The 51557-nt window shown below is 59.3% G+C and carries 77 protein-coding genes, 2 tRNA genes and 1 pseudogene (2 of these 80 only partly in view); 52 read left to right on the top strand and 28 right to left on the bottom strand.

Annotated elements, in window-relative coordinates; genetic code table 11:
• The 4 genes from T3A99_RS12965 to nudC form a co-directional block, all read left to right on the top strand.
• Positions 1–2505 carry the 3' portion of an efflux RND transporter permease subunit gene (locus T3A99_RS12965; protein WP_047226602.1) on the top strand. The gene continues 600 nt to the left of window position 1, outside the view, so the window shows 2505 of its 3105 coding nt (coding positions 601–3105); its start codon lies off the left edge, out of view; the stop codon is at positions 2503–2505.
• Positions 2502–3977: an efflux transporter outer membrane subunit gene (locus T3A99_RS12960; RefSeq protein WP_160892590.1), complete on the top strand. Its 1476-nt coding sequence runs from the start codon at positions 2502–2504 to the stop codon at positions 3975–3977. The genes T3A99_RS12965 and T3A99_RS12960 overlap by 4 nt, the downstream gene beginning before the upstream one ends.
• 248 nt (positions 3978–4225) lie before the next feature.
• Positions 4226–5038 (top strand): crotonase/enoyl-CoA hydratase family protein, encoded by an 813-nt coding sequence (locus tag T3A99_RS12955; RefSeq protein ID WP_047226600.1) that lies wholly within the window; start codon positions 4226–4228, stop codon positions 5036–5038.
• Between the two features lie 6 nt (positions 5039–5044).
• Complete coding sequence (gene nudC / locus T3A99_RS12950) at positions 5045–5875, top strand: NAD(+) diphosphatase (protein WP_274091304.1); 831 nt, start codon at positions 5045–5047, stop codon at positions 5873–5875.
• Here nudC and T3A99_RS12945 read toward each other — a convergent pair.
• Positions 5843–6622, bottom strand: a complete 780-nt coding sequence (locus tag T3A99_RS12945; RefSeq protein WP_047226598.1) for a TSUP family transporter — start codon at positions 6620–6622, stop codon at positions 5843–5845. The genes nudC and T3A99_RS12945 overlap by 33 nt on opposite strands.
• A 379-nt stretch (positions 6623–7001) precedes the next feature.
• On the opposite strand from T3A99_RS12945, the gene T3A99_RS12940 reads away from it, so the two are divergent.
• A tRNA-Cys gene (locus tag T3A99_RS12940) sits at positions 7002–7075 on the top strand.
• 194 nt (positions 7076–7269) lie between these two features.
• Positions 7270–7356 (top strand) — tRNA-Leu (locus tag T3A99_RS12935).
• Between the two features lie 82 nt (positions 7357–7438).
• On the opposite strand, the gene T3A99_RS12930 is transcribed toward T3A99_RS12935, so the two are convergent.
• From T3A99_RS12930 to T3A99_RS12920, 3 genes are all read right to left on the bottom strand, one after another.
• Positions 7439–8470 (bottom strand): tyrosine-type recombinase/integrase, encoded by a 1032-nt coding sequence (locus T3A99_RS12930; RefSeq protein ID WP_322834432.1) that lies wholly within the window; start codon positions 8468–8470, stop codon positions 7439–7441.
• A 1-nt stretch (position 8471) separates the two neighbouring features.
• Positions 8472–8678, bottom strand: a complete 207-nt coding sequence (locus T3A99_RS12925) for a DUF4224 domain-containing protein (protein ID WP_107322604.1) — start codon at positions 8676–8678, stop codon at positions 8472–8474.
• Between the two features lie 812 nt (positions 8679–9490).
• Entirely contained in the window at positions 9491–9820 is a 330-nt protein-coding gene (locus tag T3A99_RS12920; RefSeq protein WP_322834431.1) for a hypothetical protein, read from the bottom strand.
• Positions 9821–9923: 103 nt separating this feature from the next.
• Between T3A99_RS12920 and T3A99_RS12915 the strand changes: the two genes are divergently transcribed.
• A complete protein-coding gene (locus tag T3A99_RS12915; protein WP_139050676.1) occupies positions 9924–10202 on the top strand; it encodes a hypothetical protein in 279 nt (92 codons plus the stop codon).
• Between the two features lie 18 nt (positions 10203–10220).
• On the opposite strand, the gene T3A99_RS12910 is transcribed toward T3A99_RS12915, so the two are convergent.
• The 8 genes and pseudogenes from T3A99_RS12910 to T3A99_RS12875 form a co-directional block, all read right to left on the bottom strand.
• The gene (locus T3A99_RS12910; protein WP_322834430.1) at positions 10221–10400 is read right to left on the bottom strand and encodes a hypothetical protein; all 180 of its coding nucleotides are present in this window, start codon (positions 10398–10400) and stop codon (positions 10221–10223) included.
• Positions 10397–10972 (bottom strand): hypothetical protein, encoded by a 576-nt coding sequence (locus tag T3A99_RS12905; RefSeq protein WP_322834429.1) that lies wholly within the window; start codon positions 10970–10972, stop codon positions 10397–10399. Before T3A99_RS12905 ends, T3A99_RS12910 begins: the two co-directional genes overlap by 4 nt.
• Positions 10969–11280, bottom strand: a complete 312-nt coding sequence (locus T3A99_RS12900) for a DUF4406 domain-containing protein (RefSeq protein ID WP_322834428.1) — start codon at positions 11278–11280, stop codon at positions 10969–10971. The genes T3A99_RS12905 and T3A99_RS12900 overlap by 4 nt, the downstream gene beginning before the upstream one ends.
• On the bottom strand, positions 11277–11714 hold the full coding sequence (locus T3A99_RS12895; protein ID WP_322834427.1) for a hypothetical protein: 438 nt from the start codon (positions 11712–11714) through the stop codon (positions 11277–11279). Before T3A99_RS12895 ends, T3A99_RS12900 begins: the two co-directional genes overlap by 4 nt.
• Before the next feature lie 259 nt (positions 11715–11973).
• A pseudogene (locus tag T3A99_RS12890) lies at positions 11974–12258 on the bottom strand (DNA cytosine methyltransferase); the annotation flags it as partial.
• A gap of 44 nt (positions 12259–12302) precedes the next feature.
• On the bottom strand, positions 12303–13433 hold the full coding sequence (locus T3A99_RS12885; protein ID WP_322834426.1) for an HNH endonuclease signature motif containing protein: 1131 nt from the start codon (positions 13431–13433) through the stop codon (positions 12303–12305).
• On the bottom strand, positions 13433–13588 hold the full coding sequence (locus tag T3A99_RS12880; protein WP_322834445.1) for a hypothetical protein: 156 nt from the start codon (positions 13586–13588) through the stop codon (positions 13433–13435). The genes T3A99_RS12885 and T3A99_RS12880 overlap by 1 nt, the downstream gene beginning before the upstream one ends.
• 46 nt (positions 13589–13634) lie before the next feature.
• Positions 13635–14612, bottom strand: coding sequence for a phosphoadenosine phosphosulfate reductase family protein (locus tag T3A99_RS12875; protein ID WP_322834425.1), 978 nt, complete (start codon positions 14610–14612; stop codon positions 13635–13637).
• Between the two features lie 100 nt (positions 14613–14712).
• Here T3A99_RS12875 and T3A99_RS12870 point away from each other — a divergent pair, with 100 nt between their 5' ends.
• Positions 14713–14919 (top strand): hypothetical protein, encoded by a 207-nt coding sequence (locus T3A99_RS12870; protein WP_322834424.1) that lies wholly within the window; start codon positions 14713–14715, stop codon positions 14917–14919.
• A gap of 101 nt (positions 14920–15020) precedes the next feature.
• Complete coding sequence (locus T3A99_RS12865; RefSeq protein WP_322834423.1) at positions 15021–15290, top strand: hypothetical protein; 270 nt, start codon at positions 15021–15023, stop codon at positions 15288–15290.
• 9 nt (positions 15291–15299) lie between these two features.
• Here T3A99_RS12865 and T3A99_RS12860 read toward each other — a convergent pair whose 3' ends face one another.
• From T3A99_RS12860 to T3A99_RS12800, 13 genes are all read right to left on the bottom strand, one after another.
• Complete coding sequence (locus tag T3A99_RS12860; RefSeq protein ID WP_322834422.1) at positions 15300–15608, bottom strand: hypothetical protein; 309 nt, start codon at positions 15606–15608, stop codon at positions 15300–15302.
• Between the two features lie 81 nt (positions 15609–15689).
• Positions 15690–16208 carry a hypothetical protein gene (locus T3A99_RS12855; protein ID WP_322834421.1) on the bottom strand — a complete coding sequence of 173 codons (519 nt, stop codon included), beginning with the start codon at positions 16206–16208 and terminating at the stop codon, positions 15690–15692.
• Positions 16209–16210: 2 nt separating this feature from the next.
• Complete coding sequence (locus T3A99_RS12850) at positions 16211–16879, bottom strand: lambda exonuclease family protein (protein WP_322834420.1); 669 nt, start codon at positions 16877–16879, stop codon at positions 16211–16213.
• A complete protein-coding gene (locus T3A99_RS12845) occupies positions 16876–17844 on the bottom strand; it encodes a RecT family recombinase (protein ID WP_322834419.1) in 969 nt (322 codons plus the stop codon). Before T3A99_RS12845 ends, T3A99_RS12850 begins: the two co-directional genes overlap by 4 nt.
• A 53-nt stretch (positions 17845–17897) precedes the next feature.
• Complete coding sequence (locus tag T3A99_RS12840) at positions 17898–19028, bottom strand: hypothetical protein (protein ID WP_322834418.1); 1131 nt, start codon at positions 19026–19028, stop codon at positions 17898–17900.
• Between the two features lie 272 nt (positions 19029–19300).
• Positions 19301–19471, bottom strand: a complete 171-nt coding sequence (locus tag T3A99_RS12835; protein ID WP_322834417.1) for a hypothetical protein — start codon at positions 19469–19471, stop codon at positions 19301–19303.
• Positions 19468–19659 carry a hypothetical protein gene (locus T3A99_RS12830; RefSeq protein WP_322834416.1) on the bottom strand — a complete coding sequence of 64 codons (192 nt, stop codon included), beginning with the start codon at positions 19657–19659 and terminating at the stop codon, positions 19468–19470. Before T3A99_RS12830 ends, T3A99_RS12835 begins: the two co-directional genes overlap by 4 nt.
• Positions 19656–19781, bottom strand: a complete 126-nt coding sequence (locus T3A99_RS12825) for a hypothetical protein (RefSeq protein ID WP_322834415.1) — start codon at positions 19779–19781, stop codon at positions 19656–19658. The genes T3A99_RS12830 and T3A99_RS12825 overlap by 4 nt, the downstream gene beginning before the upstream one ends.
• Before the next feature lie 92 nt (positions 19782–19873).
• On the bottom strand, positions 19874–20119 hold the full coding sequence (locus tag T3A99_RS12820; protein WP_322834414.1) for a hypothetical protein: 246 nt from the start codon (positions 20117–20119) through the stop codon (positions 19874–19876).
• Positions 20120–20140: 21 nt separating this feature from the next.
• Positions 20141–20362 (bottom strand): DUF551 domain-containing protein, encoded by a 222-nt coding sequence (locus T3A99_RS12815; protein ID WP_322834413.1) that lies wholly within the window; start codon positions 20360–20362, stop codon positions 20141–20143.
• Positions 20363–20383: 21 nt separating this feature from the next.
• Complete coding sequence (locus T3A99_RS12810) at positions 20384–20695, bottom strand: hypothetical protein (protein ID WP_322834412.1); 312 nt, start codon at positions 20693–20695, stop codon at positions 20384–20386.
• 495 nt (positions 20696–21190) lie between these two features.
• Positions 21191–21715, bottom strand: coding sequence for a hypothetical protein (locus T3A99_RS12805; RefSeq protein ID WP_322834411.1), 525 nt, complete (start codon positions 21713–21715; stop codon positions 21191–21193).
• Between the two features lie 117 nt (positions 21716–21832).
• The gene (locus tag T3A99_RS12800; protein ID WP_322834410.1) at positions 21833–22408 is read right to left on the bottom strand and encodes a hypothetical protein; all 576 of its coding nucleotides are present in this window, start codon (positions 22406–22408) and stop codon (positions 21833–21835) included.
• 506 nt (positions 22409–22914) lie between these two features.
• On the opposite strand from T3A99_RS12800, the gene T3A99_RS12795 reads away from it, so the two are divergent.
• Complete coding sequence (locus T3A99_RS12795; RefSeq protein WP_322834409.1) at positions 22915–23223, top strand: DUF1654 domain-containing protein; 309 nt, start codon at positions 22915–22917, stop codon at positions 23221–23223.
• 54 nt (positions 23224–23277) lie between these two features.
• Here T3A99_RS12795 and T3A99_RS12790 read toward each other — a convergent pair whose 3' ends face one another.
• Together T3A99_RS12790 and T3A99_RS12785 are read right to left on the bottom strand one after the other, a co-directional pair.
• Positions 23278–23718, bottom strand: a complete 441-nt coding sequence (locus tag T3A99_RS12790) for a hypothetical protein (protein ID WP_322834408.1) — start codon at positions 23716–23718, stop codon at positions 23278–23280.
• 562 nt (positions 23719–24280) lie between these two features.
• Positions 24281–25123 carry a S24 family peptidase gene (locus T3A99_RS12785; RefSeq protein WP_322834407.1) on the bottom strand — a complete coding sequence of 281 codons (843 nt, stop codon included), beginning with the start codon at positions 25121–25123 and terminating at the stop codon, positions 24281–24283.
• A gap of 95 nt (positions 25124–25218) precedes the next feature.
• Between T3A99_RS12785 and T3A99_RS12780 the strand changes: the two genes are divergently transcribed.
• From T3A99_RS12780 to T3A99_RS12690, 19 genes are all read left to right on the top strand, one after another.
• Entirely contained in the window at positions 25219–25467 is a 249-nt protein-coding gene (locus T3A99_RS12780; protein ID WP_310662473.1) for a transcriptional regulator, read from the top strand.
• Between the two features lie 34 nt (positions 25468–25501).
• Positions 25502–25717 (top strand): hypothetical protein, encoded by a 216-nt coding sequence (locus T3A99_RS12775; RefSeq protein WP_064588254.1) that lies wholly within the window; start codon positions 25502–25504, stop codon positions 25715–25717.
• A gap of 20 nt (positions 25718–25737) precedes the next feature.
• A complete protein-coding gene (locus T3A99_RS12770; RefSeq protein WP_107322577.1) occupies positions 25738–25938 on the top strand; it encodes a hypothetical protein in 201 nt (66 codons plus the stop codon).
• Positions 25939–26045: 107 nt separating this feature from the next.
• Positions 26046–26846 (top strand): phage antirepressor protein, encoded by an 801-nt coding sequence (locus T3A99_RS12765; RefSeq protein WP_322834406.1) that lies wholly within the window; start codon positions 26046–26048, stop codon positions 26844–26846.
• Entirely contained in the window at positions 26843–27754 is a 912-nt protein-coding gene (locus T3A99_RS12760; protein WP_322834405.1) for a helix-turn-helix domain-containing protein, read from the top strand. Before T3A99_RS12765 ends, T3A99_RS12760 begins: the two co-directional genes overlap by 4 nt.
• A complete protein-coding gene (locus T3A99_RS12755; RefSeq protein ID WP_322834404.1) occupies positions 27741–28529 on the top strand; it encodes a hypothetical protein in 789 nt (262 codons plus the stop codon). Before T3A99_RS12760 ends, T3A99_RS12755 begins: the two co-directional genes overlap by 14 nt.
• Positions 28526–29041: a hypothetical protein gene (locus T3A99_RS12750; RefSeq protein WP_322834403.1), complete on the top strand. Its 516-nt coding sequence runs from the start codon at positions 28526–28528 to the stop codon at positions 29039–29041. The genes T3A99_RS12755 and T3A99_RS12750 overlap by 4 nt, the downstream gene beginning before the upstream one ends.
• Complete coding sequence (locus T3A99_RS12745) at positions 29038–29229, top strand: hypothetical protein (RefSeq protein WP_322834402.1); 192 nt, start codon at positions 29038–29040, stop codon at positions 29227–29229. The genes T3A99_RS12750 and T3A99_RS12745 overlap by 4 nt, the downstream gene beginning before the upstream one ends.
• Complete coding sequence (locus T3A99_RS12740; RefSeq protein WP_322834401.1) at positions 29226–29696, top strand: hypothetical protein; 471 nt, start codon at positions 29226–29228, stop codon at positions 29694–29696. Before T3A99_RS12745 ends, T3A99_RS12740 begins: the two co-directional genes overlap by 4 nt.
• Entirely contained in the window at positions 29693–29944 is a 252-nt protein-coding gene (locus T3A99_RS12735) for a hypothetical protein (RefSeq protein ID WP_322834400.1), read from the top strand. Before T3A99_RS12740 ends, T3A99_RS12735 begins: the two co-directional genes overlap by 4 nt.
• The gene (locus tag T3A99_RS12730; protein WP_322834399.1) at positions 29941–30537 is read left to right on the top strand and encodes a recombination protein NinG; all 597 of its coding nucleotides are present in this window, start codon (positions 29941–29943) and stop codon (positions 30535–30537) included. Before T3A99_RS12735 ends, T3A99_RS12730 begins: the two co-directional genes overlap by 4 nt.
• On the top strand, positions 30534–31211 hold the full coding sequence (locus T3A99_RS12725) for a hypothetical protein (protein ID WP_322834398.1): 678 nt from the start codon (positions 30534–30536) through the stop codon (positions 31209–31211). Before T3A99_RS12730 ends, T3A99_RS12725 begins: the two co-directional genes overlap by 4 nt.
• Before the next feature lie 37 nt (positions 31212–31248).
• Positions 31249–31548: a hypothetical protein gene (locus T3A99_RS12720; RefSeq protein WP_322834397.1), complete on the top strand. Its 300-nt coding sequence runs from the start codon at positions 31249–31251 to the stop codon at positions 31546–31548.
• 396 nt (positions 31549–31944) lie between these two features.
• On the top strand, positions 31945–32262 hold the full coding sequence (locus tag T3A99_RS12715; protein WP_198725636.1) for a hypothetical protein: 318 nt from the start codon (positions 31945–31947) through the stop codon (positions 32260–32262).
• Positions 32259–32492, top strand: coding sequence for a hypothetical protein (locus tag T3A99_RS12710; protein WP_322834396.1), 234 nt, complete (start codon positions 32259–32261; stop codon positions 32490–32492). Before T3A99_RS12715 ends, T3A99_RS12710 begins: the two co-directional genes overlap by 4 nt.
• Positions 32476–32700, top strand: coding sequence for a hypothetical protein (locus T3A99_RS12705; protein ID WP_322834395.1), 225 nt, complete (start codon positions 32476–32478; stop codon positions 32698–32700). The genes T3A99_RS12710 and T3A99_RS12705 overlap by 17 nt, the downstream gene beginning before the upstream one ends.
• Positions 32701–32753: 53 nt before the next feature.
• The gene (locus T3A99_RS12700) at positions 32754–32975 is read left to right on the top strand and encodes a hypothetical protein (protein ID WP_305383965.1); all 222 of its coding nucleotides are present in this window, start codon (positions 32754–32756) and stop codon (positions 32973–32975) included.
• Positions 32972–33163, top strand: a complete 192-nt coding sequence (locus T3A99_RS12695) for a hypothetical protein (RefSeq protein WP_322834394.1) — start codon at positions 32972–32974, stop codon at positions 33161–33163. Before T3A99_RS12700 ends, T3A99_RS12695 begins: the two co-directional genes overlap by 4 nt.
• A complete protein-coding gene (locus tag T3A99_RS12690; protein WP_322834393.1) occupies positions 33160–33411 on the top strand; it encodes a hypothetical protein in 252 nt (83 codons plus the stop codon). The genes T3A99_RS12695 and T3A99_RS12690 overlap by 4 nt, the downstream gene beginning before the upstream one ends.
• A 31-nt stretch (positions 33412–33442) precedes the next feature.
• Here the strand turns inward: T3A99_RS12690 and T3A99_RS12685 are convergent, their stop codons facing one another.
• On the bottom strand, positions 33443–33646 hold the full coding sequence (locus tag T3A99_RS12685; protein WP_322834392.1) for a hypothetical protein: 204 nt from the start codon (positions 33644–33646) through the stop codon (positions 33443–33445).
• Between the two features lie 74 nt (positions 33647–33720).
• On the opposite strand from T3A99_RS12685, the gene T3A99_RS12680 reads away from it, so the two are divergent.
• The 23 genes from T3A99_RS12680 to T3A99_RS12570 all read left to right on the top strand — a co-directional run.
• Positions 33721–34344, top strand: coding sequence for a putative metallopeptidase (locus T3A99_RS12680; RefSeq protein ID WP_322834391.1), 624 nt, complete (start codon positions 33721–33723; stop codon positions 34342–34344).
• A 31-nt stretch (positions 34345–34375) separates the two neighbouring features.
• Positions 34376–34837, top strand: coding sequence for a DUF2280 domain-containing protein (locus T3A99_RS12675; protein ID WP_322834390.1), 462 nt, complete (start codon positions 34376–34378; stop codon positions 34835–34837).
• Positions 34824–36122 carry a terminase large subunit domain-containing protein gene (locus T3A99_RS12670; RefSeq protein ID WP_322834389.1) on the top strand — a complete coding sequence of 433 codons (1299 nt, stop codon included), beginning with the start codon at positions 34824–34826 and terminating at the stop codon, positions 36120–36122. The genes T3A99_RS12675 and T3A99_RS12670 overlap by 14 nt, the downstream gene beginning before the upstream one ends.
• A gap of 2 nt (positions 36123–36124) precedes the next feature.
• A complete protein-coding gene (locus T3A99_RS12665) occupies positions 36125–37504 on the top strand; it encodes a DUF4055 domain-containing protein (protein ID WP_322834388.1) in 1380 nt (459 codons plus the stop codon).
• Complete coding sequence (locus tag T3A99_RS12660) at positions 37504–38577, top strand: hypothetical protein (protein WP_322834387.1); 1074 nt, start codon at positions 37504–37506, stop codon at positions 38575–38577. Before T3A99_RS12665 ends, T3A99_RS12660 begins: the two co-directional genes overlap by 1 nt.
• A 150-nt stretch (positions 38578–38727) precedes the next feature.
• Positions 38728–39474 carry a DUF6651 domain-containing protein gene (locus T3A99_RS12655; RefSeq protein ID WP_322834386.1) on the top strand — a complete coding sequence of 249 codons (747 nt, stop codon included), beginning with the start codon at positions 38728–38730 and terminating at the stop codon, positions 39472–39474.
• Between the two features lie 9 nt (positions 39475–39483).
• Positions 39484–40452, top strand: a complete 969-nt coding sequence (locus T3A99_RS12650) for a major capsid protein (protein ID WP_322834384.1) — start codon at positions 39484–39486, stop codon at positions 40450–40452.
• A 49-nt stretch (positions 40453–40501) separates the two neighbouring features.
• Positions 40502–40780: a hypothetical protein gene (locus T3A99_RS12645; RefSeq protein WP_322834383.1), complete on the top strand. Its 279-nt coding sequence runs from the start codon at positions 40502–40504 to the stop codon at positions 40778–40780.
• A 5-nt stretch (positions 40781–40785) separates the two neighbouring features.
• Complete coding sequence (locus T3A99_RS12640; RefSeq protein WP_322834382.1) at positions 40786–41154, top strand: hypothetical protein; 369 nt, start codon at positions 40786–40788, stop codon at positions 41152–41154.
• A gap of 1 nt (position 41155) precedes the next feature.
• Positions 41156–41539, top strand: a complete 384-nt coding sequence (locus tag T3A99_RS12635) for a hypothetical protein (protein ID WP_322834381.1) — start codon at positions 41156–41158, stop codon at positions 41537–41539.
• A gap of 20 nt (positions 41540–41559) precedes the next feature.
• Positions 41560–41985, top strand: a complete 426-nt coding sequence (locus tag T3A99_RS12630; protein WP_322834442.1) for an HK97 gp10 family phage protein — start codon at positions 41560–41562, stop codon at positions 41983–41985.
• The gene (locus tag T3A99_RS12625; RefSeq protein WP_322834380.1) at positions 41982–42401 is read left to right on the top strand and encodes a phage tail terminator-like protein; all 420 of its coding nucleotides are present in this window, start codon (positions 41982–41984) and stop codon (positions 42399–42401) included. The genes T3A99_RS12630 and T3A99_RS12625 overlap by 4 nt, the downstream gene beginning before the upstream one ends.
• A 71-nt stretch (positions 42402–42472) precedes the next feature.
• Positions 42473–43120: a phage tail protein gene (locus T3A99_RS12620; RefSeq protein ID WP_322834379.1), complete on the top strand. Its 648-nt coding sequence runs from the start codon at positions 42473–42475 to the stop codon at positions 43118–43120.
• Positions 43121–43129: 9 nt separating this feature from the next.
• A complete protein-coding gene (locus T3A99_RS12615) occupies positions 43130–43516 on the top strand; it encodes a phage tail assembly chaperone (RefSeq protein ID WP_322834378.1) in 387 nt (128 codons plus the stop codon).
• Positions 43432–43815 carry a DUF1799 domain-containing protein gene (locus T3A99_RS12610; protein WP_416221553.1) on the top strand — a complete coding sequence of 128 codons (384 nt, stop codon included), beginning with the start codon at positions 43432–43434 and terminating at the stop codon, positions 43813–43815. Before T3A99_RS12615 ends, T3A99_RS12610 begins: the two co-directional genes overlap by 85 nt.
• 10 nt (positions 43816–43825) lie before the next feature.
• Positions 43826–46804 (top strand): phage tail tape measure protein, encoded by a 2979-nt coding sequence (locus T3A99_RS12605; protein WP_322834377.1) that lies wholly within the window; start codon positions 43826–43828, stop codon positions 46802–46804.
• Positions 46804–47142: a phage tail protein gene (locus tag T3A99_RS12600; protein ID WP_310662504.1), complete on the top strand. Its 339-nt coding sequence runs from the start codon at positions 46804–46806 to the stop codon at positions 47140–47142. The genes T3A99_RS12605 and T3A99_RS12600 overlap by 1 nt, the downstream gene beginning before the upstream one ends.
• A gap of 9 nt (positions 47143–47151) precedes the next feature.
• On the top strand, positions 47152–47901 hold the full coding sequence (locus T3A99_RS12595) for a phage minor tail protein L (RefSeq protein WP_322834376.1): 750 nt from the start codon (positions 47152–47154) through the stop codon (positions 47899–47901).
• A gap of 2 nt (positions 47902–47903) precedes the next feature.
• Positions 47904–48659: a C40 family peptidase gene (locus tag T3A99_RS12590; RefSeq protein ID WP_322834375.1), complete on the top strand. Its 756-nt coding sequence runs from the start codon at positions 47904–47906 to the stop codon at positions 48657–48659.
• Positions 48660–48726: 67 nt separating this feature from the next.
• Positions 48727–48963, top strand: coding sequence for a hypothetical protein (locus tag T3A99_RS12585; protein ID WP_322834374.1), 237 nt, complete (start codon positions 48727–48729; stop codon positions 48961–48963).
• A gap of 25 nt (positions 48964–48988) precedes the next feature.
• A complete protein-coding gene (locus T3A99_RS12580; RefSeq protein WP_322834373.1) occupies positions 48989–49387 on the top strand; it encodes a hypothetical protein in 399 nt (132 codons plus the stop codon).
• A 75-nt stretch (positions 49388–49462) separates the two neighbouring features.
• Positions 49463–50023, top strand: a complete 561-nt coding sequence (locus T3A99_RS12575; protein ID WP_416221554.1) for a tail assembly protein — start codon at positions 49463–49465, stop codon at positions 50021–50023.
• A 57-nt stretch (positions 50024–50080) separates the two neighbouring features.
• On the top strand, positions 50081–51557 hold the start of the coding sequence (locus tag T3A99_RS12570; RefSeq protein WP_322834371.1) for a phage tail protein. Its footprint extends 2090 nt past the window's final position; only the first 1477 of its 3567 coding nucleotides appear in the window; the start codon lies at positions 50081–50083; the stop codon falls past the right edge of the window.

Raw genomic sequence — 51557 nt, 5'->3', positions numbered from 1 at the left:
CTGGATGATGTGCGCAGCGCCATTGCCGACAGCAACGTTCGCCGGCCCAAGGGTTCGGTCGAGGACGCACAGCGCATGTGGCAAATCCAGGCCAACGATCAGTTGGAGAAGGCCAAGGACTACGAAACGCTGATCATCCGTTACCAGGACGGCTCGGTGCTGCGGCTCAAGGACGTAGCAAAAGTCACCGACGGCGTCGAAGACCGCTACAACAGCGGTTTCTTCAACGATGACGCAGCCGTGCTGCTGGTGATCAACCGTCAGGCTGGCGCCAACATCATCGAGACGGTCAATGAGATCAAGAACCAGCTGCCGGCGTTGCAGGCCGTGCTGCCGGCCAGCGTCAAGCTGAACCTGGCCATGGACCGCTCACCGGTGATCAAGGCCACGCTGCACGAGGCGGAAATGACCCTGCTGATTGCCGTGGCCCTGGTGGTGTTGGTGGTGTTCCTGTTCCTGGGCAACTTTCGCGCCTCACTGATCCCGACCCTGGCGGTACCGGTGTCCCTGGTGGGTACGTTTGCGGTGATGTACCTCTACGGCTTCTCCCTGAACAACCTGTCGTTGATGGCGTTGATCCTCGCCACCGGCCTGGTGGTGGACGACGCCATCGTGGTGCTGGAGAACATTTCCCGGCACATCGACGAAGGCGTCCCGCCGATGAAGGCGGCCTACCTGGGCGCCGAAGAGGTGGGCTTTACGCTGCTGTCGATGAACGTCTCACTGGTGGCGGTGTTTCTCTCGATCCTGTTCATGGGCGGGATTATCGAGAGCCTGTTTCGCGAGTTCTCCATCACCCTGGCGGCGGCCATCGTGGTCTCGCTGGTGGTGTCGCTGACCCTCACGCCGATGCTCTGCGCTCGCTGGCTCAAGCCCCACGTGCCGGGGCAGGAGAATCGCTTGCAGCGCTGGAGCCGGCGCCTCAACGAGCGGATGGTGCGTGGTTACGCGCGCAGCCTGGACTGGGTGCTGCGCCATCGGCGCCTGACCTTGCTGAGCCTGCTGGTGACCATAGGGGTGAACATCGCGCTCTACGTGGTGGTGCCGAAAACCTTCATGCCTCAGCAGGACACCGGCCAGTTGATCGGTTTCGTGCGCGGCGACGACGGACTCTCGTTCAACGTCATGCAGCCGAAGATGGAAATCTTTCGTCGCGCCGTGCTGAAGGATGAAGCCGTAGAAAGCGTGGCGGGGTTCATCGGCGGCAACAACGGCACCAACAATGCCTTCATGCTGGTACGCCTCAAACCGATCAACGAGCGTGGTATCTCCGCGCAGAAAGTCATCGAGCGCTTGCGCAAGGAGATGCCCCTGGTGCCGGGTGGCCGCTTGATGCTGATGGCCGACCAGGATCTGCAGTTTGGTGGTGGACGTGAGCAGACCACCTCGCAGTATTCCTACATCCTGCAGAGCGGTGACCTGGCGTCGCTACGTCAGTGGTACCCCAAAGTCGCGGCGGCCTTCAGGGCCTTGCCGGAGCTGACCGCTATCGACGCTCGCGACGGCGGCGGCGCCCAGCAGATCACGCTGGTGGTGGACCGTGACCAGGCCAAGCGCCTGGGCATCGACATGGATATGGTCACCTCGGTGTTGAACAACGCCTACAGCCAGCGGCAGATATCCACCATCTATGACAGCCTCAACCAGTATCAGGTGGTGATGGAGGTCAACCCCAAGTACGCCCAGGACCCGAGCACCCTCGATCAGGTCCAGGTCATTACCGCTGACGGCGCGCGGGTGCCCCTGTCGACCATCGCGCATTATGAGAGCAGCCTGGAGGATGATCGGGTCAGCCATGAGGGTCAGTTCGCCTCCGAGGACATATCGTTCGATTTGGCCGAGGGTGTGACGGTGGAGCAGGGCACGGCCGCCATCGAGCGGGCAATTGCCAGGCTCGGGATGCCCGAAGACATCATCGCAAAAATGGCCGGCACCGCCGATGCGTTCGCGGCAACCCAGAAAAGCCAGCCGTTCATGATCCTGGGTGCATTGCTGGCGGTGTACCTGGTGCTGGGTGTGTTGTACGAGAGCTACATTCATCCGCTGACCATCCTGTCCACCTTGCCGTCGGCCGGTGTCGGCGCACTGCTGTCGATCTACTTGTTGGGCGGCGAGTTCAGCCTGATCTCGTTGTTGGGGTTGTTCCTGCTGATTGGCGTGGTGAAGAAAAACGCGATCCTGATGATCGACCTGGCGTTGCAACTGGAGCGCGGCGGGCAGTCGCCGCAGGACTCGATCCGCAACGCCTGCCTGCTGCGCTTGCGGCCGATTCTGATGACTACGCTGGCGGCGATCCTCGGTGCCTTGCCGCTATTGCTTGGCGGTGCCGAAGGCTCTGAGATGCGCCAGCCGCTGGGCCTGACCATCATCGGCGGACTGGTGTTCAGCCAGATCCTGACCCTCTATACCACGCCTGTGGTTTACCTTTATCTCGACAAACTGCGCCATCGCTTCAACCGCTGGCGCGGCGTGCGCACTGATGCTGCCCTGGAAACTCCGCTATGACCGACCGTTCGCTTTTCAATCTTGTCGCACCGCTGGCGACCGCCCGTGGCTCGCGGCTGCTGAGCCTGACGCTGTGCGTGGCGATGCTCAGCGCCTGCGCCATCGGCCCGGATTACCAGCGCCCGGTGGCCGCGGCGCCCGTGCAGTACAAGGAGGCTGAGGGTTGGCGCCAGGCCAATCCTAGCGACGCCTTGGCTCGGGGTGCCTGGTGGGAGTTGTACGGCGATGCCCGGCTCAATGGCCTGGTGGAGAAACTCAACACCTCCAACCAGACCGTGGCCCAGGCCGAAGCCCAGTACCGTCAGGCCCAGGCCTTGGTTCGCAGTGCCCGGGGCGCGTTCTTCCCCTCCGTTGAACTGACCGTCGGCAAGAACCGCTCCAGCCAGGGCACCGGCAGCAGTAATTCGAGCCTGAGCAGTTCGGCCAGTGGCATCCGCGACACCTACAGCGCCCAGGCCGGTGTCAGTTGGGAGGCGGACGTCTGGGGCAAGTTGCGTCGCACTCTGCAAGCCAATGAAGCCAGCGCCGAAGCCAGCTTCGCCGATCTGGCCGCCATGCGCCTGAGCCAGCAATCGGAACTGGTGCAAAACTACCTGCAATTGCGGGTGATCGACGAGCAGAAGCGCTTGTTGCAGACCACCGTGGACAACTATCAGCGTTCGCTGAAGATGACCGAAAACCAATACCGCGCGGGCGTATCCGGCAGGGACGCGGTGGCTCAGGCGCAGACTCAGCTCAAGACTACCCAGGCCGAGTTGATCGACCTGATCTGGCAACGCGCTCAATTTGAAAACGCCATCGCCGTGCTGATCGGCCTGCCGCCGGCCGAATTCAGCCTGGCAGAAACCCAGGACATCCCGACCCTTCCGCAAATCCCCGTGGCGCTGCCCTCGCAGTTGCTTGAGCGCCGGCCGGACATTGCCTCGGCGGAGCGTTCGGTGATGGCCGCCAACGCCAACATCGGCGTGGCCAAGGCCGCCTATTACCCGGACCTGACCCTGAGCTTGAGCGGCGGTTACAGCAGCAGTACCTACGATAACTGGGTGAGTGTGCCGAATCGCTTCTGGTCGGTGGGACCGCAGCTGGCGATGACGTTGTTCGATGGCGGCCAGCGTTCGGCGGAAGTCGACCGCACCGTCGCGGCCTACGACCAGACGGTCGCCACCTATCGTCAGACGGTGCTCGACGGTTTTCGCGAAGTGGAAAATTACATGATCCAGCTCAAAGTCCTGGAAGACGAAGCCCGCGTGCGCCAGGAGGCCCTGGATGCCGCCCGCGAATCCTTGCGCCTGACCCAGAACCAGTACAGGGCAGGGCTGATCGCCTACCTGGATGTCGTCACGGTCCAGGCCACCGCGCTGAGTAATGAACGCAGTGTGCTGACCTTGCAGCAGAGCCGGTTGATCGCGAGTGTGCAACTGATCGCCGCATTGGGTGGTGGGTGGGATGGGCAGATGCAGGTGAGTGAATAATCCGTGATTGAAGGTGATCCCTGTGGCGAGGGGATTTATCCCCGCTGGGCTGCGCAGCAGACCCCAAATACCTCTGTCGGGATGCAGGGGCCGCTTCGCGCCCCAACGGGGATAAATCCCCTCGCCACAGAGACATCTTTACCTGACCGGTCGCCAGGTCCCGCTTTTGGCCGATGCACTGTCTACGACCCGGTGCGTTGACTTGTTATAGTTCAGGCCTCTTTTTCAGCCGGTAAAGGATCACTGCCATGTCGCAATACCAAGCGTTCACCGTCGAACTTGCAGACAATATCGCCCATGTGCAGATCAATCGACCGGACAAGATCAATGCAATGAACGCCGCGTTCTGGAGCGAGATCGTCGAAATCTTCCAATGGATCGACGACACCGACGAAGCGCGCGTGGTGGTATTGAGCGGGGCCGGCAAACACTTCTCCTCGGGCATCGACCTGATGATGCTGGCCGCCGTCGCCAATGAGCTGGGCAAGGACGTGGGCCGCAACGCACGCCTGTTGCGCCGCAAGATCCTGCAACTGCAAGCCTCGTTCAACGCCGTGGACAACTGTCGCAAACCGGTGCTTGCCGCTATCCAGGGTTATTGCCTGGGCGGCGCCATCGACCTGATTTCAGCCTGCGACATGCGTTATGCCGCCGAGGATGCACAGTTCTCCATCAAGGAAATCGATATCGGCATGGCGGCCGATGTTGGCACATTGCAACGCTTGCCCCGGATCATCGGGGACGGCATGCTGCGTGAACTCGCTTATACGGGGCGCACCTTTGGTGCCGACGAAGCGCGCAGCATCGGCCTGGTCAATCGTGTCTACAGTGATACCGCCAGCCTGCTTGACGGTGTCATGGGCATCGCTCGGGAAATCGCCGCCAAGTCGCCGATCGCCGTGACCGGTACCAAGGAAATGATCAGCTACATGCGCGACCACCGCATCGACGACGGGCTGGAATACGTCGCCACCTGGAACGCCGCCATGCTGCAATCGACCGACCTGCGCGTGGCCATGGCCGCCCATATGAGCAAACAGAAACCTGAATTTCAGGATTGATTGATCATGATTTCACGCTGGACCACCGCAGTACTCGATACCGATCTCCCGGGGGGCTGGGCCGTGGCCCGCAGCCCGGAAGGCTTTCTGTTCGATGACAACGGCGCGCTGTTTTCCCGCGACTGGCTCAAGCGCCAGGACCTGTCGATCCTCGCCGAGCATGGCATTGGCCACCTGGATGGCGAGCCGGTCTATCTGCTGGAGCTGCACAGCGCACAGGACATCCCCGGCTGCAGCTGGAAGGGGCTGCGGGCCTTCATGCTCGAGGATGACCACACGCTGTACAAGGTCCTGGGCTATGCCGCGCAGATCGGCACCTGGGCTCGGGAGTGCCGTTTCTGTGGCAGCTGTGGCAAACGCATGGGCCAGATTGCCCGGGAACGGGCGATGTATTGCGATGCCTGTGATTTGCGGCATTACCCGCGAATCTCACCAAGCATGATCGTGCTGATCACCCGTGGCGATGAAGTCCTGCTGGCCCGTTCGCCTCGCTTCGTCACGGGGGTCTACAGCACGCTGGCCGGGTTCGCCGAGCCAGGTGAGTCCGCCGAGGATTGCCTGGTTCGTGAGGTGCGCGAAGAAGTCAGCATCGAGGTGAAGAACATTCAGTATGTCGGCAGTCAATGCTGGCCGTTTCCCCATTCGATGATGCTCGGTTTCCATGCCGAATATGCCGGTGGCGACATCATCAGGCAGGAAGATGAAATCGAAGATGCCCAGTGGTTCAACGTGCACAACCTGCCGCCGCTGCCGGCCTCGCGTTCCATCGCCCGCTACCTGATCGACCTTTATGTGGCGCGGCGCTTAGGCCACGCTGAACCAGTGCTGCCAGGCTAGACGCACGGTCAAGCCCAGTACCACGGTGATAAATACCGGTCGGATGAATTTCGCGCCGCCGCTGATGGCGGTGCGCGCGCCGAAGAATGCCCCTACCATCACCGACAGCCCCATGCTCAGGCCGATGATCCAATCCACTTGCCCCGAAAAAATGAACACCGACAGCGCCGCGATGTTGCTGACGAAATTCATGCTGCGGGCCACACCACTGGCCTTGACCAGATCGATGGGATAGAGCAGCAGGCTGCTGACAGTCCAGAATGCACCCGTCCCAGGACCGGCCACGCCGTCGTAGAAGCCCAGGCTGAAACCCTGGGGCGCTTGCCAGGTCTTCTTGATCGGCGCATCGCTGTCCAGCGGCGCCTTGGGCGTGCCACCGAACAACAGGTACAGGCCACAGGCGAAGACGATCACCGGCAGCATCTTGTTCAGCCACTCGGCGGGCAGGTAATGGGCGACGATGGCGCCGGCCAAGGCACCGACCAGCGTGCCGACGAGGGCATGGGTCCACTGCCTTGGATGGAACAGCTTGCGCTTGTAGAACGTGAAACTGGCCGTGGCCGAACCAAAGGTCGAGCTGAGTTTGTTGGTGCCCAGGACCAGATGGGGAGGCAAGCCGGCGGTCAGCAGGGCCGGGGTGGTCAACAGGCCACCTCCACCGGCAATGGCATCGATGAACCCGGCAATGAAGGCAACGACGATCAGGATAGCGAGGGTGGTAAGGTCAACGCTGAGTTCGAAAGGCATGAAATGGGCTTATTTGGCAGGGCGCAGGTGGCTGCGGGGAAGGCCGGTATGTTACCCATAAATGGGGCAGGGCTGCGACTGCCTCCATGGGTCCCTGAAGTTCTCCGTGGCGAGGGAGCTGGCTCCGCTGGGTTGCGACGCAGGCCCAGAAGCCTTCGCACACCTATGTGGTTGTCGGGCGGAAGCTGGCCTTTGGACGAATTTTTTTTGAAATCAAGGGGTTGTCAGCCTAGGCAAATGAGTACATAATTGCGCCCATCGAACGCACTGGGACGTAAAAAATCTCAATGTTTTCAAGGAGATAGAGCTTCGTAAGCGTCTTGTTTCCTGATCAGGTTTGTACACGGTTGATGTAGCTTTCTTGCATCAAGCGTCTTGAGGCCGAATAGCAAAATGGTTATGCAGTGGATTGCAAATCCACCTACGCCGGTTCGATTCCGACTTCGGCCTCCACTTTAAAACAGCTCCGTAGATCCATGATTTACGGAGCTTTTTTATTTTCGGAGCAACGACAGGTTTTGTCTTGAAAAGGACAGAAGCAACCTTGCTTCGCCGGGAAGGGATGTATATATTCCCCCCTCTTGCTGCACCAGCCTCGACTGGCATATCTGCTCCACGCTGATGTCCATAAGGTTGACCGCGCTACCGCCCGAATGGCGAAACTGGTAGACGCATGGGACTTAAAATCCCCCGCTCGTAAGGGCGTGCCGGTTCGATTCCGGCTTCGGGCACCATCTAAAATCAAGGGTTTGCGAGCGAAAGCTAATGCAAACCCTTGTTTGTTTCCGGTCCGCAATTTTGATGCTGGTCCGCAATTCACTTGGTAGGCATTACTTTTTTGCCCTTGCGATTCCTGATGTATTGCTCGGTCATCACCACGGTCGTATGCCCAAGTTGATCTCTGGCTTGCAAGATATCACCGCTGGACTCTGCTTTATCTGTACCTGCCTTGGCGCGCAAGTCGCGCATCTGAAACTCAGCCTTCGGCACCCCGGCCGCTTCCCTGGCCAAGTCAAACCTCCTGCGCAACATTGCCACCGTCATCGGTGTGCCATCCTCTGTAACGATCAGCCGCGTCGAGCGGACCTTGTGTTCTGACTTCCGGGACATGATTCGATCAATCAAAACCTTCAGTTCGCCCGTTACCTCAATCCGGAGCTTCGCTTTCGTCTTGCCCTGCAGCACCCACAGCTGTCCGCCGCGAAGGTCTCGCTCGTCCATCAATCTGGTGTCGGTCACCCGTTGGCTCGTTAGGTAGGCAAGGTCCATCGCATCCTGCAAGCCGACGTCGGCTTTATCGTAGACGCGCTTGAACAGCTCATCCTCGACGTAAGTGTTCCGGCCGGTTTCCTTGTTTCCCTTGATGCCTGCGCACGGGTTGGCGAGGGCTGTGTAGCCTTTATCCCTGGCGAAGTTCCATATCGCGCTTAGCAAAGCCTTCTCACGGTTTGCCCTTACCGGTGCGGCCTTGCGCCAGGTTAGGTATTGTCTGACGTGAAGGGGTTCGATAGTTTCCAGAGGCGCTGGCGGATCATCGAAAAACGCAATCAGGTTTTTCAGTTCCCGTTTATTGTCGAGCTGCGTCAGCTTGCCTTTCGTCGGAACGACGTCGACCATGTATTTCTCGGCGACGTAGCGGAAGGTGATCACTTTGGACACCAGGTCAGTCGCGGTGCGATCGCGCTCAAGCTTGGCGTACTCCATGATTGCCAGCCCGTAGTCATTGCCCAGCGGAATTTCTTTGCGATCTTTTCCTCCAGTGTCGTAATAGTAATACACCCGGCCGCTGCGCTTCTTGCGCTCACGCAGCCGGGCTATAGAGCCGGGTTTGCTTGGTCGTCGTCCCATTTCAGCCAGCCTTACGTGGTGTCCACACGGGTTTTTCTGCTTCAAAAATTCCGACTGCGGTCACGGCCATGGCCGTAACACTCGGCCACCCGTTGACTTTGATCGTGTGCCGAACCCCGTTTTTTTTCAGGTTTTGGATCTGCCCTGCCTTGGTTCGCGCGCCGGTCAGCTCGCAAACCTCCTCGTGGGATAGAAATTGGATGCTCATGAGCTGCTCCATGCCGCGCGTGGCGGCAGAAGTTGGTGTGGGGTTATGCAGCTTTCCGCTGCGCCTTGGCTGCCAGTCGGCGGCGGGCCATGAGCGCCTGCAATCGATAGGCACAGAATCGGCGCCCATCCTCCGACCTGATCTCCGGCGCCAGATCCGCCAGGTCTTCCTCGAGGCGGCCGAAGTAGTAGAGGTGCTCCCCATCGCCCATCCATTCAGGCTGAGCAATGGCCCAGGTGCGGGCCTCGACGCAGGCATGCAGGTTTTGAACGAGCCCATATAGCCATCCCAGCTACCGGAGACGCGCTGGTATTTTTGTCCGGGCTGGATGTGGCCGTAGCACTCGCCGCACTGGTGCACCTTCCGGGCGGTGGGCGTGGTTTCGGTTTGAAAATCGGGCATGACGAATCCTCCGCCCGCCGTTCACCGGCAGGCTGTAGGTGGATTGGGGTTAGTAGGTCTTTCGTTTTGGCGGGGAGGGTGGAAAGCTGAAATAGGTGCGGCGCTTGCCGGTGTAGCCGCATTCGCTGCATCCCACTGGCGGTCCGCAGCTACAGCCACCCTCACAACCGCAACTGCAACCAGAGCAATCGAGAGTGCACCAGCCGTCTTGCTCAACCTCGCCCTCACGATTGATCGAGTAGTTGAGGCGCCTATCCAGGCGGAAACCGATGATTCTCTCGGCCTCCTCATAGGTGGCAGCCTCCATGCGGAAGCCATACATTGCCGTCGGGTCATCAATTACGCGGGTGACCTTTCTCATGGCCTGGGCCCTCGATACACAAGCATGGCCATGTAGAGCAGGGGGAGGATCATGGCGTCACCTCGCGGCGTGCCCACCAGCAGACTGGGCCGTCGTCCGTATCGTGAATCGCCAGGCAGAACCAGGCGTCGCCGTCGGGGCGATCCGGCTCCCAGTAGCTGCAGTCTGGGTCGCCCGCTTCGAAGTAACGCTCCGAGACCGCTTCGTCGCTGTGGTATTCGAGTTCAACCATCTGCACCTGCAAATGCTGTGCAGCGATCCAGGCTTTGGACTTTTCACCGTCGCCCTCTTCAAAGTCGGGCAGGTCGGGGTGCTGGAAAAAGCCGTTCTCGTCACGCACGACTGGGGCTGGCTGGATCAATTTGATTTCTTCAGGCATGACTTCGTCCTTGCCGCTATAGCGGCTGACTTTGAAGGGGGGGGTAGAGGTTTTTGGAGCTACGGCTACTATCGATATGGAATCGGTTATAGCGGTGGCTCAGATGCTCAATGAAACGGATACGGTCGGACAGACGTTTAAGCGGGCGTTTTTTCGGGTAGATGGCGTGACGATGTATTTCTTTTGGGCGATATGGGCCGGAATCATGACAAAGGTTCTATTTGATCCCAGCCAGCCAAAAATCGCTGTACTGGTCCTTTTCATGGTTGGCATGATGAACCCCATCCTATTCATCATGATGGGATTGATGCGGCTCCCTGGATTATTGACGGCGCTGGTTCTCGCCGGACTGAATGTTAAAGGCCTCTGGGTTTTCGTGTAGCTTCGACGCTGAACTGGCCTACCGGTATTGGGTGCTGATTCGCTGGGCGATGGCTTCGAGTTTTTCAGCCATTGCCCACATGTCGTTGTTGTCGCGGCGGGACGTCACGGGCGCGCGGTGGACGTTGCGGCCGCTCAGGATCCAGGCGGCGAGCAGGATTAGCCAAGCCTCGGCCTTTCGACGAACGAAGCGCCTCATGGCTGCGCTGCTGGGTGAGTTTCGTTCCAGCGCTCGAACGCTTCTAGCGTGGTGGCTGCCTCGATCTTTTCGTCGCACTGGTTGCATGCTGCGACGCCACCCGAGGCTCCGACGTCGCGATGACCTTGCTTGCACGGGTTCATGTGCCAGTCGTCATCCAGTTCCGGCCCATCCACCTCAACCACCAGGTGCTTACCGCAGGAATGGCAGAAGTTCATGCCGTTCTCTTCTGGCCCTTCATCGTGGAACGACCAAGTAGAGCCGCAGGCGCTGTTCCAGATCCCGCTTTCCCCGTCTTGGCTCCACTCACAATCACCGCCAGCGAAGTCATCAATCCGCTGATCCGCTGCGTTCAGGCGCATCTGCAGGGCGTCACACTCAAGCTTCATGATCTCTGCCCGCTTGTAGTGCTCATTGTGCAGGGCTGTCCATTTCTCTATTTCCCCAAGCAGGTACGCCTCGCGCTCGCTCGCCTGGCTCATCTTCTGGTTGAAGTCGCCAGCGTGGACCCAGAAGCCAGGTCGATCAGATGCTCCAACTGCCTGCTGGGTATAACGATCTACGTTGCTCATACAGCCTCCATCGATACCAGATCATGAGCATTCACAACCCGCATGCCGAGCGCCTTGCCGATATGAACTTCAAGGCTGGCGCCGCGGGAATCCTGCCAGCCGGGCAGGGTGACCACGGTGTCGCAGTCCATCAGCGCCTTGATGTCGCGGCGCATGCATTCGCTCCAGGTGCCTGGGTCTGGGTTGAGCTCGGCGGGGTTTGTGACGGTGTGGCCGGCGGCGCGCAGCCTGGCGGCGGTGGTGTGGAAGAGGGGGAAGTTCAGGTCCAGCATGTTGGTCATGGGGCCGCTGAGGTAGATGCGCTTCATGCTGCCTCCTGGACTTCGGCCGGTTTGCGGATCAGCCCAAGGCGTACGCCTTCATCGCGAACGATCAGGATGTCGTCGCCATATCCCCATGGGTTTTCGAAGCCGTTATCCATCGTCGGCTGGAAGTACCCGTAGCGCATTGTCGAACCATGGAGGACAAACCTGCCGAGAGACCCGACCAGGCTCTTCAGCGTGCCGCCGTGTGAGAAACCATCCCACTCGCCCTCTTTGGCGACGTTGATGCGGGCACCGGTGTAGTCGTCGTGAAGCCAGACGATCCTCCCGCGGGCATTCATCGACAGGTAGGCGTCATGGCCTGAGCCCTTGTTGCGGAAAAAGTGCCGGCCGCAACGGGCTATGACCTGCAAGAATTCGTTGGCGGCGGTGAGTCGTTCCTGGCGCCGCTGGCCCAGGGTTATCTTTTCTGCGGGCATGGCTATGTCCTATGCCGGGGCATGCCCGGGCGGTGGAGTGGGGGAATAGTGGAAAACCCACAAGAGGATTTGCGGGGTAGCTCGTTCCAAAGTGCGCATACCGAAGAGTCGTGACGGCATCATCGACTCATACCTGCACCGGAGCGCTACCGCATGAAACGAGCAATCGAAGACCTGATGTACCAGATCCTGATCGACCTGATTTTTCGCGCTGCAACCTGGCTGGCCGAGTGGATCTCGGTCATTCCATGTCCATGATTTACGCCGCGACTGCCTGCCGTTCCTCGACGCGCCACGGATCATTGGCTCGCGCCAGTGCTGCCATTGGCGGCGGGCTGACGCTGTTGCCGCACATGTGGACTTGCTGGGTCTTGGTGAACGGCTTGCCGTCGGCGCCGTGACTGATCACGTAGTCGGCGGGAAAGCCCTGAGCCTTGTACAGCTCGGACGGCTTCAGCATGCGCAGGCAGATATCGACGATGACATAGGGCGTGCCCTTCACCATCGCGGTGACCATGGCCAGGCGGTCAGGGATTGTCATGGTGCCACTCTGGCGTTCTAGGCTGCGCCCTGTTGATTCGGAAGCCGTTAAGACTTCGGCTCGATACTAGCGACGTAAGTTTTCAACGCTTCGTTCTTCACCTTTCCGTGTAATCCGTGGTGGATTTCGCGGTGGCAGGCGGGGCAGATGGCACCTATATAACGTGGGTGGTCTAGGCCGCCATCTGATAATCGATTTACGTGGTGCGGCTCTAGGTATGGTGAGCCGTTTGCCTTCATGAAAGGGGCGGCTTTCTTACAGCTCTCACAGTTCCCGGCTGCCCTCTTTAAAACGTAATTGGAGATTATTCTGCTGCGACGATATACGGTCCTGCGTGCCGATCCGCTATCTCCAGCCGATCCTGCTAACGCAGCCGCAAGAGCGCGCTTTCTCGCCTCGGCAAGTGACATAGCTGGATCTGGGGCTTCGTCTTCTCCTGAGAACGTAGGGGAGTCGATCTCGAGCCCTACGGGGACTAGGTTGAAAACGACTATCGCCCTGTCGTTGCCAAGCTTGTCAGGGCCGCGACGCCATTCATGGCTCGCACACGTGTATTCGCCGAGGTACTTCTGGCCTAAACTTTTGCCGAGTATCTCGAAAACATGCAGCGCTTTCCCCTGCTTTGAATGCTCGAGAATTGCCAGGTTTCCTTTAGTCAGAGTCATATCACCGAGCTGGCCTTCGCCTGTGTAGCTGAAAACCTGCTCCTCGCTATGCGAGTCGGTATATCCGTACTGACCACCTGAGTCGCCGGTGAAAATGAATACCGCTGGGGCCTGCGCTGATGGGGCAATTCCACTCTGGCGACTGCCTCCGAACAAATCGTGAATCTCAGTTCGCCGGTCATAAACCTGACCCGCCACAAAGCGCAGCTCTGGATCAGTTGACCGTTGCAGTTCAACGATTGTGAATCCATGCCGCTTCAAATATCCGTTTGTGGGCTGGCCACCTGAAAACAGTCCTACCGGGGTTCCGGTGGCCAAAGAAACTATTTTTTTTGCAGGGTATAAAGTGCTGTTCGCGCTGATTGCGTAGCGATGCGCTTGGTTTTCAGTCCAGCCTTTCCACTCGGGGGCGTGGCGAAATTTTTCATCGAATTGTTTTAGAGCTTGGTCCAGCTTTGCTTTTTTTACCGCGGGGATTTTCAAAGAAACGTCCTTGTAGGCAGCAGCATTCATCAGGTGGTCAATGCTCGCTCGCCCAGGCGGATGAAGCAATAGCGAAATGCTGGCTCGAATTCGGCGAACCAGGCGGCGCGCATGCCCAGCGGGTGCCAAGCCTGGGTCGCAGCTTCGATCCCGCTGCACACAGAGCGGTAGGTGACATTGGGCATAGGGGATCCTCGCCGGTTGGCGGAAGGTTGAAAAAAGGGGATCTATTTATTCGCAGAGTCCGTAAATCGAGCTGCACAGCTCAACTTCCGGATCTACTCGGATGAGGTCGTATTGCCGGCCGCCGCGGGATGTTTTGGCCCATTCGACCCTGGCGTGGATGCCGTGCGTTATCGTTCCTGCGTCAGCAGCAGATGTTGCGCCGAGGTCCGAAGCGGGGAAGAAGGTCGCGACCTTCGTTTTGCTCACCTTCGATATCAACTGCTCCCACTCCGCGAGCCGTTCAAGCTCTTCCGGGAAGCGCTTGCTGATCTCCAGCAGTTCATCCTTGCCGGCATTTATGCAGGGCATGCAGCCAACTCTGCGCATACCCAGCTCGTACAGCGGGTTCGACCTGAGGCCGTGCTTGCGGTGCATCTCGAAGCATTCTTGTGCGGTCCAGGGAAGGATCGGTCGGTAGTTCCAGAGTTCGGCGCCGTTGCTGCGCGTCAAAACGTGCTCTGATGCTGGCAATAGGGCGCGCTTCGCTCCCTCGTCGGCGCGTACACCCTGCCAGGAGCGAACATCATCACCAGCATCGAGAAGCGGCAGATGGACTTGCTTGGTTAACTGGTCGCGCTTGAGCTCTTTGGAGCAGAACGCGACCTTTGTGGATGGAAACCGGCCGTGAACCATGCACATGTCGAGGAACGGGTTCCCGGTGGTGTAGAGCAAGCCAAGGGCCTGTTCGGCAATCTCTGGCGTCCACTCATACCGGCCCTGGTTCTTGTGCGTTCCGGCGATCACGTTGCGCATCATCTGGCGACGGCCTTCGATCTGTTTCGTGAAATCGGCGCGAATCCAGCGGATAGGCACGCCGGTAGAATGCTCGATATACCTGACGTACTCGTACGTTGAAGGATGCTCGTTACCGGTGTCTGCGAAGACAGCCTGAAGGTGCTCGACCTCCTGCTCCACTGCCAGCAGGAGCATGGCAGTGCTGTCCTTTCCGCCGCTGTAGCTGATGACGTTGTGCTCGATGGTCATGGCGTTTTCCAGGTGCGCGCCGGCCTCGCCGGTTGGCGTGATTCGAGTTTGTAGGCTATTGGTTGATGGCCCAGCATGGGGCCGGGCCGAGGAGGTCGCTATGAGTCATAAGACGAGAGTTGTATTTACCGTCCACGAGACGGACGCAGGCCAGCCATATATGACGATGGAGTTTCACGATGATGTGCCGGGACTGCCGTCAGAACCGCCTGTTTTCGAGTTTGTCGACGGGTCGACGATGGAGGAGGCAGAAGTAATTGCGAAACTCATGAACGCCAAGATTTCGGCCTATCACCCCCTACCTTGAACGGTAGGAACCTGAGGTCCCCCGGAGTGACCTGTGGTGGCAATTTGGTTTGGGTTGGGGTATTACGGGTGACTGGCATGGGGCCAGATCAAGGAGAGAAAATGAGCAACTTCCCCTTCACTGTTGGTGACTTGCAGCGTCAACTCAAAAATCTCGATCCCAACGACATCTTGGAGTTTCAGGGTGGGCTGACATTCAACAGAATCAAAAGACGAGGCGAGGACCTGCAGGTTCTGGAGTTCTGCGAGGCACAAGCTTTTCTAGACGATGAATTTAAGGAGAAGAATTCGCACGTCCAAGCAGTTTTTATCAAGGACGAACCGTTTGAGGATGGTCAACTGGCACAGGAAGTTGACATCAACATTCGATAATCAAGATGGCTAATCTTGACCGAGACGCAAAGCTTCGCGCTCGTAGGCGAGCTTCAACTTTCGCGACACGTTTTCGGATATCACGTATTCGTGTCGCGGCGGCGAAAGGAACTGAGCCGATCCAGCCTGGCCCAGGCCATGCAAATGGTGAATCATCAGCGTCATGGCCTCGCCCTGTTCCTCAATACCGTTCCAGGCCATCAGGTCAGCCAGGGCCTGTCGAGTGCCGGCCAACGTGTGCAGCCGCAGCTCCTCTTCGCCGCGGCTCTTTCGCTTCGCCGCGGTCTTTGCTGACCGGTCTTTCTGAGCTGCAGCCATGGCAGGCCTCCGTTATTCCGCTGGCCGGCATTGCTAGCCAGGTCTGTCGTTTGCGTTGTTGGGTGCGGGCTGCGGATCGCTTCAAGACTTCAGCTTCCCGTTGCGCATGTTGAACGGCAGCGCCGGGAAGTCGATTTTGTAGTCCTTGAGCAGGCGGTGGAATTTCTCGTAGCTCATGCCGATCTGCTTCATGACCCTGGAACGGCTTAGGCCTACGTCGCGCAAGGCAATGATCCGCTCGACCATTCGGCCATCGGTAGCTTTGTGGCCCTGGTTGGTGGTGTATCCGCGCTTGAACTTGAAACCCATGCGGGTAGCCATGCGCTTCAAGTCGCTTTCACTAAGGTGAAATGTCTTCATGGCCTCAGTGACAGTCAGGGTTGGTGCTGCTGCCGCAACCTTGGATTCCAGGGAGGGGTTGGGTTCGGCCCGTGTGCCGTCACAGGCTTTGCCGTTGAACATCACGCCGAAGTCAGCGTCGCGGGCCTGCACAGGTAGTGTTTCTAGGGTTGCACGACATTCAAACTCCGCCGTGGCGCGAGCGATCCAGTCGCGGTCTAGATCCTTTTGGCGGATGGTGCTGAGTTCTGGGCTGATCATGATCAAGCTCCTAATCTATGGGCCTGCGCCCGCGCTTTGTCGGCGACCTCATCAACCATCCGGCCAAGCTCCAGATTGAACTGGACCAGCTCTTGATGAAGCATCGCGATGTACTCGTCATCGCGTTTAATGGTCTCGATGTAGAGGCGGCAGTCTTCATCTTGGCGCGGATCGAACGACAGGAAATCCCACCATTCCCGGCCCGTGACGAACATGCAGCCCTGAACCTGCGGCTTATGTTCCTCGGGCATGCCTTCGAGCCAGGTGCGAACGTGGACGGCCTCATTGAATGGACATTTCGACTCAATGCCCCCGTCCTCACCAATCAAGCCGTCCGGCGAACAGCCCAGCCAGTCGTACTTTGGGTGAACCACAAAGCCCGACTTGATGACGGTATTGCCGGTCAGGATTTCGTAAAAGTCGTGACTCGACTGCTCGACTTCTGTGCCCCAGGCCATCGACTTGCTACTGACCGAATGTTTCGACCTGTTAGCCAGCCGTTCAAATGCCAGTTCGCGCATATAGGTGGTGCGGGCAGCAAGTGGTTTGCGCTTGCCATGCTTGTCGCGATCCCCCCACGCAATCACATCCTTGAACCTGCTTGCTGTTAGGCGACCGCTGCGGTCTTGATGCCACTGCTCGGTGCGCTGAAGATCTACAGCGGCGCTCATTGATTCCCTCCTTGCTGATCGCTTTCAGCATTAACGTCGGCGCTCTCGTTGACGGTCGTGAACTCCGCATCTATGGTCTGCGCAATCGACTTCAGTTCGCCGTGACGGGTTACGCCAATGGCGCCGCGCTGCTGAGGTTTCAGCGCCTTCCAAGCCTTTTCGTAGCCTTCAATACCCTGCTCTTGGGCGATCTTCTTCAGGCTCTCGAACAAGTCTACGGTTGCGTCGGTAGTGTCGCCCTGCGGCACCGCTGCTGCACCTACTTCGGCAGGCTTGTTCGATGCGGCTGATGGATTTCCAGCCTGCGGCGTAATATCTACTTCCTCGGCGGACGGCATCTCGTCGTTGGTGTAGACCCCGAGGATTACGTCAGGGGCATGGAGCCGAGCCCATTTTCGAATCGCCAGGTAGGCAATCTGCTGCTTGGGGTCAGTGGCCCATTGGGTTGAGAAGCGCGGGTAGGCCTGGGTCATCATAACCTTGACCTCGCGCGGCACGGTCTCGCCGATCATGGTCAAGCGAACGATGATGCCGAGACCCTGTTCATCCTCTTTCTTCCAGGCTGCTGTGTAGTATTTTCCGCCCTTGTCGGACTTGTTTTCGTTCACGCGACCCAGGATTTTGTCCCAGTCGCCCAGGTACTCGTATTCGGGGCGGCCTTGGATAGGGGCCCGGGAAATCACGACAGCGTTGATGAGCTGCGCCTCATATCCGAGGGCGCCTCCCTGTGTAACGTGGGTTTTCTGAGCTACGGCGAAGGGGCTGATGCCCCATTGCATCGACTGCATGACGATGGCCATACAATCTGCTTGGTTTCCTCGGAAGTGCTGTGGAACAGCGGTTTTCCCGCCCGCCATCATGGCGGCAAGGTCTGTCATCGACTGCATGCTTTCGCGGTTGAGGATCAGCGCAGTCGGGCTGGCAAAATCCGTTGAAATTGCGGACAGCTGGGTAGATGCGTTCATTACTACTCCATAGCCGACGACTGTGGTCGGCCTCCGGGGTGATTTCGGGTTCTTTAGAACGACAGGGTGCGCAGCCAGGCCGATGCCTCGTCATTGGTGACGCAGAAGGCCATGGCTACGACCTCGACCACTTCGCTGGCGCTCGGCATGTTCGAGTCAACGGGTACGTCTTCCAGGGGAGCGGGGTCAGCTTCTGTCACAACCGCTGGTGTTGTTTGGACTGCTACTGGAGTCGCGACGACTTCTGCGACCGTGGCAGGTGCAGCAGCCTGTGCGCGCAGGCGAGCCAGTTCTTCTTGGTCACGCTGATACTGTGCGTCGCGCTCGCGCTGTTGGCGTTGCTGCGCTTCCATATCGCGGCGCTGCTGGTCGAGTTCATCCTGCTGTTTTTTCAAGCGCAGGCGGTCTTCCTCGGCGCGCTGCTTGCGCAATTCCTCAGCTTCGGCGTCAGCAATACGTTGCTTCTCGCGCAGTTCATCCAGTTCTTTTTGCTGGGCGGCGAGCTTGGCGGCGGCATCTTCTCGATCAACTGCAGCCTTGTGGAGGGTCTCAAGCTGCTCAATAGCGTTGTCGCGAGCGATGGTGGCCTCAGCCTCGAACTCGGCATACTCCTGGGGCAGGATCACCGACTCCTTGACATTTTTCAGGACGTTTTCGACGTCGGCAGCGCTTCGGCTTGCATATGCAGCAGCGACTGAACCGAATCGGGTAATCTTTGCCCGGATGGCTTCGACACGCTCAGCCTCGACACGCTCGCGTTCGGCCTTGGCGTCAGCGGCGCGCTTTTCTTCGGCCTTGATTGCTTCGTCGACAGGCGCCTCGATCGCCAGCACGCGATCCTTCAGCGCTTCACCGAATTCCTTCACTTGGTTGACGCGAGCCTGGGCGTCCTTAACCGCCTGCTGATAGGGAATCAGCGCCGTTTTCGTGGTATTGGCCAGGGCATAGCGGACATCGCGAATATCAACGCGAACCTCTTTCGCATTCGCCAGGCCTTCACTGGTAGAGCAGTCGACAACCAGGTTCGCGTAGGTCGTTTCCAGACGGACAATCTGTTCTTCATGTGGCCGATACTCGGCGATATCGGTGACGGCAACTGCAGGAGCAACAGCATTCTTTGTGTCGCCGGTTTCACTCGCTTCCAGGTCGGTCAATACGGCGGCTTGTTTGGCTTTTGCGGACATGACGATTCCTTGCTGCGCCGAGCGCAGCTTGTGGTGGTGTTGTTTATTGGGTGATGCGATCGGCGAGTGCGCCGAGCAACATCAGGAAAGTGCAGAAGGTGATGGCCGAGAACGACCCGCGCCAGATCAGCAAGCGCCGGGCCCGCTGACGGGCAGTCACTTCAGCACCTGGGACAGTTGCGGTACGCTGCAGGATGCCGACCTTTCGCTGACCACGGTGTAGGCGAGCATGGTCATGAGGATGGAGGCGCCGAGGATCCAGTAGAGGTACTTCATTGTCTGGCCCTCACTGCGATACGCCCCGACTTGATCGCCGCTACCAGCTTGGGCGGGAGCACGACAACAGGCAGCTCACGCGGAATGCCAGCGCCTACTATCGCAAGGCTGCGCTCAATCTCTTCGAGCTGCTCATCCAGCAGCGTTTTAACCGGTGCAGTACTCATAACGCCTCCGTGCGCTGCCTGGTGATTTTCAGGAGGCGCTTGCAGTAGTGGTTGAACTCTTCAACTGTGATGGCGCTGCCTTCCATCATTTTGGTGATCATGTGCAGCACAACCTTTCCGGCACCTGGAGGGCTGTCGGGGTGCTCCAGGCTTTCTAGCGCCTCGTCGATCAGGATGTGAGGGCTCATGCTGCAGCCCTTGGTAAAAGCTCGACGTACCTGGCCAACTCAGAGGCGCGAATTTGCTTGAGATAGGAGTCGCGCTCGCTGGTGGTGATCGCGGAAAGCTCCTCCGCCAGAATCGCCGCCATACGCGCTCTGTCTGCGGTTAGCGAAGGGATCAAGGAGGCAGGGATTGCAGACAGCTCAACCTCAATCCGGTGTGTCGCAATAGAGTGAGCGTTCACGATTTCTTTACCTCCAGGCCCCAAAATTCAGCGATCTGATCCACGGCAGCGTTTATGCGAATCGCCATTGCCTTTCTGTGAGCGACTTCAAAAGCGCGCTGCTCGGCCGTCAGCTTGGCCTGGGCCTGCAAGGCGTCGTAATCGTGGAAGAGGTCTTTGTGGGTTGGGCGCGGACGGCCCATTTCGTCGAAGTGTCGGTCCCATGCCCTGGCCTGGGCACTGTCTGCATAGCTGGTTGCCATGGTTGCCTCCAGGGTGGCGGGTCAGTCGGCGGGCGGGGTGATGAAGGGCTGCCAGTGCGTGACGCGATGTTCGAATCGAGAGCCGTCCGGGTGGCGCCAGTCAATGCCGTTCCAGTAGAGGAAGCGGGAGCCGTTCGCGAGAGCCTGTGCAGCTCTGGCTGGCGTGTAGGCGATGACATGGTGCTTGCCGCCGCTCTTCGGCAGATCCGGCAATTGATCACTGCATTTGATCCAGCCGCTCATGGCGACCTCCAGTGTTTGGGGTTAGGCGATAACGATGGATGCCAGATACGCGCGGCAATCCCGGACTCGGTCGGCTGCCGTTTGAAGCTCGGCGCCGAGAGCCTTTAAGGCGCCCAGGTGAATCATTTCCCGGCCACGGATCAGCGTTCCTTGATAGGTGCGGCTGTCGCAGGTGGAAACCGCCACCGTTACGCCGTTAATGGAAACCGAGTAGCCGGATTGGCCTGCGTGACCGCGAACGGTTGCGAGTCGCTCGGACGCGATCTGGTGGGACTTCTCGGCCAACTCCAGAGCCTTTACAGCCTCCGTGATCGCCTCCGTGTATTTGCTCATGACTCTCTCCATCTGGTTGATCCAACAAATTTCGGCTGCACACGATCCTTCCGCTGGTTGCCGTTGGGCGCGGTGTCATGTGCATGCGGGATTGGTCGGGGGAGGGTGCCGGTTACTTGTCCGGCGCTGATGTCACCAGCAGATCCTGTGGGCTATGCCCGCTTCGGGGCGCTGACAAGGCGCGCTCTCCGGGGCCGATATTCTCTCGTCGTCCCAAGCGCCCGACACTGTAGCGGCCGGGTAGGCTGTTGCTCGGCAACGGCTGGTTAGCGCTTCATGGCGGTATCTCCTATCGCTCGCTCACTGGGCAGGCAGTGGCCACCTATCGAAGCTGCATTGGAATGTCGGTCCTGACCAAGATGCCTAACTACGTCCGCCCGTTCGCATACAAACAGTTGGCCTGGATCAGCTTTTTTCATGGGGCGCCGACATTCCGATGCAGCCTCTTTCGAGGTGATCGGGCAGTTAACGACAGGCTGTCGTGGCGCTGGTTGTTCAGTGGCTGGCTCTCTCGGCGGCCTCAAACTCGCTGCCGAGAATCTCGGTCATCACATCATTCGGTTTTGCCGATGTGCTGACGTAGATGCAGTCAGGCGTCACGACCTGCTTGTAGCTGTTGAAGAAAAGCGCGCCGCCGCCAAGGCCCATGGCGCCCAGGAACGGCTCCAGGTCGGCTTTATCCTTGGGCTTGTTCGCCTTGAATTCTTCCTGGAGCTTTTCCAGTTCGAGCTTCAGCGCTTTCCGCTCTTCACCCTTTGTTCCTGGCGGGAGAGACGAGCGCGGAAACTGAGAGCCATCAGCCTTAGGATCTGGCTTTGTCCAAAGCGGCTGCGGCATCGGAGGTTTGAATTTCAGGCCGTAGAAGTTACGACCGCTGTGCACGCTGGTTTGGAACAGTGCGGTGGCACCTGCAAAGCGCTTGGCAAACTCTTCGCCCTGCACCTGCAAACGATCCGCGCTTTCCCTGTACGCCTTCCAAGCCGCCAGAACACCGGCATCGCTTGTCTTGTAGTAGGCCATTTCGACTCTCCGTTGTTTGGCTTTCGAATGCCTCCAGGGGGACTAGAGGCATTTGTAAAGCCAGATGGCCGACCTGAAACAGCAGGGAGCCATCTGTTTGTTGCTCGGTGCTGGCTGCTAGATGGTCGCCGCAACCTTGAGCGAAGCTGCGCAGGAGGTAATCGCATCCTTGGCGGCCTGCTCGATGTTCTTGGCGATCACTTTGTTCACATCGTTGATCGCTGACTTCGCGCTTTTCTCAAGGGTGTCCTTGATGTAGAGCTTCATCAGAACGGTGAGGCGCGGGCCTGATTCGCGCCAGCTGTAGCTGTCCTTCGATTCGTCTTTCGACTGGCCGTGGTAGTCGACCTTCTCGCTCATGTACACCTCAGCGCGACTGGCGATGTACTCTTTGAAGGTCATCGGTTCGCCCTTCGGCTCGCCGTAATGACTGGTCTTGCGCATGTCGGCGGATTCGATGATCTCCCCAACGCGCGGCAGAACATGCTCAGCGAACATCGCGTCGATCTTCTGGTCGACCGCATCCTTCACGCGCTTTTCGATCTGCTGCTTGAAACGGGACGCTTGCGTGCTTTCCTCGTCGTCGTCCCCGTAACTGGTGGAATAGAGGAGGGCATGCACTGCTTGATCCACGATACGATCGGTAAGGTCAGTTGCGCTCACGCCCAGCGCCTCAAGGGTCTTGATATCCATTCCTGTCACCTGCTGTTGTGCCCTACTGGGCGGTTGATTTTCCGGATGCGCCTGCTTCCAAGCGCATCGAGAAAATCTGTTTTCTCCACCACGCGCATCGCCGGATTCATATCTCTGGCCGGCGTCACACATTTCATGAACGGTGTTCTTCGACGGCTGGCTTGCGTGGTTTCGCGTACTCACATCTGGTGAGCACGGCCAGTTCCAGAGCTGGCATGGCATCGACTATTTGTTGCTCGCACTTACCGGATGGAACCCGGGGTAGTCGATGGCGAGGATCCTGTGCTGTTAAAGAGCGGCGGGTCTGTTGAGGCCCTGGCGAGTCGCTGTGGCGTCTCGATGGATGAACAATAAGCCAATGCCTAATATCTGTAAATAGGTAATGCCTAATTATTTTCACGTTTTTATCTCCTCCCACTCATCCCAAGGGAGTAGTTACTTTTCCTTCTGGCTGAGATAGGCTTTGCTAAACCTGTATGGATATACAGCAATAGGTGAGGTGAGGAATGGCGAAGCAGGGGAATAACAAAGAAGAAACCCGGCGCGAAATGACCGGGTTAGAGCGGCTGGGCTTGAGGGTTTCGAACATGATCAATCACCCGGTGGCGCAGATTCAGCGCTGGGTGACGATCCACCGCCTGGACAGCGACGGGGATCGAGAATGGGAGGAGGTGATAGGTGTGCTATCCGAGACGGACGGTATAGACATAACGTTCAACGACGATGAATCGGTGACGCTGAGGTGGGAGGCGTACGCCGAGGAGGATCGGCCGGTGGAGGTTAGCGAAAGGGCAGAAGAGCCGGTGCCTTTCTAATGTCCAAAATAAAGCCCGGCGCCAGGGCCGGGCTTCAGTGCATGGGGAAGAGAGTTACTTAGGTGCTGTCTGGGCGGGCTGATCGGCGGGCTTGCCTTGTTCCTGCCCGGCCTGGAAAACCGAAACAGTTGTGGAAACGGCCGAAAGAACATTGGCTTGGTTCGCGTAGTAGGCCCCAACCAGGATCGCTACTACAGCAAGCAGCTGAACCACAACAGCAGCCCAGTAGTTGGCTTTAACGGTAGCCGCTTGCTTCGCTGCTTCTTCGGCTCCCTCCGCAGCTTTTGTGGCTCTTTCAGCAAGCGCCTCAAACCTTTTGTCGCGTTCCAATTGGGCTTTATCGCGCTCGATTTGCACGGCCGATTGCGTCGCGAGGAATGCGTCAATTTTTGATGACACAGACTCTACGCGAGCATCCATTCTGGCTTCGATGGTCTCGAGCTTGGCATTGAATTCTTCGCGCGTTATGTCATTCATAACTTCAGTATCTTCCATGACTTGTCCGTTGTCACCAAGTGAAACTGGACTTTCCCCGCGAGATGGGGCTCGGAATTTAGGTCCTGCATGCTCAAAGCCGGTTTTGATCTCACCGCACGTGGAAAACCTATTCAATTGATCAGTCCTCCTCCCCGGGAGCTGGATCGAAATCCAATTCGGGCTCCTCTGGATTGGCATCAGCCCACCGCTTTACAACCTTTGAAACATGATGTCTTAAATAACCACAATTTTCACAGTGGATTGCGAAAGTGGATATGGTTACAGATTTGTCGCCATCCCTAAGCGGGGCGACGATCCGATAAGTGTCACCTTCGGGGCCTGGACATATCACTGTCCACTGGTCACACCCACAGACAGGGCAGTCCGACTCAGGACTTTTTTCGTTTAAAAATCTAACGAAGTCTCGCGTTCTCACGGCAAGCTTCGCACGTGGTGGATTTGAATCGTGTTCGTCAGACATAAATCTTCCCAAACTCTATTCGAAAGGTGGCCTGGCCGGTACGAAGCAATGGTTGCCAAAATTTAAAAGGGTCAGCAGGGTGGAGCATTGGTAAAGCTCTCATACGAGATTTGCGTTCCACACTAGCAGCACCCGCGCCTGAATATAGGTTTCATCTGCGCGGATCGTTCGAGCGGGATGGAGCGCATTGTCCGAAATCATGCTGAGCTGGTCATCACCCAGCCACTGGAGCCGCTTGATGAAGAGGTGGCCGTCCCAGGAGAACATGTAAATCCCATCCCCAACGAACTCCCGAATGCTGATGTCCACGAGCAACGGGTCGCGGTGCTTGATGGTTGGCGCCATTGACTGACCCCAGCCCGTGACCATCTTCAGATGGAAGTGTTCTTTGAACTCGACGCCCATCTCGCGCAGGTGCTGGGGGCTAACTCGGATGTCCTGGAGCATTTCAGGATAGTCGTGCGGGATCTGCCCGCCGCCCATTGCGGCACGAACGTCGTAGTGCGCAATCCACACCTCATCACCGACCGCGCCAGGACGGTAATAATCTAGCTCGATCACGCCGCCGCCATCATCGGCTTCAGCTGCGGCGAGCAGGCGCCGGCGAGACTCCTCAGAAAGCCCCTTTCCCTGCGATGCCAGCATCCCTCGGACTATCTCTGCCGCCGAAGGAGCGGGGGAGTCGTCAACCGATTCGCCTACGTCGTCAGGAATGTTCCCGTAAGAGAAGCCTGGTCGCAGCCCCCAGTGCTCCGGGCCCACGACGTCTGCGAAGTAGGCGATCACATCCATCAGCTTCGACTTGTCGATGCGGCCGTTTTTTACCCAGCCCTGCACCGACGGAGGCTTCACCTGGAAGTCGTCTGCGAGTCTCTTTTTCGATACGCCCTTGGCGATCCGCGCGGCCTCGATGGCGGCGCCTAAATCCGGTCCGGTAAGCATTGCCTAATTAGGCCTATCGACATATAGATTAGGCAATGGCTTGTCTACGATAAGGTAATGCCTTATATTCATCCCAAATCTCCAGGAGAGAACTCATGAAATCAGCAGAAGCAGCCAAAGAAGCATCCCGCTTGCTGGGCAGCCAGGCGGAGATGGCGCGCCTGCTGCGGGTTACTGCACCAACCGTGAACCAATGGTGTTCCGGTGAGCGTGCGGTCCCGGCCAAACGCGCCTTGCAAATCGAGGCGTTGACCGAAGGCCAGATCAAGAAGGCCGACCTTTGCCCGTCGTTTCCGTGGGCACAGATCAGCTCTGCGCCCAATCAATCCCTTTCAGCCGCTTAACCAACCTTGCATGCACTAAAGGAGCAAACCCCGTATGGGCTTTAAAGACCCCCTCAATCAGCGCCGAGACATCGCCCGCAAGATCCGTCTCTATCCGTTGCTTGATCGACAACTTCAGCGCGCCGCCGACAAAAGCCGCCGCGAGTACGCCACCTATCTCTTCGAGATGCTCGAGTGGGCAGCGGTTAACGGCGCCATCGAGGCACTCATGCCCGAGGATCTCAAGGACCTCAAGAATATCGCGGGCTAGAGCCCCTCAGGAGGGCACGAATGCAATTCACAGAAGAAAACGTGCCGCCAGAGACCCGCGTCAAGGTTCACCAGCTTATGGAGGCAAGAGGGTGGACGTTTGAAGAAGCGGTAAACGAGATCCTTCTTGAGGCAATTACCTCAGGGGCAACGGTCTTCGTTGGCAGGCATAAGGCGCCAGTTCTGACGCTGGTGGGACTTAAGAGGCCCTCAACTGGATAGGTGAGGCCCTCACGTAGGGACTGAAGAAGGTCCCGCTTTTCGACAGGCATAAAAAAACCACCGGACGAGGGTGGCTTTTTCAACAGCGGTAACAACTGGAGCAAATCATGCACCAATCCAACCAAGCGATCAATACCCCGGCCAATGTCGCGACACGTTTCGCCGGATCTGAAAACGTGTCGCACAAAATGAGCAGCTTCGACTTGCTCGAATTGGTCAACACAGCCCGCACCGAGTTCGGAGAAAGCGAGGTTCGCCGCGCCGACTTCACCGCCCGGTGCCGTGATGAGCTGGAGGGGGAATACTACGAAACTTTCGTAGTAAGGAATCAGCGTGGTCCAGCCTCGGAAGGGCTGATGCTGACGAAGGACCAGTGCCTGCTTGTTTCAATGCGCGAGTCGAAAGCCGTCCGCCGTTCCGTGGTCGCGAAGCTCAACAGCTTGGCGCAGCCTCAGCAGCTCTCCACCATCGAAATCCTGCAGATCGCCATGGATTCTGAAAAGGCCCGCTTGCTACTGACCGCCCAGGTCGAACAGCAGGCCACCAAGATCCATTCCCTGGAGAACCTGTTCAAGGAAGGCATGACCCACACCCAGTTCTGCAAGGGCCTGAATGGGGTCAACGTCATGCAGGTGGGCAAGTACCTGGAGACGCGGAACTGGCTCTACAACGAGAGCAAGACTGGCCTGCGGCTGCGCGTGGCGTCCTATGCCCGCGACAAGTACATGACCGAGCACCAGCACGAAGTCACTCCCCACGGCAAAGAGCCGTTCGTTTCCTTCACACCTGTCCTGCTGAAGAAGGGTGCCGCCCGCCTGTACGACCTGTACCTGGCCGGCGAGCTGCCCATGAAGAAGACCTGGGATGGGCTGTACACCCATGACAAGGCTCTGCGAGGTGCAGCGTGAGCATGGGCCTTATGGTCGCCGCGATGAAGCTTCGCGTCGGCAATCCATTGCGCAAGCTGGTACTGATCAAGCTGGCCGACAATGCGAGCGATATAGGCGAGTGCTGGCCGTCCTATCAGCACGTAGCTGACCAGTGCGAAATCAGCAAGCGCTCAGTCATGAACCACATCACCGCGCTTTGTGAGGCGGGACTATTGCGCAAGGAAATCCGCAAGGGTGGTCCGAAAGGGAACTCGTCAAACGTTTACTTCCTCACCCTCGATGGTGGTGCACCTCCTGCACCAGGGGTAGTGCAGCAGATTCACCAGGGTAGTGCAGCAGGTTCACCCCCTAGTGAATCTCCTGCACCAGGGGGTAGTGCAGGAGCTGCACCCAGAACCAGTCACTCTTCTGAACCGGTCATTGAACCGGTCATTGAACCAATTGCGACCCAGGCTTCCGCCAAGGCCGCGACGGGGCAGGTTGTGCCATTCGCTCCCCAGCAGCCACGGGTTGAGATTCCCGTCGACATGCCAGGGCCGAAGGACCAAACCTGCAAAACCTTCAAGGTCTGGGCGAACTACGCCATGGCCTACCGCAAACGCTACAGCGCCTGGCCGGTATGGAACGCCAAGGCAGGCAAGCAGATGGCGCTGCTTGTTGACCGCCTCGGCGCCGACGTCGCCCACCACGTCGCAGCCCACTACCTGAAGACCAGCGATGCCGCCGTTCTCCGCAAGTGCCACAGCCTCAACGAGCTACTGGCGAACGCGGAGAGCTACCACACCCAATGGGTGACCGGTCAGCGCATCAACGGCACAACCGCCCGCCAGATGGAGCGGACTGAGGCAAATCTCTCCGCAGCGGAGCAGGCCGCTCAGATGGTTTTGGCAAAGCGCCAAGCAGGTGACCGCAATGAGTACCTCTGAAATGAACGACCAGCAGGTCGCCGGCCTGGCTGCGGCCATCTGCGCGACCGCCGAGGCCATGGGTCAGGAAATGAACCCAGGTACCGCAGCGATGATGGCTGAAGACCTGTGCGCTTACTCGGTGCCCGTGGTCAAGGCCGCGCTGAAGGCCTGCCGCTTCGAAGTGAAGGGCAAGCTCGCCATGGCGGACATCCTGCAGCGCGTCCAGGCCTCCGACGGCCGCCCAGGCAAGGACGAGGCGTGGGCCATCGCCATGACCACGAACGATGAGTTCGAAACCGTGGTGCTGACTGATGAAATCCAGTTGGCCCTGGCCGCTGCGAAACCTGTCCTCGACGCCGGCGACAGGGTGGGTGCCCGTATGGCATTCATCGGCGCTTACGAGCGCTTCGTCGGCCAGGCCCGGGAAGAAACCAAGCGGGTCAACTGGCATGTCTCCGTGGGTTTCGACGCCAACAGCCGCATCCAGGCTGTCACCAGAGCGATGGAATTGAAGCGGATCCCACGAGAACACGGCCAGAAGTACTTGGCTGACCTGAGCGTCGAGCCGATCACCGAAGACGGGCGCGCCATTGCCGGCCTGCTCACCGGAACTGTCGCCCGGCCAACGCCGGCTCTGCGCGAAAAACTGCATCTGGTGAAGGCCTCGATGCTGGAAATGCGCGCTGCCAGTGCTGAGAAGAAGGACGAAATGCGGATTGAAGCGGCCAATGAGTTGGCAGATCGACGTGCACTGCTGATCAAGCAGGCTCAGGAACTGGAGCAACGGACATGACCATCGACAAGCAAAAACTCCAGAAGCTTCTGTGGAGTGAAGTCGCTTCTTGGAAGGCCGACTGCGGGGAGTGGAGGCAGAACACCGAGGCGCTTCAAGAGTTTCTGGGTGAGAAGACTGTAGAGGAAGTGGCGCTGGAGCTGCTGGCCGAGAACGAGGCGCTCCGCAAGGACAAGGATCGGCTTGACGCTATCGAGGCGGAATTCTGGGATATCCGACACTCAAGCCAGCCGAATGGCGATGCAGGAGACAGCAGTGTCGGCATCGAAATCGTTGGTCGCTGGCTGTCTGAGCCCCGCGAGCGCGTGATCGGCGAGAACTACAGCGAGAACCTTCGCGCAGCCATTGACCAGGCCATGAAGGCTCCCGGGTATCCGCCGGCTCGCCCCGAATACCCAGAGTTCGACGACATCCCAGATTTCACGCCGGGTAACGGCAACACTGCGCGGCGCCGAGCTACATCGATGGGCATCGACTATGACGCCGCCATGGGCCAGGGAGAGCAGTCATGAATGCATTCAGTGTGCTCAGCGCAATCCTCTCGGTGGTCGGCTTGCTGCTGATCGGCATGACGCTATTCGTTGATGAGGCTTTCATGCTCGCGGCGGCTCCAGTTGTGCTCGTTGCCGTGTTTCTGGACCACCTCGGAATCGAGAAGAGCCTGCGTGACTTTCTCGCTCGCGGTAGGAGCAAGCCATGACCGACAAAATCTCCGTCAACTGCCAGGCCAAGCTCTCCGAGGCCATCACCAAGCTCAGCACCATGTTCCGCGACAAGAAGTTCGTCGTCGTGTCGCTACGCCCTGGCAAGGACCGCACGCTCGACCAGAACGCCTTGTGGTTCGCGATGTACAAGCGCATATCCGAGATGACCCAGATCGGCGACCCGGCCGATGCTCGCCGGTACTGCAAGCTTCACTTCGGCGTGCAGATCCTGCTGAACGAGGATTCAGGCTTTCAAGCGGCCTGGTACCGGGTGATGCGCCACCTGCCCTACGAGGAGAAGCTGGCCTTGATGGGTGAGCACAAGCTGTTCGGCCCCGATGGCTTCCCGGTGACCAGTCTGTTCAATCGCGCCCAGGGCATTCAGTACACCGATCGCATGGCCGCGTACTTCACCGGCCAGGGCGTGGTGTTCACCGATTTGCTGAGCGAGGAGGCTGCATGAGCGACGGACTTGGAATCACCACAGAAACGACCGTGTTCTTGTCCGTGGACAAGCTGGTCAAGGAAATGGATGCCGAAGACATCGGGAGCTTTTGCAGCGCCGTCGCCCTTCGACTGAATGACGAATACGCGGAGAGGGCCGAAGCTGCCAGCGAGTTTGCCAGCGGTCTCTCTGAGTTCGGTTGCCGGTTCTTGGCCGAAGTGGTGGCGAACTTCTACCTGCGCCAGAAGCGGGAGGAGCGCCGATGAGCCTCACCGCGAAGAAACCCCGTCCGAAGAAATGCCGAGTGGCAGGGTGCAGGGCCTCATTCGTCCCTGCGCAGCCATTTCAAGCCTGGTGCTCGCCTGACTGTGCAGTAACGATCATCCGCCAGCGACAAGAGAAGCAGCGCAAGTCGTTCGCCCAGCGCGAGCGCCGGGACATCAAGGTCCGCAAGGAGAAGCTCAAAACCCGCGGCGACCATCTGCGCGAAGCACAGCAGGCCTTCAACGCATACATCCGTGCCCGGGACCAGGCCGCCGGCCACCTCTGCATATCCAGTGGCAAGCCATTGGACTGGAGCGGCAACGCAGTAGATGCCGGCCATTACCGTAGCGTTGGCTCTGCGCCGCACTTGAGATTCGATGAACGCAACTGCCACGCCCAGAGCAAGCAGGACAACCGGTTCCTCTCGGGCAACGCAGTGGATTACCGGATCGGGCTGATCGCGCGCATCGGCCAGGTGGCAGTCGACGCCCTCGAAGCCGACCAGAGCGTGCGCAAGTACACCATCGACGATCTGAAGGCCATCAAGGCCGAATACCGGGCCAAGACCCGCGAACTGAAGAGGGCTGCAGCATGATCTATCGTAACGTGATTTCCGCAGTGGTCCGGGCCCTGGCCGCCGAGACCATAAACTCTGCCGGTGGCTGCGACTTCGAGCCCAAGGTTCAAACCAGCAAGCTCAAGGGAGAGATAACCGGAAAGGATGCGACCCTGCTGGCCGACTGCATCGTCCACAAGCTGCTCCATGCTCAACTGACGTCCCGGCAGTGGAACGCGCTGGTCGCCAAGTACAGCACCCACAAGGGGCGGAAGGTGGATTCGATCGGTAGGCTCGTCAGCGCCATCAAGAGCCCGGCTCCGCAGCGATTCACTCAGCAGGCCGTTCTTGTCTGGGCCATCCCGCAGCAGGTGAAGGGTATCCAGCGCCAGGCGCGCCAAGTGGAGGCGCCGGAGAAGATCGAAGACGCAAGCGGGAAGTGGGATTGGCGGAACAGAGCCGCCCAGGAAGCCGTCGAGCGCGCCAATCGTCATGCCAGGGCTGTCGCCGAGGCTCGCCCGGGCGAAATGATCGTCCTGGCCGCGTCCAACTACGACATGACCAACTGGGACAGCCAGGGCCTCACGGAGCGGACTTATCAGCGCTGGAACAAGGCGATCAAGGATGCTTTGGAAGGTATTGTGAACGAGGCTCTGATGGATGCGCAGCGCATGCTTGAGGCGGCTGGAGTGCTGGAAAGCGAGGCGGCGTGAAATAGTCCCTCAAAAGGGCTTGCAATGTCATGTCGCCATGTCGCATTATTCACCCATCCTGTCATTCCTGCGCGTATCGAGGAGTGGTGACCGAGCATTAACATGCGGCTATGGCGCACAGGGTGGGTTGTTGATGGTGGTGGGCTTGGCAGCAGTATTTATTCTGTGGTTGTTCCAAGTACTCACTGATTCACCAAATGAAGCACAACAATTCGGACAAGAAGGGGAATGGCGTATGAAGAAGGCAATTTTTAAAGCGTCGGCAAATCTCGCGGCAAATGCATCAACCGCCTACTACGTTAACAACCTGCCTGCCTTCACCATCGAGGCCTGCTGATCACGGTCAGAGGTCTAAAAGAGCAACAACGTGCCACTTGTCCGGCACACTCAAACTCAGGAAACCCGCCAGTATGTGCTGCGCGGGTTTTTTTTGCGCCTCGCATTTACCTGTAGCCAGGACAGTCTTCGGGACCCCCCTGGACGCGGTATCGCCGGAAGTCACGCGTCACGAAAGAACACCGGCAGCCCGTGCGCTCTGCTCACACCTGACTTCCAGAGTGGCGCGAGACAGGATCAGCGAGATCAATGCATTGGGGCGTTGACGCTGTGATGGTCTTTGGCTGACTGCTGGAAAGACAGCGACCCTATTCAGGGCCTTAGAATTTGCTGAGGCTTTTTTGTTTTCGGGCAATGCCCAGGCCGCGCAGGCCTCTTTTACTCCACGGTACCGCCTATGACTGAAGTCTCGCGCATTGCAGACAGCACGACGTTCAAGGTCGTCGTCCCGATCCTGCAAACGATCCTGTCGGCCGGTGCCATTGGTGCATTCGTCTACGTGGTAGGTTCGCTCGGGTCTCTCCAGATGCAGCTCGCCGCCTACCAGACCAACCAGGCCCTGATCGGCCAGAGGGTTGATTCTTTGGAGCGGTCCAGGGAGTCGACGGACAAGTTGGTCGATTCCCTTCGCGTGAACACCCAACGCCAGGAGTTCAAGATCGACCAGGTCGGGGAGAGCCTGAAGGCACTCGTCCAAACAGGTAGGCCCAAGTGAATCGCCTGCTGATCGTCCTCATTCTGCTCACAGGCTGTGCGCACAAGGAAGCGATCCAGGAGCCGCCGGTTCAGCGCGTCACCGTACACCGCTATATCAGCGAACAATGCCGGCCAGGCCAAGAAGAGCGCCTACGCGAGGCCCTGAAAAGTGCCCGAGAGTGGAAGCGCTATGCCGAAAGCCTTGAAAAACTGCCAGCAGCAAAGGCGACCCATGAAATTGATCCCTGAATGGCGAAAGGCCTGGCGCATGACCAGTGTGCAATTGGCGATTGTCGGTGTGGTGCTCAACGCCGCCGCAACGGGCTGGTCATCGTTCCAAGGTCATGTCGATCCGCTGGTCTACGCCATCGTGAACATGGTGCTCGGCATCGCGGTTGCCGTTTCCCGAGTGGTCAAGCAGCCGAAGCTCGCCGAGCAACCGGATCAGATTGAGTAAAGCGCGACACGTTTCGCGCATCGGCAAATTGTGTCGCGACACTGGAGAGAGTTATGGCCGATCAATCAGGCGAGCATGTTCATTGGGCCGACGATGGTCGTGGGCAGCGTGAGGTCTTCCTCGACGGTGAGCGCATTGATTGCGTGACCTACTGCGACACGAAGGTCGGCATCGCTGTGGTTGCGGAAATGCCGCTGCGTTGCACTGACGGCAAGCACATTGACTACCGCCCTGTGTGGGGTGAGATCAACGTGGTTCCGCTGGAGGGTGTATGACCAACGTAACCCGCCTGCGCCACGCTCTCCCTATGGGCCAGGACATCAACAAGGCGCTGACCGATCTGGATTTGGCGATCGCCAAGGCGGTAGATGCAGCCAAGGCCGCCGGGCTGCCCCAGGGCCTGATCGTCGCAGAGCTGCACGGGCACGCTCACGCGCAGACCCACATCATGGTGAGCAAATGACCGCCAAGCTGGTTGATTTCAAGCGCGAGGGATGGAGAGACGCCGCCAAGACCCTGCGAAAGATCGCCGAGGACCTTGATGCTGGCGTCCACCCGGAATGCACCGTAGGAGCCTTGACGCTGATCGGCCCGAAAGGTCAGGTAACCGTATTCGGGTTGGGGCCTAAGTGCGACGACCTGCAATGCCTGGGCGCCATGCGACTGGGCGAGCAAAAGCTGATTGATGTGCTGCAGGATGGGGACGAGTAAGTGTGCCGCAGGTGAGTGCGGCACGGGTGGATCACTTGGCCTTGAGGGCTTCTTGAATTTTGTCTGCGTATTCAGAAATGTTCCTGACTTCGCCCTCAAGGTTTGTTGAAGCGCCGGACGATAATTTCGCGGCGACAAGCTCCAAGGCAATGCCCACGGCATATGCGCGCTTTTGTTCGGAGTTAAACGACGAGTTGATCGCGTTGAGGACTGCTGCGTGGATGGTCGCTGACATGTTGCGTTCCTTGCTGATGGGTTGATCTTCACCAATACCGGCAACCCGCCACTATTTCAAGCTCAAGGTGATCCATGGACAGGCCATACCCTCCATCGTCGCTGCTTGAACTGTCCGAGTTATCTGACTTCGGGATCCGCCTGACCCCTGCACCTGAAGTATGGGAATGGCTGCAATCCGAGATCCTTGCCGACACCGGCAGCATTCATAACCCAGACCATGCCCACCTACTGGATGCAGACATCCGGGTCATGTGGGCGTCGTCGAGCTTCGAGAAGCAGGGCCGCACAGTACTGGGCCAGGCCGAGCAGGTGGCGTTCCGCGCCGGGGGTTGGCAGAAGGCCAGGATGGAGCAACAGATGCGTGATTGGTTCGGCGATGTGCCGAGCTTCATCATCACCCTGGCCGCTGACTACTGCGCCCAGTGCAGCGACACCGACTTCTGTGCCCTGGTTGAGCATGAGCTGTACCACATCGCCCAAGCGCGTGACGGGTACGGCCAGCCCAAGTTCACCCGGGAAGGCTTACCAAAGCTCGAGATGCGCGGACACGACGTCGAGGAGTTCGTCGGTGTGGTCCGCCGTTACGGTGCGAGCCCTGATGTCCAGGTGCTGGTGGATGCTGCAAACAAGCCCGCTGAGGTGGGGAAACTGAATATATCGAGGGCCTGCGGAACCTGTCTGCTAAAGCTGGCCTGATTCTGGACAGGCTCTGGACGGATGAGAATCTATGGCAGCCCTTCAAAACGACGTGAAGGCCTTTATCGTTCAGGCCCTGGCGTGCTTCGACACGCCATCACAGGTTGTTGAGGCTGTCCAGAAAGAATACGGGGTGTCGGTTACCCGTCAGCAGGTTGAGACGCACGACCCTACGAAGACATCGGGTAAAGGCCTGGCAAAGCGCTGGGTAACGATGTTCGAAGATACCCGCAAGCGGTTCCGCGAAGAGACCGCCGACATCCCGATCGCCAACCGCGCCTTCCGTCTGCGCGCCATGAATCGATTTGTGGAGAGGGCAGAGTCGATGAAGAACATCGGCCTTGCCATGCAGATCCTGGAGCAGGCTGCGAAAGAAACCGGCGATATGTTCGTCAACCGGGCGCGGAAGGAAGAGGTTGGTGATGAGCCGGTGATCCCGACCCGCATCCAGGTCGATGTCGTGGATGCGAGGAAGCCGAATGCCGAGCCTTAACGTTCCCCAGGCTCAGTTCCTTACGCTGCCTCACAAGTTTCGTGCGTTCGTTGCTGGGTTCGGCTCGGGGAAGACCTGGGTCGGATGCTCTGCGCTGAGCAAGCACTTCATGGAGTGGCCCGGCGTGAACGCTGGCTACTTCGCACCGACTTATCCGCAGATCCGCGACATCTTCTATCCGACCATGGATGAGGTGGCCTATGACTGGGGGCTGAAAACCAAGATCAACCAGGCGAACCATGAGGTTCACATCTACAGCGGCCGGCAGTCTCGCGGCACTGTGATTTGCCGGTCAATGGAAAAGCCGCAGACGATTGTCGGCTTCAAGATCGGCCACGCCCTGGTGGATGAGTTGGACGTGCTGACGTCGATCAAGGCGCAGCAAGCCTGGCGCAAAATCATCGCCCGGATGCGTTACAACTTGCCCGGGCTGAAGAATGGGGTAGACGTCACCACTACGCCGGAAGGCTTCAAGTTCGTCTTCCAGCAGTTCGTGAAGCAGCTGCGCGACAAGCCGTCACTCAAAGAGATGTACGGCCTAGTCCAGGCCAGCACGTTCGACAACGAACTGAACCTGCCGGACGACTACATCGAATCGCTGATGGAGTCATATCCGCCTCAGTTGATCCTGGCGTACCTGAAGGGCCAGTTTGTCAACCTGACGTCCGGCACCATCTACACGGCCTATGACCGCAAGCTGAACCAGTGCTTCGACACCGTTCAGCTTGGAGAGCCCCTGTTTATCGGCATGGACTTCAACGTCGGCAAGATGGCTGCGATCACTCACGTCAAGCGCGAGCATGGCATGCCCAGGGCCGTCGATGAGTTGGTGGATGGCTACGACACGCCAGACATGATCCGTCGCATCAAAGAGCGGTACTGGCGCCACAACGGCAACACCTTCGAGAAGACTTGCGAGATTAGGATCTACCCAGATGCCTCTGGCGGGTCGAGGAAGTCGGTTAACGCGAGCGAAACCGATATTGCGATCCTGAGCCAGGCCGGTTTCTCGGTGATTGCGCCTGACGCAAACCCGCCCGTGAAGGACCGGATCAACGCCATGAACGCCATGTTCTGCAATGCCCAGGGCGAACGGCGCTACCTGGTGAACCCGTTTACCTGCCCGACCTACGCCGATGGCTTGGAACAGCAGGTGTGGTCGCCCAATGGGGAGCCGGACAAGAAGTCAGGAAACGACCACGCGAACGACGCCGGCGGCTACTTCATCCACTACGACTACCCGATCATCAGACCATTCACGATGACCCAACCCCTGAGAATGTAACCATGAGCAATAACCCAAGCGACACGCTGCCGGCCGTTGACGCCATGCGCAAGTACTGGGACGTGATTACTCCGCTCATGGGTGGGACGATGGCGATGCGGGCGGCGGGCACGAGCCTTCTGCCCCAGTATCCGGCCGAGGCTGACGAATCGTACAAGGAGCGCCTGCGCCTCTCCACGCTGCTGCCTGCCTACTCGGAGACGGTCGGGAACATGACCTCCCGGGTTTTCGCTGAGCCTTTGCAGGTCGGTGACGATGTGCCGGATCAGCTCAAGGAAATGACCAAGGACATCGACCATGCTGGCAATGACCTGAACTCATGGGCGGTTGAGTTCTTTCGTGAAGGCCTGAGTCACGGTCTGTGCCATGCGCTCATCGATCATCCTAAGTCGGACGGTGTGCGCACCCAGGCCGAGGAAATCGCGGCAGGGGTTCGCCCGTACGCGGTTATGGTGAAGCCTGAGCAAGTGCTGGGCTGGCGCTCGAAAGGCGGTCAGCTCACGATGTTTCGCTACATCGAGTCTGTCGAGGAGGAGGACGGCGAGTTCGGCGCCAAGTGCGTCTATCAGATTCGCGTGCTTGAGCCTGGATCCTGGCGCACCTACCGCATGGGCTCCAAAGGCGGCGCATGGGCGCTACACGAAGAGGGCACCAACAGCCTCAAGACAATCTCCTTGGTGACGTTCTACACGGGCCGCACAGGCTTCATGACGGCCAAGCCGCCACTGCTGGAGCTGGCCCACCTCAACGTCAAGCATTGGCAGAGCCAGAGCGACCAGGACAACATCCTTCACGTTATTCGCGTACCGATCCTGGTGCGCATCGGCGTGCAGGCCATATTCGACAACCAGGGCAAGCCTGTTCCGCCTGAATTTAAGGTGGGCACCGGCTCGCTGACTGATCTGCCCAAGGACGGCGACCTCAAGTACGTCGAGCACACCGGGGCAGCGGTCAAGGCTGGCAGGGAAGCCCTGCAAGATCTCATTGATGAGATGCGCATGGCCGGCGCCAAGCTGCTCACGCCAGAGAAGAGCGCAACCAAGACCGCCACCCAGGCGGACGAGGAGGCAGCGCAGGAGTTGTCGCCGCTGGCACGGATGGCGAATCACTTTGCCGACTGCCTGGCCCAGCTTCTCCAGTTCATGGCCGATTACCGTGGCCTGGGTGATGGCGGCACGGTTGAGATGCGCGGCAACTTCGATGTCGACTACATGCCCGAAGTGTCGCTGCCGACGCTCGTCGCGATGACAAATGCCGGGATGCTCTCCAAGGAAACCCTGTTCGCCGAGATGCAGCGCCGCGGCGTCATCAGCGATGAATACGACTGGACCCAGGAGTTTGCGAAGATCGAAGCCCAGGGCCCCGCACTCGGTACGATGTGATGAAGACCGCCAACGAGAAGCTACTCGACAAGCTGATCGGGCACGAGGTTGACCTGCAACACCTGAGCAATGCCCAGGTCGTTGCAATCATCAAGATCCTCAACAGTAAGGATGCCGAGCTGCGTGCTGCGTTGATCGCGGCAATCGACAACCTCGGCCCAAATCTGTCGGCGGCCTCGGTGGACGCAGCTCTGTCCACGGTCCTGCGCCTGAATCAGTCCACTTTCGTGGAGATCCGCCAGGCACTGGATCAGGCCACCGACGGCTTGATCAACTATGAGATCGCCTTCCAGCAAGGCGCGCTTCAGGCTGTTATCCCTGCCGTTGTGCAGGAGGCCATCCCGATTGCCGCCGCGCAGTTCAGCCAGGTCAAGGCCATTGCTCAGGCCCGGCCATTCCAGGGGCGCTTGCTCAGGGAGTGGATGAGTGGAATCGAGGCGTCTCGCGCCGCCTCGGTTCGCGATGCTGTGCGTGCTGGCGTGGTCGAAGGGCGAACGACTGCCGAAATCGTCCGCAACATCATGGGCACCCGGGCAGAGAAGTACGCCGATGGCATCCTGCAGAAATCGCGCAGGGAGATCGAGGCCGTTGTCCGGTCTGCCGTATCGAGCACGGCCGAGGCCGCCAGCGACAAGGCCTACGAGGCGAACAGCGACATAATCAGCCATGTCGAGTGGATCAGTACCCTCGACAATCGCACTTCGACCGACTGCCGGATCAGGGACCGCTTGCCGTACACCCTTGGGACCTACCTGCCGATCGGGCACAAAATCCCATGGTTGGCTGGCCCCGGGAGAATCCATTGGTGCTGCCGCTCGACCAAGCTGCCGATTCTCAAGAGTGCGGCAAAGCTCGGATTCAGCGATGGCGCCACGCGGGCCTCCATGGACGGTCAGGTGCCGCAATCAACGACCTATGCCGAATGGCTAGGCCGGCAATCAACGGCGCGTCAGGACGAAATCCTAGGGCCTGAGCGCGGGAAGCTGCTGAGGCAGGAAAAGCTCAAGCTGGATGACTTCTACAACGACCGTGGACGCTTCTTGACGCTCGATGAGCTCAGGGGGCGCCTGTAATTTCCTGCGACACGAAATGCCGACATTCGATTTTGTGTCGCAACCCAGGCCTCGCCATGTGCGGGGCTTTTTTCTGCCTGCGGTTCGGATGGACGGGGCGCGACAGGGCCGGATGGCTCACCAACTGGCCGGATGGCCCAGAGAGACGAGATGAAACTGAAGACTGTTGAAGTGGATGGCAAGCAATACGCTGAGATCCAGGATGGCAAGCCTGTTTATGTTGAAGACGACGGCAAAGAGGTCGCCTTTGATGCAGTGGGCACTCGCAGCACCATCACCCGCCTGAACGCTGAGGCTAAGTCTCATCGTGAGCGCGCTGATGGATTCGAGAAGGTCGCCAAGGCCTTCGAGGGCATCGAGGATGCCGCTGAGGCCAAGAAAGCCCTGGAAACCGTCGCCAACCTCGACGCAAAGAAACTGGTGGATGCCGGTGAGATCGAGAAGGTGAAGGGCGAGATCAGCAAGGCCTTCCAGGCTCAACTGGATGAAGCCAACGGAAAGGCGCAGACGCTCGAGCAGCAACTGTACTCCGAGAAGATCGGCGGCAGCTTCGCCCGCTCGCAGTTCATTGCCGAGAAGATGGCTATTCCGGCTGACATGGTGCAGGCCGCGTTCGGCGGCAACTTCAAGATCGAAGAAGGCAAGGTTGTCGCTTATGACGGCCAGGGCCAGAAGGTCTTCAGCCGTTCGCGCCCTGGCGAGTTGGCCGACTTCAACGAAGCGCTTGAAACACTCGTTTCACAGTACCCCCATCGCGACCACATCCTGAAGAGCTCCGGCGCCAATGGCGGCGGTGCTCCGAACGGCGGTGGATCGAATACCCAATCCAAGGGCAATTTTGGTGGCAGCAAGGAAGATCGAGTCGCTGCTATCAAAGGCCTGACCGCTAGCGAATAAGGAGGCCCAATGGCCCTTTCGAACATGAAGGTATTCAACGAATACCTCAAACGCGTCACCATCGAGACCCTGGCGCAAGACGTTGAGAAATTCAACGCTGCTTCGGCAGGTGCCATCCGCCTGACCACTCAGGGCATCGACGGCGACTTCCTGCAAGAGTCGTTCTGGGCTGGCCTGCATGGCGCTCAGCGCCGTGTTGACCGTTACGCAGCCAACGGCACCCAGGCAGCGACCCCTCTGGCCCAAAAGCAGTACGACTCCGTGAAGATCGCGGGCGGCTTCGGTCCCATCCTGTGGGAGCCGGCGCAGCTGTCGTGGGTGCAGAAGAACCCGGAAGAGGCGCTGGAAGTCATCAGCCGCAACCTGTCCGAAGCCATCATGTCGGACCAGCTGAACACTGCCATTGCCGCCCTGGTGGCTGCGATTGGTAACCAGCCGTCCGCCACCAACGACGTGTCCGCTACCGGCGGCGTGAACTATGTCGCCATCAACAACGCCCACGCGCTGTTCGGTGACGCCTCGCAGCGCCTGGTTGCCCAGGTGATGACCGGCGCCATGTACCACAAACTCCTGGGCCAGAACTTGGCGAACGCTGAGCGCCTGTTCCAGTTCAGCGGCGTGCAGGTGGTCGACATCCTCGGCAAGGCCGTGATCATCACCGATGCCGCGGCCCTGTACGAGGCTGGCACGCCGAACAAGCAGAAGGTGTTGAGCCTGGCTGACGGCGCTGCGGTGGTGATGGACGGTTCCGACCTGATCACCAACATCGAAACCTCCAACGGCAAGGAGCGCATCGAAACCACCATGCAGGCCGACTACACCTTCGGGCTGGGCATGAAGGGTTACACCTGGGACACCGCCAACGGCGGCAAGTCGCCAACCAGCGCCGAGCTGGCCACCGGCACCAACTGGGACCTGGTTGCGAACAGCATCAAGGCCTCGGCTGGCGTTCTCACCATCGGCGACGCCGCTCAGTAATCGAGACGGCGGCCTTCGGGTCGCCTGATCCACCTACCAGGAGTCCACCATGGACGAGAAAGTCATTTACGAGAAACACCCAGTAACCGCTGAGCGCAAGGCTGAACTGCGCCAGAAGGGCTACAAGATCATCGACGCCAAGTTCGCGCCGGACGACTACAAGCACCCGGAGCCGATGAAAAAAGGGTCTTCGGGTGGTGATAAGCCGTCCAAGGGCCTGCGAGTCGAGGAGATCAAGGCGAAGCTGACCGAGAAAGGCATCCCGTTCGACGATAACGCCGAGCGTCCAGCCCTGGCCGAGCTGCTCGACAAATCGGCTCAGGAGTAAAGCCCGTGACGACCTACATCAGTGTTGCGCAGGTGGATGCCTTACTGGGTGCCAACTGGGCCACGGAAGACAAGAAGCCGCGCGCGGTGCTGATGGCGAACACCTGGCTTACCAATCTCGGTCTGCCGGTGTTCGACCCGGTCCCGGATGATGTTGTCCAGGCCGGCGCCGAGGTTGCCATGGAGGCAGCCGCCGGCAGGATCTACGGCTCCAAGGAAACCGGCATTACGGAGAAGTCTGTGAGCGCCGACGGCGTGTCTAGCAGCAAGTCGTTCTCCGAATCATCCCGGACCATCAGCGCCGGCGAGTCTTTCGCCCTGGCGCTGCTGGCCCATTACCTCGGCTCAGGCCAGGTCAAAGTTGTGAGGGGCTGAAATGGGACTGCGCGACGACCTGCAGAGGGATCTGGCCGAAGCCTTCGACACAGACCTGGCCGATGCTGTGAGCCCCGTTGTGGGCGTGCGTAAGGTTCAGGGTGAGTACGACCCGGACTCAGGCACGACGCCGGAGACCATCACGGATTACGCCGGGCGGGGAGTGTTTGGCAAATATCTCGCCAAAGAGATTGATGGATCGCTGATCCAGGCTACCGACGAAAGGCTCACCATCCTGCAGAACGAACTTTTTATCACGCTGCTGGGCGAGCCTACCGAAGTCCTGGCCATCCCTGACATCGGCGACGTCATCGGCGGTAAGCGCGCAATGAACGTCAGCCAGGACCCTGCCAAAGCAACCTGGACAGTTCAACTGAGGAAGTAGCCATGCCGCGCGGATCGCACATGACGGAGCGTTACGGCGGTAAGAGTGGCAGTTTCGAGCTGCAACTGGCTGAGTTCGCTGCGCAGGCAAAAGACGCTATCGACGCGAGTCTGCGGGAAATCATCATCGAGCTTGGCGGGTCACTGATCCGCATGTCTCCGGTTGATACCGGGCGATTCCGGGGGAATTGGCAGTTCAGCATCACGGCTCCCGCCGGCGGAACACTGGACACCGTTGACCCGACTGGAGCAGAGACCACGGCGCGCCTCGTTGGGGATTCGATTGAGTTCCGCGCCGGGACCACGGGATTCATCGTGAACAACCTTCCGTATGCGATTCCGCTCGAGTACGGACACTCCGACCAAGCGCCAGGCGGGATGGTGCGCATCACCCAGGCCCGCTTCCAGCAGATCGTGCTGGAGGCCATCAGGAACAACCAGGTATGAGCCACAAGATCATTCGATCCCTGCTGGAGGCGCGCCTCAAGGCTTGGGCTGACGCTCGAACGCCAGCATTGCGCATCGCGTACCAAAACGTGGCTTTCGTTCCTGGTGATGGCGAGACGTATCTGAGAGCGTTCCTCATACCGGCTGGCACCGACAGCAACGACCTGGCTGGTGCCCACCGGCTGTACACCGGCGTGTTTCAAATCACCATCGTGACAACGTCAGGCAATGGCCCATCAGCCTCCGAAACGATCGCTGACGAACTTGCAGCTCTGTATCCACTCAACGACCGACTGGTTCGAAACGGCATCACAGCCTTGATCATGACGCCAGTTGAGCCTGGACCTCAGCTATCCGAAGACACTGCGTTCGCCTTGCCTGTGTCGTTCCAGTACCGAGCCGACACCACAACTTAATCCGCCCGTTGGGCAACCCCTGAACCCGCCAGTGAGCGGGTTTTGTCATTTCTGCATAGAGGAAAACCCCAATGAGCGTTTTTTTGCCAAACGGTTCGACTGTCAGCATCGCTGCCTCGTACGACACCGCCATTGCCTTCACCGCGATTACCAATGGCGCTGAGGCTGAAGCCTCTGCCGTAGCGCATGATCTCTTGGCCGGCGACTTTGTTGAAGTCACCTCAGGCTGGGCTCGCCTGAACAACCGCGTGGTTCGCGTGAAAAGCGTGCTGACCGATTCGTTTGTCCTGGAGTCGGTGAATACCACCAACGTCGCGCGATTCATTCCCGGCGCTGGTATCGGCTCTGTTCGCAAAATCCTCACCTGGACGCCTATCAGCCAAATCACTGACTCCAACAAGTCCGGCGGCGAGCAGCAAAACGTCACCTACTCGTTTCTCGAAGAAGACGACGAGCACCAGATCCCGACCTCGAAGTCGCCACTGTCCTTCACGCTGACCATGGCCGATGACCCGAGCCTGCCGCACAACGCCGTGCTGCTGGAAGCTGACGACGACAAGGCTGCGCGCGCAATTCGCATCAACCTCGCGTCGGGTGGCGTTATCGCCTACAACGCCTTCGCGTCTTTCGACAACGTGCCGTCGCTGACCAAGAACAACGTCATGGCCGTTACTGCGGTGTTCGCAGTGGTCGCCAAATTCATCCGCTACGCGGCGTAAGGGGGAGTCATGGCGAAGATCAAGATTTCCCAGAACCCAACCTTCAAGGAGAAGGTTGCGATTCCTCGCGTAGGCGCTGACCCGGTTAGCGTCGAGTTCGAGTTCAAATACTTGGACCGGCTGGCCCTGGCGCAGTACTTCGACAAATGGAACGGCGCCAGCGAGCAGCACATCAAGCAGGTACAGGAAGACGGCCTGACTTGGCAGGAGTCCACGGCGGCAGAGATTGCCATCCAGGTCGGCCAGCTCAAGGACATCGTTCACGGCTGGGCATTCGACGAAAAGCTCTCGGATGAATCGCTGACCGCCCTGTGTACGACCTGCGTCGGCGCCCCGCAAGCAGTCTTGGCTGCTTACCAGGCCGCCTACCAGCCGGCCCGCCTGGGAAACTCGTAAGCGCCGCTCGCGCCCTGTATCAGCCAACCTTCGAAGGATTCGATGCGTTTGGCTTTTCTGCTGAGGACTACGGCGGGGATTGTGAGGTATGGCCAGATAACTGGCCCGCCTTCCGCCTCTTCGAAGCAATGTCGACGCAGTGGCGCACCGGCATGGGCGGGGCCTCGGGCCTGGACTACAACGCGCTCCCGCCGGTCGCCAGCATGCTGGGCATCAAGCGGCGCGAACTCTCAGAAGCCTTTCAAGACATCCGCGTCATGGAAGCAGAGGCCATGCTCGTTATGAGCGAATCGAAATAACGGAGCCCGCATGACTTCTATTGCTGAACTCGGCATCAAGGTCGACTCGACCGATGCTGCGCAGGCGAGCTCCGACCTCGACAAACTCACCGCGGCGGGTGGCCGGGCGGAGAAGGCTGCCGAACGAGTTGCCAAGGGCTCCGACAAGGCTTCGGTCTCGATCAAGAAACAGAAAGAGGAGCTTTCTGATCTGCTTGGCGAGATCGACCCGACTGTCAAAGCCCTGGGACGACTGGACGAACTCGAAACCAAGCTGGCGAAGCAGAAGAAGCTCGGCGCGCTGGATGCTTCGACCTTCAGCGAGTACCAGGCGAAAATCGATCAGTCCCGGACGAACCTGGGCCGATTCGATGATTCGCTGACCCGCACGGGCAACACCGCTAAGCAAACAGCAAACGCGTTGCGCGGCGTGCCCGCTCAGTTCACGGACATCGCTGTTTCGCTGCAAGGCGGTCAGGCTCCACTGACTGTGCTGCTCCAGCAGGGCGGACAGTTGAAGGATATGTTCGGCGGTATCGGGCCGGCGGCGCGCGCCATGGCCGGCTACATCCTGGGCTTGGTCAATCCGTTTACTGTCGCGGCAGCCGCTGCAGCAGCGCTCGGCCTGGCCTACTACAAGGGCAGCCAGGAGGCTGATGAATACAACAAGGCGATCATCTTCACTGGAAACTCGGCAGGCACCAGCGCAAACCAATTGCGCTCGATGGCCGACCAGGTATCGGCTACCGTTGGCACCACTGGTGCGGCGGCTGAGGTTCTGGCGAAGTTGGCCGGCAACGGAAAGATCGCAAGCAGCAGTTTCGAGGAAATTACCGAAGCTGCGCTGGAGTGGGAAAAGGCGACAGGTCGCGCTATCGACGATACCGTTGCTGAGTTCGCGAAGATCGCGAAAGACCCGGTGGCTGCCGCCAAAGAGCTAAACGACCAGTACAACTTCCTCACCGCCTCGGTCTATTCGCAGATCGTGGCCCTGAAGGAGCAGGGAGACACCATTGGCGCGGCCAATCTTCTGACCGATACCTACGCCGAGACGATCCGATCCCGGACTGGCGAGGTCACTGCCAACCTTGGATTGATCGAGGGAGCCTGGCGCAAGATCAAATCCGCCGCATCCGAGGCAATTGACGCAACCCTGGATGTTGGCCGGACCCAATCGATCGACAGCCAGATCGCGAATCTTGAAAAGATCGTCGCAGGGCGCAGAACCGGCGTCCTGGCGCAGCTATTCCCTGATGACTTGGGCGCTGGCAGCCAATCTACCAAATTCATCGAAAGCCAGATCGCGGCACTGAAGCGTGAAAAGGCGCAGATCGACGCGAACAGCAAGGCTCAGGGTGACCGGGCGAAGATTGACCGAGACGGCATCGACGCCAGTATCCGCCTGAAAGCTATCAGCGATTCCAACCTCTCCAACGAGGAGAAGCGAAACAAGCTGATCAAGGAGTACAAGCGGGACGTCGAGGCGCTGCGCAAGGCCAATCCGAATGACCCGCTGGTCCAGGAAGCAGTCGTCACGAAGACGATTCAGAATATCCGGGACAAGAACAAGGATCCCAAAGCGGCGACTACCGCTGTCAACCTGACCGAGTTCAACGACTCGAAGAACCAGCTTTCGCTGATCCTCGGTGAGTACAAGAACGCCCAGAAGCAACTGGAGGCGGCTCAAAAGGCCGGCCTGGTCACCCAGGAAGACTACCTGCTCAAGCGCCAGGCCTTGATCGGCAATGAGCGGGATGAGGTCACGGCTGCCTACCAGGCAGAGATCGCAGCCCTCGAAGCATCCAAGGGCAAAGCCAGCACGTCGGCCGCCCAGCGTATCCAACTGGACCAGAAGATCGCCGACGCCCGGGCCAACATGGTCAAGGCGCAGAAGCAGGCCGATAGCGAACTCGAAGTCATCGCCACCAACGAGCAGGGAAGGCTCGCCAAGCAGGCCCAGGCCATCAAGAGCTACACCGATGCCCTGGACCAGCAGAACGTCGCCCTGCGCCGTGCTGGCAGCCGTGCAGCGGACGGTGTGGGCCGTGGTGACCGGGAGAACGCCATCAACGGCGAACTCAACGGCATTGCCGACCGAGCCAACCAGCAGCGCCTGGATCTGGCCCGCGACAAGGCCGACCAGTCGCGCAACATGAGCGCCGAGGAATACCAGGCCAAGCTGGACGCCATCAACAAAAGCGAGAAGGACCTGAGCGAAACAGTGCTCAGCAACTACGAGCAGATGTCTGAGGCTCAAGGCGACTGGCGCAAGGGTGCAACTTCGGCCTTCAGTAACTACTTGGAAAGCGCGCGCAACGTCGCCGGACAGACGCGGGACCTGTTCACCAACGCCTTCAGCTCCATGGAGGATTCGATCGTCAACTTCGCCATTACAGGCAAGGGTTCTTTCGGGGATTTCACCAAGTCGGTTCTGGCTGACATGGCGCGAATTGCGACAAGGACTGCGGCATCCGAAGGGCTCAGTGCTTTGTTCGGTCTGGCGGCGTCGGCCGCGGGCTCTTACTTCGGCGGCACGTCATCGGCCGGCTCAACCCAGGCCGGGTATTCCGGCGACCTATCAGGCTTCACCCCTGGCAGCATTCAGGCCAATGGTGGCGCTTGGTCGGGCGGCGTGCAGATGTTCGCCAACGGCGGCGCCTTCACGAACTCCATCGTCAGCAAGCCGACAGCGTTCGGCATGGCCGGCGGTGGTATTGGCGTGATGGGCGAGGCAGGGGAGGAGGCGATTATGCCGCTGACCCGAACGGCCGGCGGCCAGTTGGGTGTCCGAGCAATCAGTGGTGGCGGCAGTGGCGGCGGGAACGTGTACAACTTCCCCGTGGCAGTTTCCGTGCAGACCACCGGTGACGGCGGCGCGACAACCACGGAAGACACCACGCAACTGGGCAAGGGCATCCAACAGGCAGCCAAGGTCGAAGCTGAAACGGCTATCTCCAGGGGATTGCAGCCAGGCGGCGCCATCTGGCGCGTTATCAACGGGAGGGGCTGATGGCTATCGAAACGTTCACTTGGTCCACCCAGCACGGAGACGCGCCCGAGATTAATTTTCGGGTGCGCACCGCACGGTTCGGCAATGGTTACAAGCAGGATGTAGGAGACGGGCCGAACAACAAGGAAGACTCCTACCCCATCACCCATACGGGGCCGGAAGCGCGGGTGCAGCAGATCGTGGATTTCCTCGACAGACACGCCGGCGCCAAGGCCTTTCTATGGACAACGCCGCTCGGCCAGCTCGGGCTGTTTTCCTGCAAGAGCTACGTGCCCACGCCTGCTGGCGGCGGCGCTTTCAAACTCACGGCCACATTTGAACGGGCCTACCATCCATAAGGGTCAACCATGCCGCTGATCAGTGACATCCAGGTTCTCGAACCTGGGAGCGAAGTGCTGCTCTTCGAATTGGACGGCTCCGACTACGGTGCGGACATCCTGCGCTTCCACGGGCACGCGATTCCGCACACCGAGGCCGAACTGATCGCCGCCGGCGCCGCCGCCGATGAGCTGCCGGCCAAGCCGATCTACTGGCAGGGCAACGAGTACAGCGCCTGGCCGATGCAGATTGACGGTATCGAATCCAACGGCGACGGCACGGCGGTTCGCCCAACGCTGTCGGTGGGCAACGTCAATGGCCGGATCACAGCCTTGTGCCTGGCTTTCGACGACCTGCTCGAGTTCAAGCTGACCATGCGGCACACGCTGGGCACTTACCTGGACGCCGAGAACTTCCCCGGCGGCAACCCAACGGCAGACCCTACCCAGGAGACGATCGAGGTCTGGTACATCGACCAGAAAACGAACGAGGACGGGGAGACGGTTACCTGGGAGCTTGCCAGCCCGGGCGACGTGGGCGGGGAGTCCATCGGGCGCCAGGCCACGACCCTGTGCCACTGGTGCCTGACGGGCGGTTATCGCGGACCCAATTGCCAGTACACCGGGCCGTACGTAACAAAGGATGGCTTGCCGACCGACAACCCGGAACTGGATGAGTGTGACGCCACTCTTGGCCGTGGGTGCATTCCTCGCTTTGGCGAGGGCAACGCCTTGCCCTTCGGTGGCTTCCCCGCTGTCTCCCTGATCGCCCGGAGCTGACCATGCGCAAGCACATATTGAGCGCGATCCAAGCGCATGCGGCGGCCGAGTACCCGAAAGAGTGCTGCGGGCTTCTGCTGGCCATGGGTCGTAAGCAGCAGTACTTCCCATGCAAGAACATCGCGACCGAGCCGAGCGAGGAGTTCAGCATCGATCCGGAGGAATACGCCGGGGCTGAAGACCTGGGCGAGATCATCGGTATTGTTCATTCGCACCCGGACGCCACCAGCCGGCCGTCGCCGCGCGACCTGGCGATGTGCGAGGCGACCGGCATGCCCTGGCACATCCTGAGCTGGCCGGAGGGCGACCTGCGGACGGTGGTGCCCACGGGCGAGACGCCACTGCTGAAACGTCCGTTCGTCCACGGCGCCTGGGACTGCTGGCAGGTCTGCGCCGACTGGTATAAGCGCGAGTGGAGGCTTGAGTTCGAAGCATTCAAGCGCGCCGATGGCTGGTGGGAGAGCAAGGACAACACCAGCCTGTACGAGGCGAACTACGAGGCCGCCGGGTTCTACCGGGTGGACCAGCCTCAGCGCGGCGACATGATCGTCATGGAGGTTGGGCGGACGGTTCACCCGAACCACGCCGGGATTTTCCTCGGCGCCGACCCGGCGTTGCCTGGCGAGGATGCCGAGACCTTCGGCCCCGGGCCTTTCCTACTGCACCACCTGTACGGCAGGCCGAGCGAAATCATCATTTATGGTGGTCCATGGGCGGATCGCTCCAGGCTTGTGCTGCGCCACAAGGACGCGAAGTGAGAAATCTGCTGCTTTTGGTGCTTGCGTCCGCTTGATGCTAAATTGCCTTCTCAAAAATGGAGGCAATATGGCTTGGAAGATAGTTTTTGGATTGCTTGCTGTGGTCGCGGCATTTCTGCTTTTCGGCGCGGTAGTAGGAAATACGCCGGAAGGGAAAGAAAGGCAGAAGGCTAGGGACGCCATAGAGCTTTGCCGATCCGATGAAAAAAACTTCAAAGGTGGTTCGGGCGCGAAGTCGATAATCACCGAAACCTGTGAGAAGCTCGAAAATGAGTTTCGTGCGAAATTTGGATCAAATCCGTAGAGCGCGGACTTTCTGAGGATAATTCATGCGGATTCCAATGGCGGCAGTAGCAATGGCTATGCTGGCTGGTTGTGCAACCTCCCCAGTTCCTTCCAGCGAAGCTGACCCGGTCCCATCTTCCAGGCTGTTTGCGTTTCAGGCCCAGATGCAGGGTGACTCGACACTCGTCGTCACTCGGGACAAGGGTTTCGTGGGCGCCGGCTGCAATACGACAGTGAGCATCGACGGCCGCCGGGCGGCAGAAATTGGATCAGGCGAGACCGCGAAATTCCGTGTCGCTCCAGGTGACCACATCCTCTCAGCGTCATCCTGTGGGAGCGGCTTGAAGGAACGCGAAACCAGCATCAAGGCCGGCAGCACCAAAAAATTCAGGATATCCATAGACTCAGCGATGAGCATGGACCTATCACCCACCATGCAATGACAAGAAGCCGCCTCCGGGCGGTTTTTTTACGCCCGGAGAAAAGCCTTGGCAGCCACGCTCAGCAATAATCCAGCCATGACCACCATTCTTCTTTCTGGCCCGCTTATCAAACTCTTTGGCCGGGTTCACTATCGAGAGCTTGGCAGCAAGTCCGTGGGCGAGGCCTTCAAGGCGCTCAAGTGCACCCTGGAGGGATTTGAGGCGGCGATCAGGGACCTTGAGCGAAAGGGCATGCGCTTCGCGATCTTCCGGAACCGGCAGAACGTGGCCGAGAAAGACTTTGCTCTCGGCGGCGCGCAAGAGATCCGCATCGTCCCTGTCGTTTCCGGGAGCAAGCGGGCAGGTCTTCTTCAGACCATTATCGGCGCCGTGCTGATCGTCGCCGGCTCCTACTTCGGGCAGACCTGGGCTGTGCAACTGGGCGTCGGCCTCGTCGCCGGCGGCGTCATCCAGATGCTCAGCCCCCAAGCATCGGGGCTCAAGACTAGTGCCTCTCCCGAGAACGTACCGTCCTACGCTTTCGGCAGTGCCAAGAACACCACGGCCAGCGGTAACCCCGTACCGATCTGCATCGGCGAACGCCGGTGGGGCGGGATGATCATTTCCGCATCGATCTACGCCGAAGACAAACAGTAACGATATCGCAGCAAGCAGGCCGCCCATGAGGCGGTTTTTTTACGCCTGGAGGAATGTATGGGCGCAGCACGCAAGATCGATATTCACGGCGCGAAAGGCGGAGACAAGAAGCCTAAGTCCCCGACCGAGGCCAGCGACAACCTGCGCTCCACGAACATTGCCAAGCTGTTGATCGCGGTGGGCGAGGGCGAGTTTGAGGAGGCTCCCACTGCAGCCAACATCTTTCTCGACAACACGCCAATCAACGATGCCAGCGGCAACGTCAACTTCCCGAACGTGAAGTGGGAGTGGCGCTCCGGGTCTGTCGATCAGACCTATATCCCTGGCATTCCATCAGTCGAGAACGAGACATCGCTGAACATCGAGCTGCGCAGTGATGCGCCATGGGTCCGCTCGGTCACCAACACCCAGCTCTCGGCCGTGCGCGTCCGCTTTGCCTGGCCAGCGCTCCAGCGCCAGGACGATCAAGGCAACATTGGCGGCTACCGGATCGAGTACGCCATCGACGTGGCTACCGACGGCGGTGCCTATCAGCAAGTTCTGACCGATGCTGTGGATGGCAAGACCACCACCCGTTACGAGCGCTCCAAGCGTGTTGACCTGCCCGAGGCAACCACCGGCTGGCAGATCCGTGTCCGCCGCATTACGCCGAACCAGAATAGCAACAAGATCGCAGACACCATGCTGATCGCCGGCTTCACTGAGGTGATCGACGCTAAGCTGCGCTACCCGAACACCGCGCTGCTGTACATCGAGTTCGACGCCGAGCAGTTCACCAACATTCCGGCCGTCACCGTGAAGAGCAAGGCCAGGAAATGGCAGGTTCCAAGTAACTACGATCCGATCAGCCGCACCTACACCGGCACCTGGGATGGCAGCATGAAGCTGGCCTGGACCAATAATCCGGCCTGGATCACGTACGGCATTTGCACCGAGGACCGTTTCGGCCTGGGCAAGCGCATCAAGACGTTCATGGTCGACAAGTGGGAGCTGTACCGGATTGCCCAGTACTGCGACCAGCTTGTGCCCGATGGCCTTGGCGGAACCGAGCCACGCTTCCTGTGCGACATGAACCTGCAAGGCAAGGCCGACGCCTGGACGCTGCTGCGGGATATCTCCGGCATTTACCGCGGGATGACCTACTGGGCCCAGGGTCAGCTGATCATGCAGGCCGACATGCCGCGCGCGCAGGACTTCGACTACGTCTTCACCCGGGCAAACGTCATCGAGGGGAAATTCTCGTATGGCAGCGCTTCGGCGAAGACCCGGTACACCCGGGCCCTGGTCAGCTACGACAACCCGTCGAACAACTACGACACTGACGTCATTCCGTTTTCGGACCTGGACCTCCAGCGCCGCTACGGGGACCGGCCAACCGAGCTGAGCGCCATCGGTTGCACCCGCGCATCCGAGGCCCAGCGCCGGGGCAAGTGGGCGATCCTGAGCAACAACCTGGACCGCACTGTCACCTTCAAGACCGGCATGGAAGGCGTGATCCCGCTCCCGGGCCACATCATCCCAGTGGCGGACTCGC

This window comes from Pseudomonas sp. N-137, from assembly GCF_034555295.1.
Classification (GTDB): Bacteria; Pseudomonadota; Gammaproteobacteria; order Pseudomonadales; family Pseudomonadaceae; genus Aquipseudomonas; species Aquipseudomonas rhizophila.
This window is presented reverse-complemented; position numbering and strand designations above follow the sequence as displayed.

Excerpts from the sequence above, each read along its gene's own strand:
- T3A99_RS12790 (WP_322834408.1), bottom strand. The coding sequence starts at position 23,718 with ATGGAAGATACTGAAGTTATGAATGACATAACGCGCGAAGAATTCAAT.
- T3A99_RS12865 (WP_322834423.1), top strand. The coding sequence starts at position 15,021 with ATGAGCAACTTCCCCTTCACTGTTGGTGACTTGCAGCGTCAACTCAAA.
- T3A99_RS12800 (WP_322834410.1), bottom strand. The coding sequence starts at position 22,408 with ATGGATATCAAGACCCTTGAGGCGCTGGGCGTGAGCGCAACTGACCTT.
- T3A99_RS12725 (WP_322834398.1), top strand. The coding sequence starts at position 30,534 with ATGATCTATCGTAACGTGATTTCCGCAGTGGTCCGGGCCCTGGCCGCC.
- T3A99_RS12825 (WP_322834415.1), bottom strand. The coding sequence starts at position 19,781 with ATGGCGGCGATTCTGGCGGAGGAGCTTTCCGCGATCACCACCAGCGAG.
- T3A99_RS12785 (WP_322834407.1), bottom strand. The coding sequence starts at position 25,123 with ATGCTTACCGGACCGGATTTAGGCGCCGCCATCGAGGCCGCGCGGATC.
- T3A99_RS12655 (WP_322834386.1), top strand. The coding sequence starts at position 38,728 with ATGAAACTGAAGACTGTTGAAGTGGATGGCAAGCAATACGCTGAGATC.
- T3A99_RS12595 (WP_322834376.1), top strand. The coding sequence starts at position 47,152 with ATGCCGCTGATCAGTGACATCCAGGTTCTCGAACCTGGGAGCGAAGTG.
- T3A99_RS12870 (WP_322834424.1), top strand. The coding sequence starts at position 14,713 with ATGAGTCATAAGACGAGAGTTGTATTTACCGTCCACGAGACGGACGCA.
- T3A99_RS12665 (WP_322834388.1), top strand. The coding sequence starts at position 36,125 with ATGAGCAATAACCCAAGCGACACGCTGCCGGCCGTTGACGCCATGCGC.
- T3A99_RS12690 (WP_322834393.1), top strand. The coding sequence starts at position 33,160 with ATGACCGCCAAGCTGGTTGATTTCAAGCGCGAGGGATGGAGAGACGCC.
- T3A99_RS12780 (WP_310662473.1), top strand. The coding sequence starts at position 25,219 with ATGAAATCAGCAGAAGCAGCCAAAGAAGCATCCCGCTTGCTGGGCAGC.
- T3A99_RS12805 (WP_322834411.1), bottom strand. The coding sequence starts at position 21,715 with ATGGCCTACTACAAGACAAGCGATGCCGGTGTTCTGGCGGCTTGGAAG.
- T3A99_RS12680 (WP_322834391.1), top strand. The coding sequence starts at position 33,721 with ATGGACAGGCCATACCCTCCATCGTCGCTGCTTGAACTGTCCGAGTTA.
- T3A99_RS12635 (WP_322834381.1), top strand. The coding sequence starts at position 41,156 with ATGGGACTGCGCGACGACCTGCAGAGGGATCTGGCCGAAGCCTTCGAC.
- T3A99_RS12815 (WP_322834413.1), bottom strand. The coding sequence starts at position 20,362 with ATGAGCGGCTGGATCAAATGCAGTGATCAATTGCCGGATCTGCCGAAG.
- T3A99_RS12615 (WP_322834378.1), top strand. The coding sequence starts at position 43,130 with ATGGCGAAGATCAAGATTTCCCAGAACCCAACCTTCAAGGAGAAGGTT.
- T3A99_RS12720 (WP_322834397.1), top strand. The coding sequence starts at position 31,249 with ATGTCGCATTATTCACCCATCCTGTCATTCCTGCGCGTATCGAGGAGT.
- T3A99_RS12900 (WP_322834428.1), bottom strand. The coding sequence starts at position 11,280 with ATGAAGCGCATCTACCTCAGCGGCCCCATGACCAACATGCTGGACCTG.
- T3A99_RS12895 (WP_322834427.1), bottom strand. The coding sequence starts at position 11,714 with ATGCCCGCAGAAAAGATAACCCTGGGCCAGCGGCGCCAGGAACGACTC.
- T3A99_RS12730 (WP_322834399.1), top strand. The coding sequence starts at position 29,941 with ATGAGCCTCACCGCGAAGAAACCCCGTCCGAAGAAATGCCGAGTGGCA.
- T3A99_RS12630 (WP_322834442.1), top strand. The coding sequence starts at position 41,560 with ATGACGGAGCGTTACGGCGGTAAGAGTGGCAGTTTCGAGCTGCAACTG.
- T3A99_RS12875 (WP_322834425.1), bottom strand. The coding sequence starts at position 14,612 with ATGACCATCGAGCACAACGTCATCAGCTACAGCGGCGGAAAGGACAGC.
- T3A99_RS12625 (WP_322834380.1), top strand. The coding sequence starts at position 41,982 with ATGAGCCACAAGATCATTCGATCCCTGCTGGAGGCGCGCCTCAAGGCT.
- T3A99_RS12775 (WP_064588254.1), top strand. The coding sequence starts at position 25,502 with ATGGGCTTTAAAGACCCCCTCAATCAGCGCCGAGACATCGCCCGCAAG.
- T3A99_RS12645 (WP_322834383.1), top strand. The coding sequence starts at position 40,502 with ATGGACGAGAAAGTCATTTACGAGAAACACCCAGTAACCGCTGAGCGC.
- T3A99_RS12715 (WP_198725636.1), top strand. The coding sequence starts at position 31,945 with ATGACTGAAGTCTCGCGCATTGCAGACAGCACGACGTTCAAGGTCGTC.
- T3A99_RS12700 (WP_305383965.1), top strand. The coding sequence starts at position 32,754 with ATGGCCGATCAATCAGGCGAGCATGTTCATTGGGCCGACGATGGTCGT.
- T3A99_RS12705 (WP_322834395.1), top strand. The coding sequence starts at position 32,476 with ATGAAATTGATCCCTGAATGGCGAAAGGCCTGGCGCATGACCAGTGTG.
- T3A99_RS12885 (WP_322834426.1), bottom strand. The coding sequence starts at position 13,433 with ATGAATGCTGCTGCCTACAAGGACGTTTCTTTGAAAATCCCCGCGGTA.
- T3A99_RS12765 (WP_322834406.1), top strand. The coding sequence starts at position 26,046 with ATGCACCAATCCAACCAAGCGATCAATACCCCGGCCAATGTCGCGACA.
- T3A99_RS12925 (WP_107322604.1), bottom strand. The coding sequence starts at position 8,678 with ATGAGCATCCAATTTCTATCCCACGAGGAGGTTTGCGAGCTGACCGGC.
- T3A99_RS12620 (WP_322834379.1), top strand. The coding sequence starts at position 42,473 with ATGAGCGTTTTTTTGCCAAACGGTTCGACTGTCAGCATCGCTGCCTCG.
- T3A99_RS12735 (WP_322834400.1), top strand. The coding sequence starts at position 29,693 with ATGAGCGACGGACTTGGAATCACCACAGAAACGACCGTGTTCTTGTCC.
- T3A99_RS12920 (WP_322834431.1), bottom strand. The coding sequence starts at position 9,820 with ATGCCTGAAGAAATCAAATTGATCCAGCCAGCCCCAGTCGTGCGTGAC.
- T3A99_RS12740 (WP_322834401.1), top strand. The coding sequence starts at position 29,226 with ATGACCGACAAAATCTCCGTCAACTGCCAGGCCAAGCTCTCCGAGGCC.
- T3A99_RS12835 (WP_322834417.1), bottom strand. The coding sequence starts at position 19,471 with ATGAGTACTGCACCGGTTAAAACGCTGCTGGATGAGCAGCTCGAAGAG.
- T3A99_RS12910 (WP_322834430.1), bottom strand. The coding sequence starts at position 10,400 with ATGAGGCGCTTCGTTCGTCGAAAGGCCGAGGCTTGGCTAATCCTGCTC.
- T3A99_RS12880 (WP_322834445.1), bottom strand. The coding sequence starts at position 13,588 with ATGCCCAATGTCACCTACCGCTCTGTGTGCAGCGGGATCGAAGCTGCG.
- T3A99_RS12575 (WP_416221554.1), top strand. The coding sequence starts at position 49,463 with ATGACCACCATTCTTCTTTCTGGCCCGCTTATCAAACTCTTTGGCCGG.
- T3A99_RS12580 (WP_322834373.1), top strand. The coding sequence starts at position 48,989 with ATGCGGATTCCAATGGCGGCAGTAGCAATGGCTATGCTGGCTGGTTGT.
- T3A99_RS12830 (WP_322834416.1), bottom strand. The coding sequence starts at position 19,659 with ATGAGCCCTCACATCCTGATCGACGAGGCGCTAGAAAGCCTGGAGCAC.
- T3A99_RS12590 (WP_322834375.1), top strand. The coding sequence starts at position 47,904 with ATGCGCAAGCACATATTGAGCGCGATCCAAGCGCATGCGGCGGCCGAG.
- T3A99_RS12905 (WP_322834429.1), bottom strand. The coding sequence starts at position 10,972 with ATGAGCAACGTAGATCGTTATACCCAGCAGGCAGTTGGAGCATCTGAT.
- T3A99_RS12755 (WP_322834404.1), top strand. The coding sequence starts at position 27,741 with ATGAGTACCTCTGAAATGAACGACCAGCAGGTCGCCGGCCTGGCTGCG.
- T3A99_RS12670 (WP_322834389.1), top strand. The coding sequence starts at position 34,824 with ATGCCGAGCCTTAACGTTCCCCAGGCTCAGTTCCTTACGCTGCCTCAC.
- T3A99_RS12675 (WP_322834390.1), top strand. The coding sequence starts at position 34,376 with ATGGCAGCCCTTCAAAACGACGTGAAGGCCTTTATCGTTCAGGCCCTG.
- T3A99_RS12600 (WP_310662504.1), top strand. The coding sequence starts at position 46,804 with ATGGCTATCGAAACGTTCACTTGGTCCACCCAGCACGGAGACGCGCCC.
- T3A99_RS12915 (WP_139050676.1), top strand. The coding sequence starts at position 9,924 with ATGCTCAATGAAACGGATACGGTCGGACAGACGTTTAAGCGGGCGTTT.
- T3A99_RS12685 (WP_322834392.1), bottom strand. The coding sequence starts at position 33,646 with ATGTCAGCGACCATCCACGCAGCAGTCCTCAACGCGATCAACTCGTCG.
- T3A99_RS12930 (WP_322834432.1), bottom strand. The coding sequence starts at position 8,470 with ATGGGACGACGACCAAGCAAACCCGGCTCTATAGCCCGGCTGCGTGAG.
- T3A99_RS12840 (WP_322834418.1), bottom strand. The coding sequence starts at position 19,028 with ATGTCCGCAAAAGCCAAACAAGCCGCCGTATTGACCGACCTGGAAGCG.
- T3A99_RS12770 (WP_107322577.1), top strand. The coding sequence starts at position 25,738 with ATGCAATTCACAGAAGAAAACGTGCCGCCAGAGACCCGCGTCAAGGTT.
- T3A99_RS12860 (WP_322834422.1), bottom strand. The coding sequence starts at position 15,608 with ATGGCTGCAGCTCAGAAAGACCGGTCAGCAAAGACCGCGGCGAAGCGA.
- T3A99_RS12850 (WP_322834420.1), bottom strand. The coding sequence starts at position 16,879 with ATGAGCGCCGCTGTAGATCTTCAGCGCACCGAGCAGTGGCATCAAGAC.
- T3A99_RS12660 (WP_322834387.1), top strand. The coding sequence starts at position 37,504 with ATGAAGACCGCCAACGAGAAGCTACTCGACAAGCTGATCGGGCACGAG.
- T3A99_RS12845 (WP_322834419.1), bottom strand. The coding sequence starts at position 17,844 with ATGAACGCATCTACCCAGCTGTCCGCAATTTCAACGGATTTTGCCAGC.
- T3A99_RS12695 (WP_322834394.1), top strand. The coding sequence starts at position 32,972 with ATGACCAACGTAACCCGCCTGCGCCACGCTCTCCCTATGGGCCAGGAC.
- T3A99_RS12820 (WP_322834414.1), bottom strand. The coding sequence starts at position 20,119 with ATGGCAACCAGCTATGCAGACAGTGCCCAGGCCAGGGCATGGGACCGA.
- nudC (WP_274091304.1), top strand. The coding sequence starts at position 5,045 with ATGATTTCACGCTGGACCACCGCAGTACTCGATACCGATCTCCCGGGG.
- T3A99_RS12795 (WP_322834409.1), top strand. The coding sequence starts at position 22,915 with ATGGCGAAGCAGGGGAATAACAAAGAAGAAACCCGGCGCGAAATGACC.
- T3A99_RS12585 (WP_322834374.1), top strand. The coding sequence starts at position 48,727 with ATGGCTTGGAAGATAGTTTTTGGATTGCTTGCTGTGGTCGCGGCATTT.
- T3A99_RS12605 (WP_322834377.1), top strand. The coding sequence starts at position 43,826 with ATGACTTCTATTGCTGAACTCGGCATCAAGGTCGACTCGACCGATGCT.
- T3A99_RS12750 (WP_322834403.1), top strand. The coding sequence starts at position 28,526 with ATGACCATCGACAAGCAAAAACTCCAGAAGCTTCTGTGGAGTGAAGTC.
- T3A99_RS12945 (WP_047226598.1), bottom strand. The coding sequence starts at position 6,622 with ATGCCTTTCGAACTCAGCGTTGACCTTACCACCCTCGCTATCCTGATC.
- T3A99_RS12810 (WP_322834412.1), bottom strand. The coding sequence starts at position 20,695 with ATGAGCAAATACACGGAGGCGATCACGGAGGCTGTAAAGGCTCTGGAG.
- T3A99_RS12650 (WP_322834384.1), top strand. The coding sequence starts at position 39,484 with ATGGCCCTTTCGAACATGAAGGTATTCAACGAATACCTCAAACGCGTC.
- T3A99_RS12745 (WP_322834402.1), top strand. The coding sequence starts at position 29,038 with ATGAATGCATTCAGTGTGCTCAGCGCAATCCTCTCGGTGGTCGGCTTG.
- T3A99_RS12960 (WP_160892590.1), top strand. The coding sequence starts at position 2,502 with ATGACCGACCGTTCGCTTTTCAATCTTGTCGCACCGCTGGCGACCGCC.
- T3A99_RS12955 (WP_047226600.1), top strand. The coding sequence starts at position 4,226 with ATGTCGCAATACCAAGCGTTCACCGTCGAACTTGCAGACAATATCGCC.
- T3A99_RS12855 (WP_322834421.1), bottom strand. The coding sequence starts at position 16,208 with ATGATCAGCCCAGAACTCAGCACCATCCGCCAAAAGGATCTAGACCGC.